The sequence below is a fragment of the Aeromonas sp. Marseille-Q5825 genome (assembly GCF_946892685.1).
In the GTDB taxonomy this organism is placed as follows: domain Bacteria; phylum Pseudomonadota; class Gammaproteobacteria; order Enterobacterales; family Aeromonadaceae; genus Aeromonas; species Aeromonas rivipollensis.
The window spans coordinates 1,197,685-1,252,964 of the sequence record NZ_CAMPOU010000001.1; the positions used below are offsets into that span (position 1 = coordinate 1,197,685).

The 55,280-nt window shown below is 63.1% G+C and carries 56 protein-coding genes, 5 tRNA genes and 1 pseudogene (2 of these 62 only partly in view); 20 read left to right on the plus strand and 42 right to left on the minus strand.

Annotated features, from left to right (window positions below):
* Both nfo and OC537_RS05500 read left to right on the plus strand, forming a co-directional pair.
* On the plus strand, positions 1-425 hold the 3' portion of the coding sequence (gene nfo, locus OC537_RS05495) for a deoxyribonuclease IV (RefSeq protein WP_262110106.1). It extends 433 nt beyond the left edge of the window; the window shows 425 of its 858 coding nt (coding positions 434-858); the start codon falls outside the window, past its left edge; it ends in the stop codon at positions 423-425.
* A gap of 66 nt (positions 426-491) precedes the next feature.
* Entirely contained in the window at positions 492-1,478 is a 987-nt protein-coding gene (locus OC537_RS05500; RefSeq protein ID WP_262110109.1) for a Gfo/Idh/MocA family protein, read from the plus strand.
* Between the two features lie 101 nt (positions 1,479-1,579).
* Here OC537_RS05500 and OC537_RS05505 read toward each other — a convergent pair whose 3' ends face one another.
* Complete coding sequence (locus OC537_RS05505; RefSeq protein WP_106886883.1) at positions 1,580-2,470, minus strand: LysR substrate-binding domain-containing protein; 891 nt, start codon at positions 2,468-2,470, stop codon at positions 1,580-1,582.
* A 103-nt stretch (positions 2,471-2,573) separates the two neighbouring features.
* Here OC537_RS05505 and OC537_RS05510 point away from each other — a divergent pair, with 103 nt between their 5' ends.
* From OC537_RS05510 to OC537_RS05525, 4 genes are all read left to right on the plus strand, one after another.
* The gene (locus OC537_RS05510; RefSeq protein ID WP_262110112.1) at positions 2,574-3,554 is read left to right on the plus strand and encodes a TDT family transporter; all 981 of its coding nucleotides are present in this window, start codon (positions 2,574-2,576) and stop codon (positions 3,552-3,554) included.
* A 225-nt stretch (positions 3,555-3,779) separates the two neighbouring features.
* Positions 3,780-4,769: a lauroyl-Kdo(2)-lipid IV(A) myristoyltransferase gene (gene lpxM / locus OC537_RS05515; RefSeq protein WP_262110116.1), complete on the plus strand. Its 990-nt coding sequence runs from the start codon at positions 3,780-3,782 to the stop codon at positions 4,767-4,769.
* Positions 4,770-4,921: 152 nt separating this feature from the next.
* Positions 4,922-5,917 (plus strand): lauroyl-Kdo(2)-lipid IV(A) myristoyltransferase, encoded by a 996-nt coding sequence (locus tag OC537_RS05520; protein ID WP_262110562.1) that lies wholly within the window; start codon positions 4,922-4,924, stop codon positions 5,915-5,917.
* 172 nt (positions 5,918-6,089) lie between these two features.
* Positions 6,090-6,950 (plus strand): PA4780 family RIO1-like protein kinase, encoded by an 861-nt coding sequence (locus tag OC537_RS05525; RefSeq protein WP_106886881.1) that lies wholly within the window; start codon positions 6,090-6,092, stop codon positions 6,948-6,950.
* Positions 6,951-7,019: 69 nt separating this feature from the next.
* Here the strand turns inward: OC537_RS05525 and OC537_RS05530 are convergent, their stop codons facing one another.
* The 3 genes from OC537_RS05530 to OC537_RS05540 form a co-directional block, all read right to left on the minus strand.
* The gene (locus OC537_RS05530; RefSeq protein ID WP_262110118.1) at positions 7,020-7,898 is read right to left on the minus strand and encodes a pirin family protein; all 879 of its coding nucleotides are present in this window, start codon (positions 7,896-7,898) and stop codon (positions 7,020-7,022) included.
* 73 nt (positions 7,899-7,971) lie between these two features.
* On the minus strand, positions 7,972-8,676 hold the full coding sequence (locus OC537_RS05535; protein ID WP_262110120.1) for a DUF3106 domain-containing protein: 705 nt from the start codon (positions 8,674-8,676) through the stop codon (positions 7,972-7,974).
* Positions 8,677-8,932: 256 nt separating this feature from the next.
* Positions 8,933-9,427, minus strand: a complete 495-nt coding sequence (locus OC537_RS05540) for a prolyl-tRNA synthetase associated domain-containing protein (RefSeq protein ID WP_262110125.1) — start codon at positions 9,425-9,427, stop codon at positions 8,933-8,935.
* Between the two features lie 166 nt (positions 9,428-9,593).
* Between OC537_RS05540 and OC537_RS05545 the strand changes: the two genes are divergently transcribed.
* The gene (locus OC537_RS05545; protein ID WP_262110127.1) at positions 9,594-12,023 is read left to right on the plus strand and encodes a DNA polymerase II; all 2,430 of its coding nucleotides are present in this window, start codon (positions 9,594-9,596) and stop codon (positions 12,021-12,023) included.
* Positions 12,024-12,128: 105 nt separating this feature from the next.
* On the opposite strand, the gene OC537_RS05550 is transcribed toward OC537_RS05545, so the two are convergent.
* From OC537_RS05550 to OC537_RS05580, 7 genes are all read right to left on the minus strand, one after another.
* Positions 12,129-12,205 (minus strand) — tRNA-Val (locus OC537_RS05550).
* Positions 12,206-12,240: 35 nt separating this feature from the next.
* A tRNA-Val gene (locus OC537_RS05555) sits at positions 12,241-12,317 on the minus strand.
* Between the two features lie 64 nt (positions 12,318-12,381).
* Positions 12,382-12,458 (minus strand) — tRNA-Val (locus OC537_RS05560).
* A gap of 18 nt (positions 12,459-12,476) precedes the next feature.
* Positions 12,477-12,553: transfer RNA gene (locus OC537_RS05565), tRNA-Val, on the minus strand.
* A 13-nt stretch (positions 12,554-12,566) separates the two neighbouring features.
* Positions 12,567-12,643 (minus strand) — tRNA-Val (locus tag OC537_RS05570).
* 240 nt (positions 12,644-12,883) lie between these two features.
* Positions 12,884-14,263, minus strand: a complete 1,380-nt coding sequence (locus OC537_RS05575) for an MATE family efflux transporter (protein ID WP_262110130.1) — start codon at positions 14,261-14,263, stop codon at positions 12,884-12,886.
* A gap of 151 nt (positions 14,264-14,414) precedes the next feature.
* Positions 14,415-14,621, minus strand: coding sequence for a YaeP family protein (locus tag OC537_RS05580; protein WP_005324956.1), 207 nt, complete (start codon positions 14,619-14,621; stop codon positions 14,415-14,417).
* Positions 14,622-14,757: 136 nt separating this feature from the next.
* On the opposite strand from OC537_RS05580, the gene OC537_RS05585 reads away from it, so the two are divergent.
* Entirely contained in the window at positions 14,758-15,375 is a 618-nt protein-coding gene (locus tag OC537_RS05585) for a riboflavin synthase subunit alpha (protein ID WP_262110132.1), read from the plus strand.
* A 542-nt stretch (positions 15,376-15,917) separates the two neighbouring features.
* Here the strand turns inward: OC537_RS05585 and OC537_RS05590 are convergent.
* The 4 genes from OC537_RS05590 to OC537_RS05605 form a co-directional block, all read right to left on the minus strand.
* Complete coding sequence (locus OC537_RS05590; protein ID WP_005301298.1) at positions 15,918-16,121, minus strand: CPXCG motif-containing cysteine-rich protein; 204 nt, start codon at positions 16,119-16,121, stop codon at positions 15,918-15,920.
* A gap of 154 nt (positions 16,122-16,275) precedes the next feature.
* The gene (gene hxpB / locus OC537_RS05595) at positions 16,276-16,935 is read right to left on the minus strand and encodes a hexitol phosphatase HxpB (protein WP_262110136.1); all 660 of its coding nucleotides are present in this window, start codon (positions 16,933-16,935) and stop codon (positions 16,276-16,278) included.
* Positions 16,936-17,063: 128 nt separating this feature from the next.
* Positions 17,064-18,242: a formate-dependent phosphoribosylglycinamide formyltransferase gene (gene purT, locus OC537_RS05600; RefSeq protein WP_262110138.1), complete on the minus strand. Its 1,179-nt coding sequence runs from the start codon at positions 18,240-18,242 to the stop codon at positions 17,064-17,066.
* A gap of 73 nt (positions 18,243-18,315) precedes the next feature.
* Positions 18,316-19,206: a DMT family transporter gene (locus OC537_RS05605; RefSeq protein WP_139745468.1), complete on the minus strand. Its 891-nt coding sequence runs from the start codon at positions 19,204-19,206 to the stop codon at positions 18,316-18,318.
* A 225-nt stretch (positions 19,207-19,431) separates the two neighbouring features.
* On the opposite strand from OC537_RS05605, the gene OC537_RS05610 reads away from it, so the two are divergent.
* Positions 19,432-20,019: an FMN-dependent NADH-azoreductase gene (locus OC537_RS05610; protein ID WP_162520161.1), complete on the plus strand. Its 588-nt coding sequence runs from the start codon at positions 19,432-19,434 to the stop codon at positions 20,017-20,019.
* A gap of 91 nt (positions 20,020-20,110) precedes the next feature.
* Here OC537_RS05610 and OC537_RS05615 read toward each other — a convergent pair whose 3' ends face one another.
* The 4 genes from OC537_RS05615 to OC537_RS05630 all read right to left on the minus strand — a co-directional run bounded on the left by OC537_RS05615 (position 20,111) and on the right by OC537_RS05630 (position 22,487).
* On the minus strand, positions 20,111-20,287 hold the full coding sequence (locus OC537_RS05615; RefSeq protein WP_262110142.1) for a hypothetical protein: 177 nt from the start codon (positions 20,285-20,287) through the stop codon (positions 20,111-20,113).
* Between the two features lie 161 nt (positions 20,288-20,448).
* A complete protein-coding gene (locus tag OC537_RS05620) occupies positions 20,449-20,637 on the minus strand; it encodes a DUF4250 domain-containing protein (protein ID WP_106886871.1) in 189 nt (62 codons plus the stop codon).
* Positions 20,634-21,104: a MarR family winged helix-turn-helix transcriptional regulator gene (locus OC537_RS05625; RefSeq protein WP_005331665.1), complete on the minus strand. Its 471-nt coding sequence runs from the start codon at positions 21,102-21,104 to the stop codon at positions 20,634-20,636. The genes OC537_RS05620 and OC537_RS05625 overlap by 4 nt, the downstream gene beginning before the upstream one ends.
* 150 nt (positions 21,105-21,254) lie before the next feature.
* Positions 21,255-22,487 carry a YecA family protein gene (locus tag OC537_RS05630; protein WP_262110145.1) on the minus strand — a complete coding sequence of 411 codons (1,233 nt, stop codon included), beginning with the start codon at positions 22,485-22,487 and terminating at the stop codon, positions 21,255-21,257.
* 271 nt (positions 22,488-22,758) lie between these two features.
* On the opposite strand from OC537_RS05630, the gene OC537_RS05635 reads away from it, so the two are divergent.
* Complete coding sequence (locus tag OC537_RS05635; protein WP_106886869.1) at positions 22,759-23,634, plus strand: S1 RNA-binding domain-containing protein; 876 nt, start codon at positions 22,759-22,761, stop codon at positions 23,632-23,634.
* 1 nt (position 23,635) lies between these two features.
* Entirely contained in the window at positions 23,636-23,947 is a 312-nt protein-coding gene (locus OC537_RS05640; RefSeq protein WP_106886868.1) for a DUF1289 domain-containing protein, read from the plus strand.
* Between the two features lie 45 nt (positions 23,948-23,992).
* On the opposite strand, the gene OC537_RS05645 is transcribed toward OC537_RS05640, so the two are convergent.
* The 6 genes from OC537_RS05645 to minC form a co-directional block, all read right to left on the minus strand.
* Entirely contained in the window at positions 23,993-24,316 is a 324-nt protein-coding gene (locus OC537_RS05645) for an HI1450 family dsDNA-mimic protein (protein ID WP_005331685.1), read from the minus strand.
* Positions 24,317-24,603: 287 nt separating this feature from the next.
* Complete coding sequence (mtgA, locus tag OC537_RS05650; protein ID WP_106886866.1) at positions 24,604-25,311, minus strand: monofunctional biosynthetic peptidoglycan transglycosylase; 708 nt, start codon at positions 25,309-25,311, stop codon at positions 24,604-24,606.
* Between the two features lie 53 nt (positions 25,312-25,364).
* Complete coding sequence (locus tag OC537_RS05655) at positions 25,365-25,691, minus strand: HI1450 family dsDNA-mimic protein (RefSeq protein ID WP_041205707.1); 327 nt, start codon at positions 25,689-25,691, stop codon at positions 25,365-25,367.
* 178 nt (positions 25,692-25,869) lie between these two features.
* Positions 25,870-26,136 carry a cell division topological specificity factor MinE gene (minE, locus tag OC537_RS05660; RefSeq protein WP_005311265.1) on the minus strand — a complete coding sequence of 89 codons (267 nt, stop codon included), beginning with the start codon at positions 26,134-26,136 and terminating at the stop codon, positions 25,870-25,872.
* A 2-nt stretch (positions 26,137-26,138) separates the two neighbouring features.
* Positions 26,139-26,951 carry a septum site-determining protein MinD gene (minD, locus tag OC537_RS05665; protein WP_262110156.1) on the minus strand — a complete coding sequence of 271 codons (813 nt, stop codon included), beginning with the start codon at positions 26,949-26,951 and terminating at the stop codon, positions 26,139-26,141.
* 18 nt (positions 26,952-26,969) lie between these two features.
* The gene (gene minC, locus OC537_RS05670; RefSeq protein ID WP_262110158.1) at positions 26,970-27,686 is read right to left on the minus strand and encodes a septum site-determining protein MinC; all 717 of its coding nucleotides are present in this window, start codon (positions 27,684-27,686) and stop codon (positions 26,970-26,972) included.
* Between the two features lie 106 nt (positions 27,687-27,792).
* Between minC and OC537_RS05675 the strand changes: the two genes are divergently transcribed.
* Positions 27,793-28,071 carry a YcgL domain-containing protein gene (locus OC537_RS05675; RefSeq protein ID WP_042654852.1) on the plus strand — a complete coding sequence of 93 codons (279 nt, stop codon included), beginning with the start codon at positions 27,793-27,795 and terminating at the stop codon, positions 28,069-28,071.
* Complete coding sequence (locus tag OC537_RS05680; RefSeq protein WP_262110163.1) at positions 28,071-29,030, plus strand: lytic transglycosylase domain-containing protein; 960 nt, start codon at positions 28,071-28,073, stop codon at positions 29,028-29,030. Before OC537_RS05675 ends, OC537_RS05680 begins: the two co-directional genes overlap by 1 nt.
* A gap of 220 nt (positions 29,031-29,250) precedes the next feature.
* On the opposite strand, the gene OC537_RS05685 is transcribed toward OC537_RS05680, so the two are convergent.
* The 3 genes from OC537_RS05685 to OC537_RS05695 all read right to left on the minus strand — a co-directional run bounded on the left by OC537_RS05685 (position 29,251) and on the right by OC537_RS05695 (position 32,741).
* Positions 29,251-30,621, minus strand: coding sequence for an L-serine ammonia-lyase (locus OC537_RS05685; protein WP_025326890.1), 1,371 nt, complete (start codon positions 30,619-30,621; stop codon positions 29,251-29,253).
* A 286-nt stretch (positions 30,622-30,907) separates the two neighbouring features.
* Positions 30,908-32,290 (minus strand): L-serine ammonia-lyase, encoded by a 1,383-nt coding sequence (locus tag OC537_RS05690; RefSeq protein ID WP_106886862.1) that lies wholly within the window; start codon positions 32,288-32,290, stop codon positions 30,908-30,910.
* A 166-nt stretch (positions 32,291-32,456) separates the two neighbouring features.
* The gene (locus tag OC537_RS05695; protein WP_162520159.1) at positions 32,457-32,741 is read right to left on the minus strand and encodes a pyrimidine/purine nucleoside phosphorylase; all 285 of its coding nucleotides are present in this window, start codon (positions 32,739-32,741) and stop codon (positions 32,457-32,459) included.
* Between the two features lie 269 nt (positions 32,742-33,010).
* Here OC537_RS05695 and OC537_RS05700 point away from each other — a divergent pair, with 269 nt between their 5' ends.
* Positions 33,011-34,255, plus strand: coding sequence for a dicarboxylate/amino acid:cation symporter (locus OC537_RS05700; RefSeq protein WP_111912704.1), 1,245 nt, complete (start codon positions 33,011-33,013; stop codon positions 34,253-34,255).
* Positions 34,256-34,349: 94 nt separating this feature from the next.
* Here OC537_RS05700 and OC537_RS05705 read toward each other — a convergent pair whose 3' ends face one another.
* Positions 34,350-34,748 carry a MerR family transcriptional regulator gene (locus tag OC537_RS05705; protein ID WP_005325128.1) on the minus strand — a complete coding sequence of 133 codons (399 nt, stop codon included), beginning with the start codon at positions 34,746-34,748 and terminating at the stop codon, positions 34,350-34,352.
* A gap of 132 nt (positions 34,749-34,880) precedes the next feature.
* Between OC537_RS05705 and OC537_RS05710 the strand changes: the two genes are divergently transcribed.
* The gene (locus OC537_RS05710) at positions 34,881-36,044 is read left to right on the plus strand and encodes a thiolase family protein (protein ID WP_262110170.1); all 1,164 of its coding nucleotides are present in this window, start codon (positions 34,881-34,883) and stop codon (positions 36,042-36,044) included.
* 98 nt (positions 36,045-36,142) lie between these two features.
* Here OC537_RS05710 and OC537_RS05715 read toward each other — a convergent pair whose 3' ends face one another.
* The 12 genes and pseudogenes from OC537_RS05715 to OC537_RS05775 form a co-directional block, all read right to left on the minus strand.
* Complete coding sequence (locus OC537_RS05715; RefSeq protein ID WP_106886859.1) at positions 36,143-37,366, minus strand: EAL and HDOD domain-containing protein; 1,224 nt, start codon at positions 37,364-37,366, stop codon at positions 36,143-36,145.
* A 114-nt stretch (positions 37,367-37,480) separates the two neighbouring features.
* A complete protein-coding gene (locus OC537_RS05720) occupies positions 37,481-38,737 on the minus strand; it encodes an OmpP1/FadL family transporter (RefSeq protein WP_262110175.1) in 1,257 nt (418 codons plus the stop codon).
* Positions 38,738-38,988: 251 nt separating this feature from the next.
* Positions 38,989-40,275 (minus strand): outer membrane protein transport protein, encoded by a 1,287-nt coding sequence (locus OC537_RS05725; RefSeq protein WP_262110177.1) that lies wholly within the window; start codon positions 40,273-40,275, stop codon positions 38,989-38,991.
* A gap of 408 nt (positions 40,276-40,683) precedes the next feature.
* Complete coding sequence (locus OC537_RS05730) at positions 40,684-41,427, minus strand: DUF3379 domain-containing protein (protein ID WP_005325140.1); 744 nt, start codon at positions 41,425-41,427, stop codon at positions 40,684-40,686.
* A complete protein-coding gene (locus OC537_RS05735) occupies positions 41,420-42,010 on the minus strand; it encodes a sigma-70 family RNA polymerase sigma factor (RefSeq protein WP_106886855.1) in 591 nt (196 codons plus the stop codon). Before OC537_RS05735 ends, OC537_RS05730 begins: the two co-directional genes overlap by 8 nt.
* A 39-nt stretch (positions 42,011-42,049) precedes the next feature.
* Positions 42,050-43,570 carry a hypothetical protein gene (locus OC537_RS05740; protein WP_262110563.1) on the minus strand — a complete coding sequence of 507 codons (1,521 nt, stop codon included), beginning with the start codon at positions 43,568-43,570 and terminating at the stop codon, positions 42,050-42,052.
* Positions 43,571-43,599: 29 nt separating this feature from the next.
* Positions 43,600-45,075 (minus strand): tetratricopeptide repeat protein, encoded by a 1,476-nt coding sequence (locus tag OC537_RS05745; RefSeq protein WP_262110183.1) that lies wholly within the window; start codon positions 45,073-45,075, stop codon positions 43,600-43,602.
* A gap of 21 nt (positions 45,076-45,096) precedes the next feature.
* Positions 45,097-46,074 (minus strand): VWA domain-containing protein, encoded by a 978-nt coding sequence (locus OC537_RS05750; protein ID WP_262110185.1) that lies wholly within the window; start codon positions 46,072-46,074, stop codon positions 45,097-45,099.
* A complete protein-coding gene (locus OC537_RS05755) occupies positions 46,071-46,634 on the minus strand; it encodes a DUF4381 domain-containing protein (protein ID WP_262110188.1) in 564 nt (187 codons plus the stop codon). Before OC537_RS05755 ends, OC537_RS05750 begins: the two co-directional genes overlap by 4 nt.
* The gene (locus tag OC537_RS05760) at positions 46,619-47,509 is read right to left on the minus strand and encodes a DUF58 domain-containing protein (RefSeq protein WP_262110189.1); all 891 of its coding nucleotides are present in this window, start codon (positions 47,507-47,509) and stop codon (positions 46,619-46,621) included. The genes OC537_RS05755 and OC537_RS05760 overlap by 16 nt, the downstream gene beginning before the upstream one ends.
* A 42-nt stretch (positions 47,510-47,551) precedes the next feature.
* A pseudogene (locus tag OC537_RS05765) lies at positions 47,552-47,659 on the minus strand (AAA family ATPase); the annotation flags it as partial.
* 114 nt (positions 47,660-47,773) lie between these two features.
* Positions 47,774-48,724, minus strand: coding sequence for an AAA family ATPase (locus OC537_RS05775; protein ID WP_262110192.1), 951 nt, complete (start codon positions 48,722-48,724; stop codon positions 47,774-47,776).
* 194 nt (positions 48,725-48,918) lie between these two features.
* Between OC537_RS05775 and fadI the strand changes: the two genes are divergently transcribed.
* From fadI to OC537_RS05800, 5 genes are all read left to right on the plus strand, one after another.
* The gene (fadI, locus tag OC537_RS05780; RefSeq protein ID WP_218409831.1) at positions 48,919-50,229 is read left to right on the plus strand and encodes an acetyl-CoA C-acyltransferase FadI; all 1,311 of its coding nucleotides are present in this window, start codon (positions 48,919-48,921) and stop codon (positions 50,227-50,229) included.
* Entirely contained in the window at positions 50,229-52,376 is a 2,148-nt protein-coding gene (fadJ, locus tag OC537_RS05785) for a fatty acid oxidation complex subunit alpha FadJ (protein WP_262110564.1), read from the plus strand. The genes fadI and fadJ overlap by 1 nt, the downstream gene beginning before the upstream one ends.
* A 290-nt stretch (positions 52,377-52,666) precedes the next feature.
* Complete coding sequence (locus OC537_RS05790) at positions 52,667-52,807, plus strand: TIGR02808 family protein (RefSeq protein ID WP_005325161.1); 141 nt, start codon at positions 52,667-52,669, stop codon at positions 52,805-52,807.
* A 189-nt stretch (positions 52,808-52,996) separates the two neighbouring features.
* On the plus strand, positions 52,997-53,554 hold the full coding sequence (locus OC537_RS05795; RefSeq protein ID WP_042648052.1) for a YaeQ family protein: 558 nt from the start codon (positions 52,997-52,999) through the stop codon (positions 53,552-53,554).
* A 12-nt stretch (positions 53,555-53,566) separates the two neighbouring features.
* On the plus strand, positions 53,567-54,451 hold the full coding sequence (locus tag OC537_RS05800; protein WP_262110200.1) for an AEC family transporter: 885 nt from the start codon (positions 53,567-53,569) through the stop codon (positions 54,449-54,451).
* 183 nt (positions 54,452-54,634) lie between these two features.
* Here OC537_RS05800 and OC537_RS05805 read toward each other — a convergent pair whose 3' ends face one another.
* On the minus strand, positions 54,635-55,280 hold the 3' portion of the coding sequence (locus tag OC537_RS05805; RefSeq protein ID WP_262110201.1) for a DUF6236 family protein. Its footprint extends 218 nt past the window's final position; only the last 646 of its 864 coding nucleotides appear in the window; its start codon lies off the right edge, out of view; its stop codon occupies positions 54,635-54,637.

The following is a 55,280-nucleotide window of genomic DNA, read 5'->3' on the forward strand; positions in this document are numbered from 1 at the left end:
AGAACACCGCCGGCCAGGGCACCAACCTCGGCTGGTCGTTCGAGCACCTGGCCACCCTGATCGAGGGGGTGGAGGACAAGAGCCGGGTTGGGGTCTGCTTCGACACCTGCCACGCCTTCGCCGCCGGTTACGATCTGCGCACCCCCGAGTCCTGCGCCGCCGTGTTCGCCGACTTTGACCGCATCGTGGGCTTTGAGTACCTCAAGGGGATGCATATCAACGGTGCCAAGTGTACCTTCGGTAGTCGGGTCGATCGCCACCACAGCCTGCGGGAGGGGAACCTGGGGGAAGCCGTGTTCCACCACATCATGAACGATCACCGTTTCGACGGCATTCCGCTGATCCTCGAGACCATAGACGAGGCGATCTGGGGCGACGAGATAAGTTGGCTGCGCAGCCTGCAGATCGAACAGGCCACAAGCTGACTCCTCCCCCTTTCGAAGGGGGAGGCAGGGAGGGGGTTGTTGGCTGGCAACAAGAAGGAGGAAGAGATGCAATCACAGGGAACAGCGCCACTGCTGCGCTGGGGGATAGCCGGGGCGGGTGCCATCGCCAGGCGTTTTTGCCGCGACGTCAATCAGTACGCCAGGGGCGGGCGCGTGGTGGCGATCGCCGCCCGGGATCAGGGGCGGGCCGACGAGTTCGCCCGTGAGCTGGGGTTGGGGCTGGCCTATGGCAGCTATCAGGCCCTGGCCGAGAGCCCAGAGGTGGAGGCCGTCTATGTGGCGGTGATCCACCCACAGCATGCCGCCTTGATCAGGCAGATGCTGCTGGCGGGCAAGCACGTGCTGGTGGAGAAACCGGCGGTGACCCGGGTGGCGGATTGGGACGCCCTGGTGGCGCTTGCCCATGAGCGCGGCTTGCTGCTGCTCGAAGCCATGAAGGTGATGTGCTTCCCCGCCATGCGCGCCCTGTTGCAGCGGTTGCCCCTGCTGCCCGCGCCCCGCAGCCTGCGGGCGGCGTTCGGCTCGGCCCCGCCTCCAGTCGGCAAGCTGTTCGATCCTGCCCTCGACGGCGGCGCCGCCTGGGATGTGGGGGTCTATCCGCTCTGGCTCTATGCCGCCTTCTGCGAGCGGCTGGGGCTCGCGACCCAGGCCCCCGAGGTGGCGCTGGACAGGGCGCCGGGGGAGGTGGATCTCGCGGCCCGCTTCAGCTTCGGCGGCCCCTTCTCGGCGGAGCTTGGCGCCTCCATCGTCGAGGATCTCGATCGGGATGCCTGGCTCTCGGGGGAGGCGTGGACCCTGGTCATCGAGGGCAAGTGGTGGAATCCCCAGCACATTCGCTGGCAGGGGGATACGCCGCCTGCCGCCTGGCCGGCGGACATCTACCTGCCGGTGCAGGGGGGCGGCATGCAGCACGAGGCGGATCACTTCGCCGATTGCCTGCGCCACCGGCTGCTGGACTCCCCCTGGGTGCCCCACGCCCTGACGCGGCGGGTGCTGGGCTGGGTCGAGGCGGGGCTGCACCGGGGAGGCTGATGGCGCCGCACGTCATCCTGCAATAGATCCCCGCAACACCTTCCTTAAACAACAGAGGGCGCCACGGCGCCCTCTGTTTTTGTTTTAGGGTGACCCTAGGCTCAGGGAGCGGGCAGGGTCTGGGCGCGGCAGAAGGCGAGGAAGCGGCGCAGGGCCGCGGAGTGGAACTTCTGCTTGTGCCAGACGAGGGAGAGCTGGCGGGGGAAGGTCTGGCTCGGGGTGAGCGCCACCAGACGGCCGCTGTGCAGGCGATCGGAGACCGCGAGGCGGGAGATAAAGGAGATGCCGAGCCCCTTCTCCACCGCCAGCATCACCGCCTCCAGGGTGTTGAGCTCGAGCCCCGCCTGCCAGCGCGGCAGCCTGGGCTGGATCTGCTGCTCGAACTGCTCGCGGCTCCCTGACTGGGGCTCGCGCAGTACCCAGGTTTCGCCTGCGAGCAGGCGAAGGGGCAGCTCCAGCTGCCCGGCCAGGGGGTGCTGGGGCGGGGCTATGATCAGCATCTCGTCTTCGAGCCAGGGCTCGCTCACCAGATCCGGGTGATGGTTTTCCCCCTCGATGAGGGCCAGATCCAGCTCGAAGTGGGCGAGGGAGTGGCACAACAGGTGGGTGTTGGCGATGGTCACCCTGGGGGCGGATCCCAGCTCCTGGGCGCCCCCCGCCAGCAGACTGGGCAGCAGGTAGTTGCCTATGGTCTGGCTGGCCCCCAGGCGCAGCTGGCCGCTCGGCTCGGCGTCCGGGCCAAACAGCTGCTCTATCTCCTGCATCCGGGTCAGCAGCTCCTCGGCGGCCGGTTGCAGCAGGCGCCCCTCGTTGTTGAGCTGAAGCCTGGGATGCACCCGATCGAACAGCGGGGTGGCGAGCTGGCGCTCCAGCTCCTGCAACGACTGGGAGACGGCCCCCTTGCTGAGGCAGAGCTCGCTGGCCGCGCCCCCCAGGTTGCCGTGGCGGGCTATGGTGGCGAACACCTTGAGTTGTTGCAGGGTCAGCTTCATGTCGTTTGATTTTCCTAAACGCTTAGTTCAATTCATTTAGATATCGTAAACGATAGACCCTCTTTATCCTATGCACATCGTCATCAACAAGAGGGTACCAGTCATGATCGCACGCACCCGTCGCTCCCTTGCCGCCGCCCCGACCCCCATGGCCGGGCTGGCACTCGGGATCGCCAGCCTCGGCTGGTGTTGGGAAAATGCCGGTCAGTTTGATGGCCGCCTGCAACTGCTGGGGGCCGCCATCGCCGCCGTGCTGCTCCTCATCCTCACCTTCAAGTTCCTGCTGCACCCGCGTCTGCTGTGGCAGGATCTCGCCCACCCCGTGGTGGGCAGCGTAGTGCCCACCTATGCCATGGGGACCATGGTGGTCTCCAAGGCGGTGGGGCTGCTGGCCCCGACCCTGGGCCAGGGGCTCTGGCTGTTTGCGGTGATCATTCACCTGGTGTTCCTCGCCACCTTCGTCTGGCACAGGGCCAAGGCGTTTGAAATTCACCACATGGTGCCGAGCTGGTTCGTGCCGCCGGTGGGGATCATAGTGGCCGACGTCGCCTATCCGGGTGGCCCCTTCGCCGCCCTGGCCAATGGCCTGCTCTGGTTCGGCATGGCCTGCTACGGCCTGATGCTGCCGCTGATGCTCTATCGCCTCATCTTCAGCCACGAGGTGCCGGATGCCGCCAAGCCCACCATCGCCATCCTGGCGGCGCCTGCCAGCCTGTCGCTCGCCGGCTACCTCACCGTGAGCCAGGATCCCTCGCTGCTGCTGGTGGCCGTGCTGCTGGGGATAGCCGTGCTGATGACAGGCATCATCTACCTGGCCTTCATCAAGCTGCTGCGTCTGCCGTTCTCGCCGGGCTATGCCGCCTTCACCTTCCCCCTGGTGATAGGCGCCACCGCCCTGTTCAAGGTGGGTCACCTGCTGTCGCAGTGGCCAGAGGCGGCCCACTATGCGGCGCAGATCAACCAGCTAGCCTATCTGGAACTCGGTGCGGCGACCCTGATCGTCGGTTATGTGGCGCTGCGCTACCTGATGTTCTTCCTGCCCCTTGGCCAGGTCAGCATGCTGGAGCAGCCCCTGCGCCGCTAAGGTCGCAGCCGGTCTCGACCAAGAGCAGACCCCGCCTGGCGGGGTCTGCTGCATCCGGGGCCGGTACAAAGCGTGAGCAGCGCCCACAGCCTGGGGATCAGGGGGGGCTGTCAATCCGTGAAAAGGCTCAAATTGTCGCTCATTCAGGCGATATTAAGGTGGTTTTCACTGGTATTACCTGTCAGGATTGCCGCAATTGCCCACTTCTACTGTTTGATAGTACCCATGTCCTCCCAAGATCCCGTGTTTGACTCCGCATTCCAGACCCGTTTGCTGCACCCGCGTTACTGGGTGAGCTGGCTTGCCCTCGGCGTGCTCGGCGTGCTCGCCTATGTGCCGCCCCGTTGGCGCGACAAGCTGGCCGACGCCCTGGCGCCCCTGGTGCTCAAGATCTCGAAAAAGCAGGTCTATATCGCCAGAACCAACCTCGCCATCTGCTTCAAGGAGCAGAGTGAGGCAGAGCGGGACGCCATACTGATGACCTCGATCCGGGTCGGCCTCAAGAGCCTGCTGGGGTTTGGCGAGTTCACCGTGCGCAGCCCCGAGTACCTGATGAGGCGCATCCAGGTGAGCGGATGGGAACACATCGAGGCCGAACAGGCCGCCGGTCGCCCGGTGATCCTGGTGGTGCCCCACAGCTGGCCCATCGATGCGGCGGGCTACTACTTCTCCCAGCGGGGCCTGCCCATGTGCACCATGATGAAGAGCGCCCGCAACCCTGTGTTCGACTGGCACATCAACCGCGAGCGGGCCAAGAATGGCTGCCGCGTTTACGAGCGCAGCGCCGGCATCAAGCCGGTGATCAAGGCGGTGAAATCCGGCCTGAGCTTCTTCTACCTGCCGGATCAGGATCATGGCCGCGAGGCCAGCCTGTTCGTGCCCTTCTTCAAGCACCCCAAGGCGACCCTGCCGGCCCTGCCACGGCTGGTCAAGCTGACCGGTGCCCGCGCCGTGCCTGTCTTGGCCTGCTATGACGAGGCGGCGCACTGCTACCGGCTGGAGATAGAGGCCCCCTTCGCCGACTACCCGAGCGATGATCTGGTGGCCGACACCTGCCGCATGAACGACAGCGTGGAGCGGCAGCTGACCCGTCACCCGGGTCAGTACATGTGGTTCCTCAAGATCTTCGATACCCGCGAGGATCAGGAGGGGGAAGACGGCCTCTACGAAGAGGGGATAAGGCGCATCCGCAAGGGACTCAGCCCTCATTCCTGAACCGCAACTTAATGCGTCTTTATAAGTGGCCCCATGTGGGCCACTTTTTATTTCTAACTAGTCTGATCAGTGACTTGGAAACCCCGCTTGGGGGATCCCGGGTAGAAAAAATTGTCAGGATCACTAAAATGACGGTCTGTTTTTATGATTCGATGGCGACCATGTCCGCACAAGATCCGGTGTTTGACACCTCCTTTCATCTGCGTCTGCTGCACCCCCGTCTGTGGGGCAGCTGGCTGGCGCTTGCCCTGCTTTCCCTGCTGGCCTGGATCCCGGCCAGCTACAGAGACAAGCTGGCCGATGCCCTGGCCCCCCTGTTGCTGCGCTTCTCCAGGAAGCAGGCCTACATCGCCGAGACCAACCTCAAGATCTGTTTCCCCGCGCTGGACGCGGCCGGGCGCGAGCGGCTGCTGCTCAAGTCCATCCGGGTCGGTCTCAAGACCTTCATGGGTTTTGGCGAGCTCACCTGGCGCAGTCCCGCCTTCCTGAAAGGGCGCATCAAGGTGCGTGGCTGGGAGCATATAGAGGCCGAGCTGGCCGCCGGGCGCCCCATGATCTTCGTGGTGCCCCACACCTGGGCGGTGGACATGATAGGCCGCTACCTGACCGATGAGGGGGTGCCCCTGTGCACCATGATGAAGAGCCCCAAGGATGCGGTGTTCGACTGGTATATCAACCGCGAGCGCAGCAAGGGCGGGCGTGTCTATGAGCGCAGCGTCGGCATCAAGCCCGCCATCAAGGCCCTGCGCAGTGGCGACAGCTTCTTCTATCTGCCGGATCAGGATCATGGCCGGGAGGCGAGCATCTTCGTGCCCTTCTTCGGCCACCCCAAGGCGACCCTGCCGGCCCTGCCCAAGCTGGTCAAGCTGACCGGCGCCCGGGCCGTGCCCATCCTGGCCTGCTATGACGAGGATCTGGGCTGCTACCGGCTCGAGGTGGAGCCGCCGTTCGACCCTTATCCCACCCAGGATCTGGAGGCAGACGTCAACGCCATGAACCGCATGGTGGAGCAACAGCTCGGTCGCTTCCCCGAGCAATACATGTGGTTTCTCAAGATTTTCGAGACCCAGGCGGATAACGAAGGGGAGGATGGCCTCTACGAGGAGGGGATCCGGCGCATCCGCCAGGGGTTGCCCCCCGAGCCTTGAACCACAGGGCTCCCCTGCGGGTCGTGTTGACAGCCAGGGAAAGGCGGTTGGGGCAGGGCATACCAGGCCACCCTCGGCAAGGGGCCGGTGGGGGACCAAAGCGGGGCCCTGTCTGGCCTCCCGCCACGCAAACAAGGTGCAAACAAGGTGCAAATAAGGTAAAAGGGCGGTCATGAAAATTCCAAATCGAATCCAACCTCTGGTTGATGACGGCCTGGTCGACGATGTCATCAGCCGGCTGATGAGCGGCAAAGAAGCCGACGTCTATGTGGTGCGCTGCGGCGACGAGATCCGCTGCGCTAAAGTCTATAAAGAGGCCTCCAAGCGCAGCTTCAAGCAGGCCGTGGTCTATCAGGAAGGGCGCAAGGTGCGCAACAGTCGCAGCGCCCGCGCCATGGAGAAGGGCTCCAAGTACGGTCGCAAGCAGCACGAAGAGGTGTGGCAGAACACAGAGGTTGATGCCCTGTTCAAGCTGGCCGCCGCCGGCGTGCGGGTGCCCACCCCCTATGTCTGCCTGGATGGCGTCCTGCTGATGGAGCTCATCACAGATGCCGAGGGCAACGTGGCGCCCCGCCTCAACGACGTGGCGCTCTCGGCCGAGCAGGCGCTCATCGATCACGGCAAGGTGATCCGCTACGTGGTGCGCATGCTCTGTGCCGGCCTGATCCACGGGGATCTCTCCGAGTTCAATGTGCTGGTGGATGCAGAGGGCCCCGTCATCATAGATCTGCCCCAGGTGGTGGATGCCGCCGCCAACAACCAGGCCAGGGCCATGCTGGAGCGGGACGTCAACAACATGCGCAACTACTACGGCATCTATGCGCCCGAGCTGCTCAAGACCCGTTATGCCAGGGAGATGTGGGCCCTGTTCGAAGACGGCAAGCTCACCCCGGAATCCGAGCTGACCGGCCTGTTCGAGGAGAGCACCGAGGCCATCGACATCGATGCCGTGCTGCACGAGATCGAGAGCGCGGAAGAGGAAGCGATGGAGCGTCGGGCCCGCATGAAGGCCGAGCAGGAAGAGGAGTTCTGACGAGAACCCGGATCCTGTCCATGCAAAGAGCGCCCTTGGCGCTCTTTTTCATTGGGGCGACGGGCCGGTTCAGCGTCCCGTCAGGGGCGGGGCCTTGAGGCGGGGGCCGGGGTAACCCTTGACCTCGCCGAAGCGGGGATGGCCGCTCTCCCAATCCGCGGCTGCGGTGCGAATGGCCTCCGGGCTGAAGCTCACGAAGTTCCACCAGATCTGCAGCGGCTCGGCCAGGGGCTCGCCGCCGATGAGCAGCAGGCGGGTGCCCGGGCCGAGTGTCACCGCCAGCTCCCGGGTGCCCGGTGGCAGATAGAGGAGCTGCTCGGGGGCGAGTGCTTCCCCTGCTATGGTCGCCTCTCCCTGCAAGGGGAAGAGTCCGTGCTCGAAGGCCGGATCCAGCGGCAGCACTATGTGCCCGCCATGGGGCGCGTGCAAGTCCAGCCCGAGGATGGGGGAGAAGCTGAGGGTGGGGGCTTGGCGCCCGGCATGCTCGCCGATGAGCAGGGTCAGGGTGGTCTCGCTCTCCTGCCAGCTGGGCAGCAGGGGGTAGTGATCGAAGCGGGGTTGGGTCTCCTGATCACGCTCAGGCAGCGCTATCCAGAGCTGGGCGGCGTGCAGGTCGGGGTAGCCCGCCAGGGACTCCTCGGTGTGGGCTATGCCGCGCCCGGCGGTCATCAGATTGACCTGGCCCGGGCGGATCACCTGCTCGCTGCCGAGGCTGTCACGGTGCAAAATCTCCCCCGCCAGCATCCAGGTGAAGGTCTGCAGGGCGATGTGGGGATGGGGCCCCACGTCCAGCCCGGGGGCGTCGGGGGCGAAGCGGGTCGGCCCTATGTGATCGAGAAAGCACCAGGGGCCTATGGTGCGCCGCTCCTTGACCGGGAGGGCGCGGGCCACAGGGATGCCGCCCACGTCGGTGAGGCGGGAAGAAATGCGTTGCCACTGTTGAGTCATGTCGTGCTCCTTGCTGGGCGGTGATCCTGCTGCATCAGGATAGTGTATCCCTCGCGCTCGCCGAGAGGGGGGGCTAGCGGCGGCGGCCTCCGCCCCCGAAGCTGCGCATGGGGGTGAAGCCAGGCCTTATCGCCGGCCTGACGGTAGGGGCGCGCACCGGGGTGGCCATGGCGCGGGGAAGGTGCGGTCTGGTATCCACCCTGGGCTGGGTCCCGGGGGTCAAGAGGCCGTTATTTGTCTTGGGCAGGGTGGAGGGGATCAAGAGGCCGCCGTCGACCTTGGGCTGTGCCCCTGGGGTCAGCAGGCCGCTCTCGGCCCTGGGGAGAGTGCCCCCCTTGTCATCCAGCGGTGAGCGCGGGCCCTTGGCCGGGTTGCTGACGCTGGGTCTGTTCTGCCGGTTGTCGCGCAGGGCCTGTTGCTGCTCCGGCGTCATGGCATTCCAGCGGCCCGCCAGCTCCCCTCGCAAGGCGGCCACATCGGGCTGGCCATTGTTCTCCTGCCAATCCTGATACTTCTCCTTGATCTCCTGTTGGCGCTCAGGATCGAGCCCGCTCCACCACTTCTTGATCAGCTCGTCAAAATCCCCCTGGTTGTCGCAGCACCAGGGGTAGTAGTCATCCCAATAGCCGTAATAGTCGTCATACCACCAGTAAGAGGCGCCATAGTGACCGCCGTAATAGTCACCAGCGCCAACTCCCACGCTGGCGCCTGACGAGGAGGTGTTGCTGCAGCCCGCAAGGCCCAGGGCCAGCAGGGGAATGAGGAGGGCGATGCGCATGATGCTCCCGGTGCCACGAAAGGACGCAATGGACGGATGATAACCTGACTATGCACCAATCCGGCCGCGGATGGCAGACCCAGCCCCCATCAGGCGCCGGGTAGCGAGGATCTTCCCGGCATCGAGGGCAGGAGAGGGAGTGGTGGGCCCTAGATTACACCCTGCTACGTGGCCCCGCAGGCTAGTAGCCAGCCATCCGGCATTCGAAACGGGTCGGTTCTGGTTGGTGCTGCATCTTGATGGTGGTGTCGGCCATTTAATCGGCTGCCAATATCGGCAATGCCATGACGCAGGCCTCTCGGCCCAGGTGGGTCAGCAGACGGCGCACATCGTCGAGGCGGATGAGCAGGGTGGCGGTATTGACCAGCGGGTGGCACTGCACCTGCTCGGCCTGCCAGATACGCTCGTCCACCACCAGCTCCACGGCATGCTCGCTGTCGCGCACCATGGCGAGCAGGGTGACCGAACCCGGGGTGAGGCCGAGCACTGCCTCGAGCCGTTCGGGGGAGCCAAAGCTCAGCCGCTTGACCCCGAGCCGTGCCGCCAGCGCCTTGAGATCGACCCGGCTCTCCTCCGGACTCACCACCAGAAACAGCCGCTCGCTTTTCGGATCGCGCAAAAAGAGGTTCTTGGTCTTGGCTGCGGGCAGGTCGGGCAGCAGCCTGCTCGCCTCCTCGCAGGTGAAAACGGGGGGATGATCGATACGCTGGTAGGGGATGGCGAGCCGATCCAGCAGGGAATAGATTGCCACAGTGACTCCTTTCGTCGGCGAAGCGCGGTAATAAAGGGGTTGATGAGGATGACGACGGGATCGAGCTTACCAGTTTGACTCAGGCCCCGCAGCCTAGGGTGACGATTGCGAGCAGGCACTGTATGAACGTACAATAGTCCCATCCCAAGGCCGACCCCTATTGCCCATGACCGCGACCCAGCCCACCGTTCCCGCCACTTTGCCCCTCGACGGCTTTATCCTGACCCGCCACGGTCGGGACGTGCGCGGCCGCGACGGGCACGCTGCCACCACCGAAATCGTGATGTGGCTCTGGAGCGCCCAGGGGCCGGTGCGGGTGGTGGTGCCGGGGCAGGAGCCGGTCTTCTTCCTGCCACAGAGCCACATGACCGAGGCCGCCGAGTTGTTCAAGGGCGCCGGGGTGAGGGGGCGGTTTCGCCGCCTGCCGATGCACACCTTCGACGGCCGCCCCGTGGTGGGCTGCTATTTTGCCACCCTGAGCGCCTTTCACCGCGCCATCGAGCTGCTGCTCATTCGCGGGCTGGAGCATTTCGAGGCGGATATCCGGCTGCCGGAGCGCTTCCTGATGGAGCGCTTCATCACCGCTGGCGTGCGCTTCGATGGCCGGGCGGTGAAGAAGGGGGGCAGGCAGGGCTACTGGGAGGTGAACGAGGCACGCTGCGCGCCGCAGGCGGTGACGCCGACCCTCTCCTGGGTGTCGCTGGACGTGGAGTGCGCCATGGACGGTGCGCTCTTCTCGGTCGGTCTTTACAGCGAGCAGGATGCGCGGGTCATCATGATAGGTACCCCGGAGGCGGATGCCGACAGCTGGGGCACCCAGGTCGAGTGGGTGGCGGATGAAAGTGCCCTGCTCGGCGCGCTGGAGAGCTGGTTCCAGCGGCACGACCCGGATCTGGTGATCGGCTGGAACGTGGTTAACTTCGACTTTCGCCTGCTGCTGCGCCGCGCCGAGCTGGGCAAGCGGCGCCTGCGGCTCGGACGGGGGCGGGAGCTCTGCTTCTGGCGCTCGTCACGCAACGATCCCCAGACCGGCAACGTCATCATCCCGGGGCGCATGGTGCTGGACGGAATCGACACCCTCAAAAGCGCCACCTGGCAGTTTGCCAGCTACAGCCTGGATGCGGTGGCGAGCGAACTGCTCGGTCGCGGCAAGGACATCGAGGATGTGGCGAACCGGGGGGAGAAGATCACCGAGCTGTTCCACTCCGACAAGGAGGCGCTGGCCCGCTACAACCTGGAAGACTGCAAGCTGGTGTGGGAGATCTTCGACTACTGCCACCTCATCCCCTTCGCCATAGAGCGGGCCTCCCTCACCGGTCTCGAGCTCGACAGGGTGGGGGGCTCGGTGGCGGCCTTTACCAATCTCTATCTGCCGCGGCTCCATCGCGGCGGCTACGTGGCCCCCAATCTGCCCGCCGACGGTGGGCTGGCGAGCCCCGGCGGCTATGTGATGGACTCCAAACCCGGTCTCTATCGCCACGTGCTGGTGCTCGATTTCAAGAGCCTCTATCCCAGCATCATCCGTACCTTCTGCATCGACCCCATGGGGCTGGTGGAGGGGTTGCAACACCCGGAACAGGCCATTCCCGGCTTTCGCGGCGCCCTGTTCTCCCGCGAGCGGCACTTCTTGCCGGATCTCATCGCCACCCTCTGGGCGGCGCGGGACAGGGCCAAGGCGGCCAGCAACAAGGCGCTCTCCCAGGCCATCAAGATCATCATGAACTCCTTCTACGGCGTGCTGGGCTCGGGGGGCTGCCGCTTCTACGATCCCAGGCTGGCGTCATCGATCACCCTGCGCGGTCACAGCATCATGCAGCAGACCCGGGAGTGGATAGAGGCGAAGGGTTTCGAGGTGATCTATGGCGACACCGACTCTACCTTCGTTCATCTGAACAGGGAGACCAGCCCGCAGCAGGCCGAGCAGACAGGCCGCGAGCTGGCTGCCATGATCAACGACAACTGGACGGCGCTGATCAGGCGCGAGTTCGATCTGCCCTGTTATCTCGAGATCGAATACGAGACCCACTACCGCCGCTTCCTGATGCCCACCATCCGCGGGCTGGAGAAGGGGAGCAAGAAGCGCTATGCCGGGCTGGTTGGCGGTGAGGGGCAGGCCGGATCTGAGCAGCTGGTGTTCAAGGGGCTCGAATCTGTGCGCACCGACTGGACCATGCTGGCCAAGCAGTTTCAGACCCGGCTCTATGAGCTGGTGTTTCACGACGAAGATCCCAGCGGCTATGTGCGCACCATGGTGGACGAGACCCGGGCCGGCTTGCACGACGATCTGCTCATCTATCGCAAGCGGCTGCGCCAGAAGCTTGAGGAGTATCAGAAGAACGTGCCCCCCCACGTGCGGGCGGCGCGGCTGGCGGACGAGGAGAACCTGCGCCGCGGCCAGCCCCAGCGCTACCAGCACAGGGGCACCATCGCCTATCTGATGACCCTGAACGGCCCAGAGCCGCTGGAGTACAGGCGCAGCGCCATCGACTACGAGCACTACATCGACAAGCAGCTGAGGCCCATTGCCGACGCCATACTGCCCTTTATCGGCGAGTCGTTCGACCGTATCTGCGGCCAGCAGCTGGATCTCTTCTAGCGAGCTAGTCCCCACAGCCGAGAGCTGACCCGGATCAGGAAGGTCGGAAGGGCAGGGCGAAGGCGCAATGCAAAAAGCCCGCTCGATGAGCGGGCTTTTCAAATTTGGTGCGTCCTAGTGGATTCGAACCACCGACCCCCACCATGTCAAGGTGATGCTCTAACCAGCTGAGCTAAGGACGCAGGGTGCGCAATGCGGCTTTTTCATTTGCCAGAAGTGGTGGGTTTAATTGGATTCGAACCAACGACCCCTACCATGTCAAGGTAGTGCTCTAACCAACTGAGCTATAAACCCACATCAGGCAACTCTGTCTATTCCCATGAGGTTGAACCGAAAGGGGAATCAACTCACGGTAATATGGTGCGTCCTAGTGGATTCGAACCACCGACCCCCACCATGTCAAGGTGATGCTCTAACCAGCTGAGCTAAGGACGCATAATCAGTGTTCTGTAATGGTGCGTCCTAGTGGATTCGAACCACCGACCCCCACCATGTCAAGGTGGTGCTCTAACCAGCTGAGCTAAGGACGCATCACAGAAAAAGTGGTGGGTTTAATTGGATTCGAACCAACGACCCCTACCATGTCAAGGTAGTGCTCTAACCAACTGAGCTATAAACCCACTCGATGAAATGAATTCGAACCAAAGACACAATCTTCACCATGCCAAGTTCATGCTCTGACCAACCGAGCGTTAAACCCACTTCAACTACGCCAGCACTGCTGACGTGGTCGGCATACTACCCATGCCCCCCAAGGCTGTCAACAAGGGACATGCACAAAGGAGACTGTTTGCCCAGTTCTTGCGCAGCCTGTTGATTTTGCAGGCGAGCCGCTCGATTGAGCGGCACTGTTGCCCCCATTATTGGGCCCGGGAAAGGGTAGTGCAGGCCTCGGGACTCGCGAAGCGACCATAGATGAATCTCAGCCTTGCACCCAGCATCAGGGCGGCGCCGGTCAGGCCGACGATGAAGCCTACCCAGAAGCCCTGGGGCCCCATGCGCGGCACCACCCAGTCGGTCAACCCCAGGATCATGCCGGTGGGCAGCCCCAGTCCCCAGTAGGCGACTATGGTGACGTAGAAGATGGCCTTGGTGTCCTTGTAGCCACGCAAAGCCGCGGCCGCCACCACCTGCACCGAGTCCGAGACCTGATAGATGGCGGCGAAGAACAACAAGGTAGCCGCGAGGGTGATCACCTGGATGTCATCGGTGTAGATCCCCGCAATATGTTCGCGCAGCAACACCGTCAGGGCGGCAGTACCGGCGGCCACCGCCATGCCCAGCATCAGGCCGGTACGGGCGGCGACGCGGGCGTGCTCCGGCTGGCCTTCCCCTATGCTGTGGCCGACTCTGATGGTCACGCCGACGCCGATGGAGAGCGGCAGCATAAACACCAGGCTGGAGAAGTTCAGGGCTATCTGGTGGCTCGCCACCGTCTCGGCGCCGAAGGGGGCCAGCATCAGGGCCACCACGGTGAACAGGGTCACCTCGCAGAAGATGGCCATGGCGATGGGGAAGCCTAAGCGAAACAGGCGCCAGATCCGGCTGCCGTTGGGGCGCGCGAGCTGGGCGAACAGATTGATTTTCTTGAAGTGGGGGGAGAGCTTCACGTAGGCAATCATCGCCAGCAGCATGGCCCAGAGCACTATGGCGGTGGCCACGCCGCAGCCGACACCGCCGAGCTTGGGCATGCCGAAGTGGCCGTGAATGAAGATGTAGTTGGCGGGGATGTTGACCGCCAGTCCCACGAAGCCAATCACCATGGTGGGCATGGTGTGGGAGAGCCCCTCGCTGAAGTTGCGCAGCACCTGGAACAGCACGAAGGCGGGCAGACCCCACAGGATGGCGTGCAGGTAACCGGTGGTCTTGTCCGCCATCACGGGATCCACGTCCATGAACTGCAGCGCCAGCGGGCTGAAGTAGAGCGCCACCATGGCGATGGGGGTCACCATCAGCGCCAGCCAGAAGCCCTGGTGCACGGCCGGGCGGATCTCGTCCCGCTTGCGGGCCCCGTTGAGCTGGGAAACGATGGGGGTGAGCGCCATGATGATGCCCTGCACCAGCAAGATGATGGGTAGCCAGAAGCTGGAGGCGACCGACACGGCAGCGAGATCCACGGCGCTGACCTGGCCCGCCATCACGGTATCGACGAAGTTCATGGCGATCTGGGCCACCTGGGCCACCAGTATGGGGCTGGCTAGACGAACGAGCTGCTTCGCCTCGGTCCAATAACGTTGCACTGACACCTCCGAGTGGATCAGATAAAAGAGAAAAGAACGGGTAAATGAGAGGGGCTTTTATCTCCTGCCGGGAGGAGACAAAACGCGGGGGTGTCATTCTAGCCTGAAAATCCGCCAACGGGGAAGGTTGGCGGCGCATTTCTACCCGGGATCAGGCGTCCTCGTGATCGCTGATCAGCAGGTTGGCGGCGGCGTAGGCGGCCTGCTCGCGCAGATCTGCGGGCACCCTATCGTCGCTCGCCACGGCGTTGAGCGCCCGTATGCTGGCGGCGATGGCCTGGGGCACATAGCCCTGCTCACCTGAGCCTATCTGGTTGTAGGCGATGCGAATGGCTTCACAGCATTGATATACCTGCATTTTTGTTTCCTCGTTAAGCCTGGATTGAATGGGGTCACTATAACGATCGGGGCCTGCCTTGTCAGCCGGCATGCTTGTCTTGCACTGTGGCCGGGGGTAACCTGCCGACAATTTTGTTACAGCGTGGAGACGAGACATGTTCACCGGCATAGTACAGGGGACCGCCGAACTGGTGGCCATCGAAGAGCTGCCCAACTTTCGCACCCATGTGATCCGCATGCCGAGCCCGGCCTGGGGCGAGGGGCTGGCACTCGGCGCCTCCGTGGCCCACAACGGCTGCTGCCTGACGGTCACCCGCATCGAGGGGGAACTGGTCAGCTTCGATCTGATGCAGGAGACCCTGCGCCTGACCAACCTCGGCTCGCTGGCTGTCGGGGACAAGGTCAATGTGGAGCGGGCCGCCCGCTTTGGGGACGAGATTGGCGGCCATGCCATGTCCGGCCACATCATGGGCACGGCCGAGGTCAGTGCCGTCATCGACACCCCCAACAATCGCCAGCTGTGGTACCGCCTCGCCCCCACGCTCATGAAATACGTGCTGACCAAGGGCTACATCGGCATTGACGGCATCAGCCTGACCGTGGGCGAGGTGCGCGGCAATGAGTTCTGCGTCAACCTGATCCCCGAGACCCTGGCCCGCACCAATCTGGGCTGGGTCAAGGCGGGCTGGCAGACCAACATAGAGATCGATCCCCAGACCCAGGCCATAGTCGACACCGTGGAGCGGGTGCTGGCGGCGCGCCAGCCAACCTGATCCGCCGGCGTGTACGCCCCGACCTCAAAAAGGGCCCGCATCATGCGGGCCCTGTTCGATCTCGTGAATGTAAGGTGAGACGAGGCGCCAGTCACGGCATAACGTCATGCCGTGATGGGTCTGTCCCCCGCGACCTTTCCGCGACTCGGCGATGACAGCGCCAAAAAAAGAAGCCCGTCAAGATGACGGGCTCAAAGGCATGAACAGAAGAACCATGTGGCGGGGATAAACGCCATCCCCAGTGTGGCAGCCAAATTCTTGGTCTGCCGTGGCTGACTGAGCCTGAGCGTCACAGGTTGGCCGAAGGATGAAACCGGGCCTACACTTCTTGTGTCTGGCACATCCATGAGCCGACAACCATCACATAAGAGACAAGGCCCCTTGGCGAACTTCAGGATGATTTGAGGTTCTCCGAGGGGCTTTTCTTTATGAGGGAATGTGCCGCGAAGCGGAGGGACTCAGGCATCTGGGGAGAAGCAAGCAGGGGATGGGCGGCATGGCGTCGCCCCAGTCCCCTCGCTTGCCTGGTCAGCGAAAGGCAATCAGAACATCTGCTCGTCGTCCGCATCCACGAAGAGTTGCAAACAGTCGCGGGCTTCATCCCGGTGCAGCCGCAGGTGGATCGGATTGCAACAGGCCATGCAGTCCTCGTAGAACTCCTGATCCCCCTGGCTGGCATCCAGCTCGACCCGGGTGTGGTGGCCGCAGTGGGGGCAGACGATGCGCTTGCTGGTGTACTCGATCATGGTGACCTCCTGGGGCCGACTGGCCGCCTCTTTCCCCTGATTCTAGTCGGCAAGAGGCGGCGCAACCGCGAGCAGGCGCACGTTTATGACAGGGATCAGGGGATGCGCCTAGCCCCTAAGGTCTGACCCGGTGCACCACTGGCCCCGTGCGGATTCACCCCACCCAGCGGGCCAGTCTGTCTGCATCCAGCTCGGCGAGCGAGGATAGCTGGTGATCGGCGATGGCGAGACGGGGGTCGCCCACCAGCGCCGGGTCCGGCACTATCAGCGCCTGCATGGACGCCGCCTTGGCCGCCAGCAGGCCGGTGAAGCTGTCCTCGATGGCCAGACAGTGCACAGGTTCGACGCCCAGCTTCTCGGCGGCGTGGATATAGACGTCCGGGTGGGGTTTGCCAAAGCGCTCCACCTCGGCGGAGTGGACCGCCATGAAGCGATCCTGGATGCCGAGCTTGCCGAGCACAGCCTCCACCATGGTGAAGGGGGAAGAGGTGGCCAGGCCAATCTTGAGACCACTGGCCTCGATGAGGGAGAGGGCCTCCAGCACGCCCTCCTTGGCCTGACCTTCCTGCAGGATGAGTGCTATCACCTGATCCAGGATGCGCTGCACCACCTCTTCCTGGGTCGGGCCGCTCCAGGGACGCAGGCGATACCAGTGGGCCACCAGCTGATCGATGCGCACCCCTATGGTGGAGTTGCAGTCTTCCTCGGTGTGGAAGTGGCCCAGCTCGGAGAAGACGGCCATCTGGGCCCGTTGCCAAAAGGGTTCCGAGTCGATCAGAACACCATCCATATCGAAGATCACGGCAGTTAACATCTTGTACTCCTGACATAGGTGAAGGGGGGATTATAAGCCCGACGCCTCAATGGAAAAGGGGCAGAAGCCCGCCCCTTGCGCCGGATCACGTAGATAAACGTTTGTTTTTACGCGGCAAAAAGTGCGCTCTAGAAGAGCACCTCGACCCGGGCGGCGACCGCCTTGGCCTTTTCCACCGCCTCTTCGCACCCTTGCCCACGGGCCAGTGCCACGCCGAGACGACGGCGACCGGCGATCTCGGGCTTGCCAAAGAGGCGCAGCTGGGCGCCCGGCACCAGGGCCAGCGCCTCGGCAACCCCCTGATAGCGGATATTCTGGCTGTGGCCATCGCGCAGCACCACGGCGGAGGCACTCGGCCCGAACTGGGTGATGGTGCCGACCGGCAGCCCCAGGATGGCGCGCACGTGCAGGGCGAACTCGGAGAGATCCTGGGAGATCAGGGTCACCATGCCGGTGTCGTGGGGGCGGGGAGAGACCTCGCTGAACCACACCTCGTCACCCTTGATGAAGAGCTCCACCCCGAACAGGCCATGGCCACCCAGGGCCTCGACCACCTTGGCGGCGACCTCCTTGGCGCGGGCCAGCGCCAGCTCGCTCATCGCCTGGGGTTGCCAGGATTCGCGGTAGTCGCCGTCTTCCTGACGATGGCCTATGGGATCACAGAAGTGGATGCCGTCCACGGCGCGCACGGTGAGCAAGGTTATCTCGTACTCGAAGGGGACGAAGCCTTCGACTATCACCTTGCCACGGCCGGCGCGGCCCCCCTCCTGGGCATAGGTCCAGCTCTCGTCCAGCTTGGCGAGATCCCGCAGCAGGCTCTGGCCCTTGCCGGACGAACTCATCACGGGTTTCACCACGCAGGGCAGGCCTATGGCCTCGACGGCGGCGATGAACTCCTCCTTGCTCTGGGCGAAGCGGTAGGAGGAGGTGGGCAGACCCAGCTCTTCGGCGGCGAGCCGGCGGATCCCCTCCCGATTCATGGTGAGCTGGGTGGCGCGGGCGTTGGGCACGACCCTGACCCCTTCCTGCTCAAGCTCTGCCAGGGTATAGGTGGCGATGGCCTCAATCTCGGGGATGATGAGGTCGGGCTTGACCTCGGCCACCAGGGCGCGCAGGGCGGCGCCATCGAGCATGTCCAGCACCTGGGCGGCGTGGGCGACCTGCATGGCGGGGGCATTGGCGTAGCGGTCGGCGGCGATCACTTCTATGCCAAGGCGTTGCAGCTCGATGGCGACTTCCTTGCCGAGTTCGCCTGAGCCGAGCAGCAGGGCACGGGTGGCGCCGGGGCGGGTGGCGGTTCCAAACATCTGATCTCTCCTGATGTCCATGGTCAGGGTTGCTGACCCGAGTGAGTAAAAAAAGAGGCACGCATGGCGTACCTCAGGAAACGGATTTGTGGGCGCGCTGCTCCAGATGGGTCAGCAGTGTGATGGCGCCTATGATGATGGCGGCGCCGAGCCACAATCGGCCGGGAGGCGCCCAGCCAAACACCAGCCAACCCGCCAGTACGTTCATGGGCAGCTTGGCAAAGTCAAAGGGCTGCACGAAGGAGGCCTCGGCCACGCTGTAGGCGCGGGCGATGGACATCTGGGCCAGGGCCGACAGCACCCCTGAGACCGCCACCAGCAGCCACTGGGTTTCGCTCGGCCACTGCCACTCCGGCAGGGCCAGCATGGCGTTGAAGGGGGTGCTGAAGATGAGCAGGTAGACCACTATGGTGTGGGACGATTCGCTCGCCGCCTGATAGCGCACCAGCAGGGAGTAGCCGGCCCAGAACAGGGCGGCCGCCACCGGCAGCAGGGAGGCCCAGCTGAAGTCATCGGTCCAGGGGGCCAGGATCAGCATGGCCCCGACAAAGCCCGCCAGGGTGGCCAGGATGCGCGCCCGACTCACCTGCTCCTTGAGCAGCAAGGCCGACCCTAAGGTGGCGAACAGGGGGGAGGTCATCAAGAGCGCTATGCCCTGCCAGATGGGCACGGGCACCGCCAGGGCCCAGAGCCAGAACTGGATGCCGATGACCGCCAGGGCGACCCGCAGCAGGTGCAGCCGCAGCTGGTTGGTCATCAGGGATTGGCGCAGGCCGTGGCGAACGAGCCAGGGCAGCAGGCAGATCAGGGCGACCAGGTACTGGTGAAAGGCGACCTGGGTCGAGGGGAGGCCGAGCTTGAAGCTGACATACTGGCTCAGGCTGTTGACGGCGGCAAAGCAGAGGCCTGCCACCATCATCCAGACTGCACCGGCAAAGGGGGAGTGCCTGCGGGAGGGTGCCATGGGATCCGGGTCACTGAAAAAAGTGCGGCGGATCATAACGGCAATCGTTTGTTCTGCCAAGGCCGGGGTGCTTGCTGAGTACCTCGCTGGCGACTAAGTGCACAAGCATCAAAATATTTGAATAACTTGAGCATCTATTTTCGCTATCCGCCTTGAACCTCAATCTTTATAGTGACCTCCATCGACAGCACAGCTGTTCAACCGACAACCAAATGGAGTTTCACCATGGCCAATATCCTCGTTCTCAAGTCCAGCATCCTGGGCCAGTATTCCCAATCCAACGCCCTGATCGACGGCTACCTGGCCGAACGCCAGGGTGACACTGTCACCGTGCGTGATCTGGCAACCCTGAACCTGCCGGTGCTCGACGGCGAGCTGGCCATGGGCCTGCGCGGCGGTGAAAACCTGAACGAGCGTCAGCTGGCCGTGCTGGCCCAGTCCGACGAGCTGGTGGCCGAGCTCAAGGCGAGCGATCTGGTGATCATCGCGGCCCCCATGTACAACTTCAACATCCCGACCCAGCTGAAGAACTGGATCGATCTGGTGGCCCGTGCCGGCGTGACCTTCCGCTACACCGAAACCGGCCCGGTCGGCCTGGTGGAGAACACCCGCGCCCTGGTGGTCAGCCCCCGCGGCGGCCTGCACCTGGGTAACCCTACCGATCTGGTGACCCCCTACATGCGCACCGTGCTGGGCTTCATCGGCATCAACGAGGTGGACTTCATCTACGCCGAAGGCATGGGCATGGGTCCCGAGGCGCAGGCCAAGGGCATAGAGCAGGCCAAGGAGCAGCTGGAAACCCTGGCATACTGATGCCGTGACGTTTGCCTGCTCACCCAGGTCCAGAAACAACAACGCAGCCATCAGGCTGCGTTGTTGTTTTCAGATGGCGGGGCGCCAGTCTTCAATCCCAGATGAAGCGACGGCAGCCGCTGCCGACCAGCAGGCAGACCGCCACCAGGGATCCCAGCAGCAGGCTGCTGAGCCACTGCTCCGTACTCTGGGGCAGATGAGGGGAGAAGAGGCCGATCGTGAAGAGGGAGCTGATGATGATCAGGCTGGTCTGTCGGGTCAGGATCATGGTGTCGTCCTTGGCTGATGGTGAGCAAATTAAGGCTAACCGCCGTCTGTGACAGCCTGATGTATCCATACCTCAGGCCCAGGGTCCAGCGGGGTTGCCTCTCACCTTAGCAGTTTTTGCCGCCACGGCCAGCGCCACGAGACAGCTTGTGATCCGGATCCCTATCTGAACTGCTTTTGATCAGGCTGGTAGTGGAAATCGCCGCCGGCCAGCCGCGCAGTCAGGGCCTCCTTGTCGAGATCCTGCGCCCGGCAGAGATCGTCCAGATCGGCGTAATGATCACGAAGCTGCATGTTGACCAGGCTCAGCAGCATGTTGATGTCCATGGTGGCAAAGCGGGTCAGTGTCATGATTGTTGCTCGCTGTCCAGCAGGTGGAGTTGTTCTATGGCGTCGCTCACGCTTTGCAGATGAAGCCGTATGCTCTGGCGCGCCTCGGCAGGCAGATAGTCTGTGAGGGTGTGCTGCCAGCTGCCCGCTTCGGTCTTGAGCTGCTGGAACAGGGTGAGCCCCGCCGGGGTGAAGGAGACCAGACTGATGCGCTTGTCCTGGGCGCTGCTCTCGGTGAACAGAATGCCCTTCTCCACCAGGCGGTGGATCTCGCGGGAGATCCGCACCTTGTCCATCCCGCTCGCCTCCACCAGCTCTTTCTGGCTGATGGGGTAGTGGGGGCCAAGCACCATCATCAGGCGCCATTGGGGCACCGTCAGCTGGTACCGCTGCTGGTAAAACTGTTCAAAGGTATCGCGCACCATTTCAGCGGCATGGACCAGCTGATAGGGGGGATAGTGCGCGAGCAGCTCTATGATCTTCGACATATGACATCCTGCTGTGACGGCTGCATCGGGTGCAGTTTCTCTTGATACTTTGACCTTGATGATACGTAACACAAGGGCATTTGTCTGAACGGGCACCAGAAAAATGTGCGTTTGCGCACGTGTTGCGTCACGGATCCGGCAACCAGGGTCTCAACTGGCCTTGCTGTTTACACTTTTACGCAGCCAGATCAAGGCATTATGAGCAAGCCAGGCCTCGCGGCTCTGGATCGCATAGAGCGCGGCCTCGTCGCGGCTCCCCCCCTGCCAGTGGCGGGGCTCCTGCTTTGGCAGCCTGCGCTGGCCCAGCAGGGTGGCGGGCACATGGGGGTTGGCGCCAAGGGCTGCGGCCAGATGGGGCTGCGCCGCCTGCTCGCCTTCGGTGGCAAACACCATCAGCGCCTTGTTGTAGCGCAGCCAGCAGGAGGCTTCATTGAAACGCACCAGCAGGCCCTGCAGGGCGGCCCAATCCCCTTGCCAGGCATAGAGGCTGGAGAGGGGATGGCGACAGCCCGGCTCGTCGGCCAGACAAAGGTCGAGCAGGGCCAGGTATGCCTGGCGCGCCTGCTCCTGCTGCCCCAGTCGCAGCAGGCAATCGGCCCGGCCCGCCTGGGCCGCGATCAGTGGGCGGGCCTCGGGGGCGCTCCAGCCGCGGCCTGCGTGTTGCTGCCAGAAGGTCTCGTCGAACAGGGGGCTGGCATCGGCGATGATGCGCTCAAACCAGGGGAGGCGGGCGAGGGGATCGCGGCACTGCGCCGCCAGCTCGAACCACTGCTGCCACTGGCGGGTCTGTTCGTTGTCGGGAAGCGGTTCTTCTTCATGCCGTGTCCCATCCTGATCCAGCGTCAGCAGGAGGTTGAGGGCCGTCTTCATCTGCTGGCGCTGACGCTTGCAAAAATCCAGGAAGGGCAGCTCGCTGGCCGCGGCCTGATGCAGCATCTGGGCCATGGGCCTGTCACGGAACAGGCAGAGCTCGGCCACCAGGCTGAAGCGGTGCCGGGTGGCGGGATCGTTCAGATCCGTCGGCGTGGGCCAGCGGGCCACCCCCTGACTGAAGCCGTAGCTCCACTGGCCGAGGGGGTGGCTCTGCTCGAATACCTGCTCTGGGGTCTCGTTAGAGAGCCGGCACTGGCTCGGCAGGACCAGCTGGGCGTCGTCGGCCTGGACCTCCAGCTCGGCGATCAGGTGATGCAGCGCCTCGGCACTCTTCTCGTCAAGCTCGGCCTCATGGGGCAGCAGCCCGGCCAGGGGATCTTGCCAGTCAGGGGCGGTCGGCCCCGTCAGACGGGCGCAGAGAAAGCCGTGCAGGGCCGGGTAACTCATGTCCTGCTGGCTGTGGCTCTGGATCCATTGATTGAGATGACGGGTTCGAGTGGCTGGGTTCATCGACGCTTCCTCTGGATTTGACGGCCGCGAAGTCTACCTAAAAGTGGGGTTATTTGCAGCCAAGGGGCGACCGAGTGCTGCTAATATCGCCAGTACGGGGCCGCCCCGAGGTGAAAATCCTGTGGGGGGACGGGCAAGGGACTAGGTCCTGTCACGGCTCTGGGGTAACATGCGCGCCTGCATGAAAAAACCTGAGCCCTTGTCCTCCCTCAGCCGACGACAGGGGCGATGCGCATTATTACGGGCCATGAACTGCAGGCCCATCCAGATATTGAAAGAAGAGATCACCATGTTACAGATTGGCAAGATGAACACCCTCACCGTAGTCGAGCTCGAAGATCGTGGCGCCTGGCTGGCCGCGGGGGAATATGGCGAGCTGCTGTTGCCCAAGCGTCAGCTGCCGGAAGGCGTTGCCGAAGATGGCGAGGTGTCCGTCTTTCTCTATCTGGACGCGGATTGCGAGCCGGTGATCACCACCGACAAGCCCTTTGCCATGGTGGGTGACATTGTCGGCCTCAAGGTGGTCAACGCCAACAAGATCGGCGCCTTCCTCGACTGGGGCATGAAAAAGGATCTGTTCGTGCCAAGCCGCGAGCAGAACAAGCCGATGCAGGTGGGCCATGTCTACCTGGTGCACCTGATGCTGGACAACGAGGGACGCATGGTGGGCACCAGCCGCCTCGAGCGCTTCCTGCGCGTCGATCCCCCCTTCAAGGCCGGTGACGAGGTGACTGCGCTGCCGGGGGAACACACTCCCCTCGGCATCAAGGCCGTGGTCAACGGCCAGTACTCCGGCATGCTGTTCAAGAACGAGGTGTTCGGCCGCTTGATGACGGGCCGACCGCTGACCGCCTGGGTCAAGCAGGTCCGTGAGGATGGCAAGCTGGATCTGACCCTGCAAAAACCGGGGCAGGATCGGATGGATGATGCCGGCGGCCGTATTCTCACCCGCTTGCAGAAGCAGGGCGGCAGTCTGGCGGTGGGGGACAAGAGCGAACCCGAGCTCATCTACAAGATGTTCAACATGAGCAAGGGCACCTTCAAGAAGGCCATAGGCGGGCTCTACAAGCAGGGCAAGATCGTCATCGAAGACAACTGCATCACGCTGGTTGCAGCAGAGACCAGCTCGGCCCAGGACGGCGAATAAGGTGCCGAGTCCCTGCATCGGCGACTGCCGGGCCAAGGATGGACTTTGCCTCGGTTGCGGCCGTACCCTGACCGAGATAGGCCAGTGGTCCGCCATGGACAGCGAGGCCCAGCTGGCCCGCATGGCCGAGCTGGATGGCAGGCGCAGCACTCATCAGTGCCCGGGATGCGGCGAGCCGGCGTTTTGCGCCGTCTCCGCCGGTGAACCCATAGAGCGCTGCTGGTGCAGCCAGCTGCCTCCCTTGCCCATGAGCGAGGCGAGCGCCTGCTGGTGCCGCCGCTGTCTGGCCAAGGCCATAGCGGCTCGCCCCTGAAGGGGTAAACCGCAGAGACGAAAAAGGCGCCAGGGGCGCCTTTTCTTATGCCTGTTGCTGGCGGTGCCAGCGAACATGGACCTCGTGTTCGCTCTGATCCCGGGGCAGCAGGAAGGTGGCGTAGATCACCTCGAACTCCTCCTGATGATCCAGCAAGCCGACCCACACCTCGGCCCAACGCTCCATGTCGACCGGCACGCCGAGCTCGGTCGACCAGTCGGCGTTGGGCAGGGTCGCCTCGACGGCGCCACGCTGCTCGAATTCGAGGGTGATGTCGACGATTTGTTCGGGGGCCAGCATGTCGGCGGCCTGCTCCAGAAACTGATCATAGGCCCACTCGACCAGCTGATCCGGGCTACGTTGTTCCATGAAATCACTCCAGATACGTCCAGGTTCGCCACTTTAACAATTATTGGGGATGGCGGCCAGCGCGTGAGGCTGGCAACCCCGTGCTGTCAAATGGCCGAAACAGGGGATAAGGTTAACAGAGCCGCCGCCATCGGGCGGCATGATGAGGCATCTGGGCAGCATGAAGCGACGACAGTACAGGCGGCAGATCAAGCGGCGACGGGAGACCTGGTGGTGGCACTATTTGCCGTTGCACCGGGAGGTCATCGGCGGCCATCTGGGGCCGGCCTCCGATCCCGTCGACGAACCTAGCCGGCCTCGTGCACCCGGTTCAGGGTGACCTGGCCGAGCTGACTCATCTGGCGGCGGATCCAGGCCGAGCGCTGCTGCACATAGGGCGAGGGGGGCTTGACCCGGTAGCGCCAGGGATTGGGCAGGGCGGCGGCCAGCAAGGAGGCCTCGTAGCGGGTCAGGCGCGCCGCCGGTTTGCCGAAGTAGTGCCTGGCGGCGGCCTCGGCGCCATAGATGCCGGGCCCGAACTCCACTATGTTCAGGTACACCTCGAGGATGCGGGACTTGTCCCAGCCCAGCTCCATCAGCAGGGTGAACCAGGCCTCTATCCCCTTGCGCAGCAAGCTGCGATCGCTCCACATGAAGAGATTCTTCGCCGTCTGCTGGCTCAGGGTGCTGGCCCCGCGCACCCGCCGGCTTTGCTGGTTGTGTTTGAGGGCCGAGCTGATGGCATCCATGTCGAAGCCGTTGTGATCGGCGAAGCGCTGATCCTCGGCGGCTATCACCGCCAGTTGCAACTCCCGCGAGATACGCTCGAGGGGCACCCAGTCGTGCTTGACCTCGGCCACCTTGGCGGGCGGAAACAGCGCCCGCTCGAGGCGCCAGGTCCACATGGGGGGATCGATGAAGCGCAGCAGCGCCACCGAGACGATGGAGCTGACCAGCGCCGCCAGCAGCAGCTTGCCGAGCCAGCCCAGCAGGCGCCGCCAGCGCGTCGGTCTCACGGGCTCAGGCTCTGAGTCCCACTCATAGTGACCGGGATCGTCGGGATCCGGAATTATTGGGGCAGCCATTCGATGTGGCAGAACTTCTCGTCGACACGGCGGGAGAGCAGCATGCGGGCAAACAGGTGCTCATACTCTTGCTCGGCATTGCCAAGGCCAACCCAGATTTCGGCGTACTCGGCATCGCTCACGGCAAACCCCACGTCCGCTTCCCAGTCATCGGCGGGGTCGGTTTCCGCCAGCAGACCCCGATCGTTGAAGGCCTGGTTGAACAGGGCTATCTCCTGCTCGGGCAGGTTGTCCGAGGCCAGCTCCATGAAGAGTTCGAGGGCGGTATCGAGCAGTTCCTCGACGCTGTGCATTTCGTCATTCAAAGACATAAGACCTGTATTCCAGATGAGGGGGAGAGGTCCCGTCGGCAGGGCCGAGGGGGCGGGCAGTATTCTAGCTGGCCCCGCACGCCTTGGCGAGATGCCTCTGCGCCGGGCAATAAAAAACCGGATCCTGCTACAGGATCCGGTCTTCATTGAGGGAAGGGGTCACGCATGGGGCGTCAGCTCATCCCTTCTTGTCATCGGCGAAGGTGATGTTGAGCTCCAGTACCGACAGCTCGTCACTCTTCTTATCGAGCTGGACGGTGATCTTGTCCGGATCGATCTGCACATATTTGCGGATCACATCGAGGAGGTCCTGCTTGAGCTGGGGCAGGTAATCCGGCCCCCCTCTGGATGAACGCTCGTGCGCGACAATGATCTGCAACCGCTCTTTGGCCAGTTGTGCGGTGTTTTGTTTCTTGTTGGAACGAAAATAATCCAATAATGACATGTTTAACTCCCGAACAGTCGGCTAAAGAAGCCCTTCTTTTCTTCTTCCAGAAAACGAAAATCCTTGGTGTCACCCAGCAGGCGGGCAACGGCGTCCTCATAGGCCTGACCGGCATCGGACTCCTTGTCCAGAATGACCGGCTCCCCCGAGTTGGAGGCGCGCAGCACCGCCTGGGACTCCGGGATCACCCCGAGCAGTTTGATGGCCAGGATCTCCTGCACATCCTGCACGCTCAGCATGTCGCCACGGCTGACGCGAGTCGGGCAGTAGCGGGTCAGCAACAGGTGCTCCTTGATGGGGTCTTCCCCGCGCTCGGCACGGCGGGACTTGGAGGCCAGGATGCCGAGGATGCGATCCGAGTCACGCACGGAAGAGACTTCCGGGTTGGTGGTGACGATGGCCTCATCGGCGAAGTAGAGCGCCATCAGCGCGCCCGACTCTATGCCGGCCGGGGAGTCGCAGACGATGTAGTCAAACTTCATCTCCGCCAGTTGATCCAGGATCTTCTCGACCCCTTCGCGGGTCAGCGCGTCCTTGTCCCGGGTCTGGGAGGCGGGCAGGATGAAGAGATTTTCGCAGCGTTTGTCCTTGATGAGCGCCTGGTTGAGATTGGCTTCACCATTGATCACATTGACGAAGTCATACACCACGCGCCGCTCGCAGCCCATGATGAGATCCAGATTTCTAAGGCCAATGTCAAAATCGATGACCACTGTCTTGTGGCCACGCTGAGCCAAACCGGTGCTCAGGGCCGCGCTGGTTGTGGTCTTGCCAACGCCACCTTTGCCCGATGTAACGACTATGATTCGCGCCATTCTCGCTTCCTTGTAACTCTATTTGATACGGTCTATACGGAGTTGTTCGTTGTCCAGCCGGATATGGACCGGCTCTTGTATCAGGCCTGCCGGCAGAGCATCGCTCAGCTGGAAGGTGCCAGCGATGGAGAGCAGCTCGGCCTGCAATTGTTGGCAATAAATACGGGCCCTGGTGTTGCCCTTGGCCCCGGCGATGGCTCTGCCACGCAGGGCACCATAGATATGGATGCTGTCGTCGGCGATGACTTCGGCGCCCGGACTGACCGAGCCCAGCACCACCAGCGAGGTGCCGGCGGCATAGAGCTGCTGGCCGGAACGCACTGGCCCGATGTGCACCTTGCTCGGCACCAGGGGGGCCGGCTCTGTGGCCGGGGTCTCGGCAGAGGGTGGGACTGGTACGGGTTGTGGCTCGGGCTCCACCTTGCGGCTCTTGCCCGACACCATGACCGCCAGCCCCGCCGCCTTGGCCGCCGTCTTCATCGCCTCATCGCGCGCCCCCGTGATGCCGACCAGCACGAAGTCTTCCGACTCGACCAACTCCCTGAGTTGCTCGAAGTCCGGGATCGCAGCCAGTCGCTCCACATTGATGACGAGGGGGGCGCAATTAAAAAACTGGGGGGCCAGCGCGACCTTGGCCGCCAACAATTGACGGATCCGCGCCGGATTGCCATCGCTGAGATGCAACACAGAAATAGTGAAGGTAGTCCCTTTCAATTCGTTATCGCGCTCAACCATGAATCTTCCCCGAACCGAGACGGTAATACGTTATTGTTATTCAATTCCTGATGTTATAGTTTGCCACCATCAGAGGCAATAAACCCGTCGGATTATATCAATTTCCATGTTGTGTGCAGTCTATAAAAGTCGCAAAAAAGCCGAGACCTATCTTTTTATTGAAAGAAGAGAGGATTTCTCCCGTGTGCCAGAGGCACTGATGAGTACCTTCGGTCGTCCCGAGCTGGTCTTGATGACCAAGCTGGACCCGGCCAAGCCCTTGGGGATCGCCTCGACCGAGCGCGTGATGGAGGCGCTGCAACGGCAGGGCTTCTATTTGCAGGTCCCCCCACCGCCGGAGAATTTGCTGGAGCAGCACAAGGCGCAATTAAAGGCCTCGGCCTGATGCAGGGTCGGTTGGCGCTGTTATTGCTTGGGGCGCTATTAAGCGCGCCGCTGCAGGCCAGACCCGACTTTGCGCAGTATGTGGCCGGGCTGCGACAGGAAGCGCTCGCGGCCGGGATCCCGGCCGCCACCCTGGACGCCGCCTTTGCCGATATCCGGATCATCGAGCCGGCCATCAAACACGATCAGAACCAGCCGGAATTTAAACTGACCCTGGATTCCTATATTCCCCGTGCCGTGCCCCAATGGAAAGTCAAGCAAGCCCGCGCCTTATATCGCCAGCATCTGCCGCTGCTCACGAAAATAGGCGATGAATATGGGGTGCAGCCCCGTTTTATTGTCGCCTTGTGGGGCATAGAAACCAATTTTGGCAAACTCACCGGTAATTTCCCGCTGATCTCCTGCTTGGCGACCCTGGCCTGGGAAGGGCGACGGGAAGCCTTCTTCAAGGATCAGCTGTTCGATGCCCTGCGCATCATAGAGCAGGGGCACGTGAGTCCCGCCGCCTTCAAGGGCTCCTGGGCGGGGGCCATGGGGCAGGTGCAGTTCATGCCCTCCTCCTTCCTCAAATACGCGGTCGATCAGGATGGGGATGGCAGGAAGGATCTGTGGGGCAATCTGGCGGATGTGTTTGGATCGGCAGCCAATTATCTGCACCAGAACGGCTGGCGCGAGGATGAAACCTGGGGACGGCGGGTGAGGGTACCCGACTCCCTCAAGCCCGCCCTGTTTGGCCTGGAGCAGCGCAAGCCGCTCCAGGCCTGGCAGGCACTGGGGGTGCGGCAACTGGATGGCTCACCCCTGCCGAAGGCCGACATGCAGGCCTCCCTCATCCGGCCCGATGACGTCCATGGCCGCAGTTATCTTGCCTATGACAATTATCGGGTGCTGCGGCACTGGAACCGCTCCCCCTATTTCGTGGTGGCGGTCGGCACCCTGGCGGATCGGATAGTGGAATAAAAGTGGAATAGAAGAGCGGAGTCAGTGCGGGATAAGAGCGGAATAAGATGGTGGGGAGGTCGCCGAATAAGATAGCAAATTCATCCCTCCCCACTTTGACCCCTGACGGATGAATTGCCCCCTTCCTCTTTATTCTTCATGTCAGTGCGTCTGCCCCTGAAAAAATGGCAGAAAAAAGGCGGGAATCTCTCCCGCCTTTTTTGCATCTGTTGTTTGCCGCTTATTCGCAGGCAACCTGCATCACCTTGATGGCCAGGCCACCGCGGGAGGTTTCACGGTACTTGGAGTCCATGTCCTTGCCGGTGATGTACATGGTCTCGATGACCTTGTCCAGGGAAACACGGGGCTTGGAGGTACGACGCAGGGCCATGCGGGAGGAGTTGACCGCCTTCATGGCGGCGATGGCGTTGCGCTCGATGCAGGGCACCTGTACCTGGCCGGCGACCGGATCGCAGGTCAGACCCAGGTTGTGCTCCATGCCGATCTCGGCCGCTTCACACACCTGCTCCGGGCTGCCGCCCATGAGTTCAGTCAGGCCGGCGGCGGCCATGGAGCAGGAGACACCCACTTCACCCTGGCAACCCACTTCGGCACCCGAGATGGAGGCGTTCATCTTGTAGAGCATGCCGACGGCGGCGGCGGCCAGGTAGAAGCGGGTGTATTCGTCGCGGCCGACCGGCTGGATGAACTTGTCGTAGTAGGCCAGCACGGCCGGGATGATGCCTGCGGCGCCGTTGGTCGGGGCGGTGACGACGCGGCCACCGGCGGCGTTCTCTTCACTCACCGCGAGAGCGAACATGTTGACCCAGTCAACGATGCTCATGGGGTCGTTGGAGAGATGCTCGTTGGTGGTCAGCTGACGGTAGAGGGGAGCGGCACGGCGCGGCACCCGCAGCGGGCCGGCCAGGACACCCTCGGTGCGGCAGCCGCGCTCTATCCCTTCACGCATGGTGGTCCAGATCTTGCCGAGCTTCTTGTAGATCTCTTCCGGGGTGTTGAAGCACTTCTCGTTCTCCAGCATCAGGGCGGAGATGGAGAGACCGGTCTGGCCGCAGTGGGCGAGCAGCTCGGCGGCGCTCTTGAAGGGGTAGTTGACGGTCATGTCGCCGCTGTCGGCCTTGCCGAAGCTCTCTTCATCGACGATGAAGCCACCGCCGATGGAGTAATAGGTCTTGCTGTAGATGGCCTCGTCTTCGATGAAGGCGGTCAGCTTCATGCCGTTCTCGTGCAGGGGCAGAGCCTCGTCATGGAACACCATGGCGCCTTTCGGGAAGCTGACGGTGTGGCAGTGCAGGCCTATGGGCAGACGACCGGTCTGCTCGACCCGGGAGATGAATTCAGGAATGCCGTCGATGTCGACATTTTCCGGCAGGTTGCCGGCCAGCCCCATGATGATGGCGGTGTCTGTGTGGTGGCCTTTGCCGGTCCAGGAGAGGGAGCCATAGACGTCAACCTGGATCCGGGTGATGTCACGGATCTTGCCGCTAGCACGCAGATCATCCACGAACTGTTTGGCTGCTTTCATCGGGCCGACAGTGTGGGAAGAGGAGGGGCCAACACCGATTTTGAAGATATCAAAAACGCTGATCATGTAACAATTACCTCAGGGTAGAAGGGGGCGCCATGCCCGCTCGCAGAAAGGGTGATCCATGGGACGGGTCTGTCGTCACAAAGGCCAGGGAACCAGATAACCGCAGTGTAACGGCTTCCTGCCTAAAAAAAGTTGAAATAGATCTATTTTTGTTGAATTCACGGCGCGAGTATAAAATTTATTTTGATGGTTATCCATTTTGTTAAGCGCAAGGCAAACGTTTTGCGAAAAAATACCCGGCCAGGCCGGGTATCTGAGGGTCATCTGAGGTCGTGTTTACCCAGGCTTAACATTCGGTGATGTTGACGGCGAGGCCGCCGCGGGCTGTCTCCTTGTACTTGGTCTTCATGTCGTTGCCGGTTTCCCACATGGTCCTGATCACCTTGTCCAGGGAGACCTTGTGCTCGCCTGTGCCACGCAGGGCCAGGCGGGCGGCATTGATCGCCTTGACCGCCCCCATGGCGTTGCGCTCTATGCAGGGCACCTGTACCAGGCCGCCGATGGGATCGCAGGTCAGCCCTAAGTTGTGTTCCATGCCGATCTCGGCGGCGTTCTCGACCACGGCCGGGCTGCCGCCCTGCAGCTCGGCCAGGGCGCCGGCGGCCATGGAGCAGGCGACCCCCACTTCTCCCTGACAACCCACCTCGGCCCCCGACAGGGAGGCGTTCTTCTTATATAAGATGCCGATGGCGGCGGCGGTGAGGAAGTACTGCATCAGCAGCTCATCATCCACCTTGCGCACGAAGCGATCGTAATAGTGCAGCACGGCGGGGATGATGCCGGCGGCGCCGTTGGTGGGGGCTGTCACCACCCGGCCACCGGCGGCATTCTCCTCGTTGACGGCCAGGGCAAACAGGTCCACCCACTCCATCACCATCAGGGGATCCTTGTTGAAGTTGGTCTCGCCACAGAGCTGGCGATAGAGGGCAGGGGCGCGGCGCTTCACCTTGAGCCCCCCCGGCAACACCCCCTCGCTCCTGCAACCGCGCTCGACACAGCCCTGCATCGCCTGCCAGATCTTGCGCAGGCCCGCCTTTATCTCGGCTTCGCTGCGAAACACCTTCTCATTGGCCAGCATCAGTCCCGAGATGGAGAGGCCGCTCTCCTGGCAGTGGGCCAGCAGCTGGGCCCCGCTCTCGAAGGGGTAGGGAACGGGGTGGGCGGCATCGAAGCGGGCGGCCTCTTCCCGGGCGTTGGCGAAGTGGCTCTCCTCTATGATGAAGCCGCCACCGATGGAGTAGTAGGTCTGCTCGAACAGCAGGCTGTCGCCCGCGAAGGCACGCAGTGTCATGCCGTTGGAGTGGGCGGGCAGGGTCTTGCGCCGATTGAAGAGGATGGCACCGACGCGGGGGAACTGGCTCGGTTGCTCCCCTCCCAGGCGCAGGGTCTGGCTGTGCTCTACCTGATCGAGGAAGGCGGGGATGGCCTCGATGTCCACGGATTCGGGTTCAAAGCCGGCCAGCCCCAGGATGATGGCCTTGCCGGTACCATGCCCCTTGCCGGTCTGGCCGAGGGAGCCGTAGCACTCGACCACGACGCGTTCGGTGCGGGAGAGGAGTGCACTCTGCTTGAGGGTGTGCACGAAGGCGCAGGCTGCCCGCATCGGCCCCACAGTGTGGGAGGAGGAGGGACCAATCCCGATGGAAAACAGGTCGAAGACACTGATCATGACGTACTCCGATTATGGATTTCGTCTAAACATTGTAAATTTTTTGTAGTCGATGAAAAGGGGGGAAGCAACAGCCTGTGATGGCGGTGTGGAAATGGGGCAAAACAGGGGGATCAGGGGCGCCAGGAGGAGCGGATCTGCATCTCATGGCCCCCCTGCGGGGTTATCAGTCGAGGAACTCGCACAGGTAGGCGGTGGCTGTCTTCACTTCCAGCTTGAAGGAGGAGTGACCGGCCACGTCGAAGGACTCGCCCTGATGGTAGCTGTGCCACTCGTCTTCATCGGCCAGTTGGATGCGAAGGACGCCCTTGACCACCGTCATCCGCTCCGGGGCGGCGGTGTTGAACTGGTAATCACCCGCTTCCATCACGCCGACCGTGGCTTTCTCGCCTTTTTGCTCGAAACCGATAGATTTAACATTTCCGTCAAAATATTCGTTAACTTTCAGCATCTTTTCTTCCCTGTATGCACGTTTGCAAAGCCAAAGTAGCACATTATTTTGGCGATTGTCATGGTGAAATAGGGGTAAAACGGTGAGTTTCTTGTGGGTCTCAACTTTGTGAAAAATCATAAAAATTCGTTTCGTTCAGGGATCTCGATGTTAAACGGGTAATAAATATGAGATAAAGCGCGCCGCCAGAGCAATGGAGAGGATTTGACGCTCTGGGTGGTCATTTACGCTGCAACAGTGTGAGTAATTGCTTAATAAAGGAACATTCTGTGTTGACAAAAGGATTAATTAAAAATATCGGCTTCCAGGTTGTGGTCGCCATGATCCTGGGGGCGCTGGTGGGTGCCCTCATGGGTGAGCAGGCGACCGTCTTCGCCCCCCTAGGTACGCTCTTCATCCAGCTGATCAAGATGCTGGTGATCCCGCTGGTGGCGGTCGCCATCCTGTCCGGGGCCGCCAATCTGGGGGCCAGCCCGGCCGCGGGCAAGATAGGGGTGACCACGCTCGCCTTCTTCCTCGGTACCTCCGCTCTGGCGGTGCTGCTGGCGCTGGTGATGGGTCAAATCTTCAAGCCCGGTGTCGGGGTCGATTTCGGCTCCACCGCCGCCATGTTTGCCGGTGACTACGCCGACAAGGGCGCCCTGCCAGACGCCGTGGCCACCCTGCTTGGGATGATCCCGACCAATGTGTTCAGCGCCCTGAACGAGGCGAACATACTGCAGATCCTGGTGTTCTGCATGTTCCTCGGCATAGCACTGGCCAAGCAGCCCCGCGAGCGCGCCAAGCCGCTGGTGGATGGCCTCAACACCCTGGTGGACGCCTTCGTCTGGATGATCAACAAGGTGATGCTGATTGCCCCCATCGGGGTCTTCGGCCTGATGGCCGATGCCATCGGCACCTATGGCTTCGACGTGCTGACCCTGGTGCTCAAGCTGTTCGTGGTCTATGTCGCCGCCATCCTCATCTTCGGCTTCGTGGTCTACCCGCTGCTGATCGCCTTCTTCTCCAACACGCCGGTACGCAAGTACTTCTCGGCGATGAAGAAGCCGCAGATCGTGGCCTTCTCCACCGCCTCGTCCATGGCGACCCTGCCGGTCAACATGGAGACCTGCGAGCACGATCTGAAGGTGACCAACGCCACCGCCTCCTTCGTGCTGCCGCTGGGTGCCACCATCAACATGAGCGGCAACGCCATCTATTACGGTCTGGTGGCCATCTTCTTCGCCCAGGTCTACAACATCGATCTCAGCATGGGTGCCTGGGCGGCCATCATAGTCACCTCGACCTTGGGTGCCATCGGCCAGGCCGGCGTGCCGGGCCCGAGCTTCCTGGTGGTGGCCGTGCTGCTGGCGGCCGGCATCCCCATCGAGGGGCTGCCGCTGCTGTTCGCGCTGGATCGCCTGTTCGACATGATACGTACCGCCCTCAACATCACCGGCGATGCGGCCTGCGCCATCATAGTCGATCGCTACAGCCCGGATTACGATCCGAACCGCTGGAGCAAGGAAGCCTGAGACCAGGCTCACTGCCATGAATGACAAGAGGGAGGCGCAAGCCTCCCTCTTTTTATTGTCCTCGGACCGGCATGGTCGTTCTTCCCTTGCCCATTCAGGGGGTCAGCTGGCCCAGCGCCTGCCGACAGCGCTGCTCGGCGGCCTCCAGCTCCAGCAAGACCATCTGGATGTCTTCCAGCTGCTGCTGCAGGGTCTCCCGCTTGTCGGCCACCAGCCCCAGCATGGTCTGCAACTGGGAGCGGCTGCTCTTGTCCGCGTCATAGAGATCGAACAGCTCCCGGATGTCCGCGAGGCTGAAGCCCAGCCGTTTGCCACGCAGGGTCAGCTTGAGGCGCACCCTGTCCTGGCGGCTGTAGATCCGGGTCTGCCCCTGGCGCGTCGGGTTCAGCAGTCCCTGATCCTCGTAGAAACGGATACTGCGGGTGGTCACATCGAATTCACGGGCCAGCTCGCTGATGCTGAAGGTCCGGGCGTCATCCTTGGATTTGGTCATAGGGCTGTCTTGGCTGTCATCTGGTTGTCAATGCAGGCTGGCACCTTACCCAAACGTCAACTTCCCCGCAAGTCTTGTTCCGGGGACGACGGCGGCATATGTTATCCCAATGTAACAAGGAGAGTGCGATTGATGGATATAGTGATTGTGGCGGCCAAACGTACCCCCATGGGGGCCTTTCAAGGGGCCTTGAGTGCCCTGAGTGCGCCCCAGCTTGGCGCCTGCGCCATCCGCGCCGCCCTGGCGGCGGCCGGGATAGACGCAACTCGGGTCGATGAGGTCTATCTGGGCAATGTGCTGAGCGCCGGGGTCGGGCAGGCACCGGCCCGTCAGGCGGCGCTCAAGGCCGGGCTGCCGGACAGCGTGCCCTGCACCACCATCAACAAGGTGTGCGGCTCCGGCATGAAGGCGGTGATGCTGGCGGCAGACGGGCTGCGGCTGGGGGAGGTGGATGTGGTGGTGGCGGGCGGCATGGAGAGCATGAGCCGGGCCCCCTATCTGCTGGACAAGGCGCGCAGCGGTTTTCGCATGGGCCATCAGAGCGTGCTGGATCACATGTTCCTCGACGGCTTGCAGGATGCCTACGAGGGGCACCTGATGGGCCACTACGCCCAGCTGAGCGCGGACAGGGCCGGGCTGACCCGGGCCGACATGGATGCCTTCGCCATCGCCTCCCTGGAGCGGGCCCTGGCGGCGCAGCGAAGCGGCGCCTTCGGGGCAGAGCTGGCGCCCGTGATGGCGGCAGACACCCTGCTGCTGGCCGATGACGAGCAACCGGGGAAGGCCAGGCCCGACAAGATACCGACCCTGAAACCGGCCTTCAGCAAGACGGGCACCATCACGGCGGCCAATGCCAGCTCCATCTCGGACGGGGCGGCGGCACTGGTGCTGATGAGGGCCGAGACCGCCGAGCGCCTGGGCTTGCCCGTGCTGGCCAGGGTGGTGGGATACCAGAGCCATGCCGCCCTGCCGGCGGAGTTTACCAGTGCCCCCGTGGGGGCCATCGACAAGCTGCTGGCCCGGGTGGGCTGGTCGGTGGAGGAGGTGGACCTGTTCGAGGTGAACGAGGCCTTCGCCATGGTGAGCATGCTGGCCATGGCGGGGTGCCAGATCCCCCATCACAAGCTGAACGTGAACGGGGGCGCCTGCGCCCTGGGTCATCCCCTGGGCGCCAGCGGTGCCCGCATCCTAGTCACCCTGATCCATGCCCTGCACACGCGGGGCCTGCGGCGAGGGGTGGCGAGCCTGTGCATCGGCGGCGGGGAGGCGACCGCCATGGCCATCGAACTGGGCTGAGGAGTCGCACCCAAGGCGATTGCCGATAAATGCACAACGTCCCTCACGCAGGGACGTTGTCATTTTCGGGGAGGGATAGGTGACAGCGGGGAGTGGGTTCAGTCCGTCCCTTCCATGGCCTGAAGCTGCTGATTGACCCAGGTGGTGGCGGCCAGATAGAGGTGGCTGACCTTCTCTTCATTGAGCCCCAGGCGGGCAGTGCTGGCGGCGATCCGTTGCCAGTTGGCCTTCTCGTAGTCTTCACAAAACGCGAGGTAGAACCCCAGATTGCCCTTGCGCTCCAGCAGGGCGGCGCGGATCTCGGCGGTCAGGGGTATGGTGCCGAGCAGCTGATCCAGCGGTTGCCCCATCAGCACGTCCAGCAGGGAGAAGAGCCCGGTGATGAAGGCTTGCTGCGCCTGCTGGGTGGGGGCATGGGTCTGTGCCAGCAGCTCGCAGAAGCGGGCCCGGATGAGGGACATCTGGTAGAGCTCGGCACTCTTGTCGTGACCGGCGCTGGTGGCGGCGATCAGGGCCACGAAGCGCTTGAGCTGGGCGTGCCCCAGGGAGCTGGCGGCCTGGCGAAACGAGGCGATGGGCTGGGGAAAGCGCTTGAGGTGGTTGACGTAGCGCAGCAGCTTGAGGGAGAGGGAGAGATCCTGGTTGAGCAGCTGCTCTATCTTGTCCAGATCCGGCTCGGCCTGATTGACCACCTTCAGCAGTTGCATCACCACCAGCTGGGTCGGGGGCATGGTGGTTTGCTGCACCATCTGGGGCCGGCTGAAGAAGAAGCCCTGGAACAACTCGACCCCGAGCCCCTTCATCCGTTCAAACTCGTCCTTGTCCTCCACCTTTTCGGCGAGGTAGGTGAGCGGCAGGTGGCTATGGGTCAGCATGAACTTTTCTATGCTGGCGAGCGGTGTGGCCCGCAGATCGAACTTGATGATGTGGATATAGGGCAGGAACCTGTCCCAGGCCGGGACCAGGGTGAAGTCATCCAGCGCCAGCCGATAGCCCAGCCCGTGGAGCTGGATCACCTTGTCCAGCAGGGCATCGTCGGGCTCGGCATCTTCCAGTATCTCGATCACCACCTTGTCCTGGGGCAGGCATTCGGCCAGACCGTCCAGCAGCAGGGAGTGAGGAAAGTTGATGAAACAGGGGTGGCCGCCAAGCAGCTGATCGATGTTCTGTTGCAGGAATTGCTCCGTCACCAGTCGGGAGGTGGCCAGTTGGGCGGAGATGGGGGGAAACACATTATCCAGGCTGTCGCGAAACAGCAGCTCATAGGCATGGGTCTTCAATTCCCGATCCAGGATGGGCTGCCTTGCTACATAGGAATACATGCATTTCTCCAGCATGGGTGAAGGCTTGATTCTATGGTGAAGCGGATCACTATGCCAGTGCCGACCGGGTCGAAAGGGTCAGCAACTGGCATAGTATTGCCAGGGGTGGCGGGATCAGAAGAGGTAGTTGAGCTGCAGGCCGGCCAGCCAGGCGTCCCCTTCCGAGGTGCCCTGGAAGGTGGAGGTGGTTTGCGATATCCCGGGTCTGAGCTGCATGGTTTCGTTCACCTCGACTTTCTTGCCGTCGATCAGGGTCAGCCCCAGATCCAGCGACAGGTTGCGGTCTATCTGGTAACCCACACCGGCGCTGTACCAGATCCGATCCGAGTCCGGGATGGAGATGGTGCGGCGATCGGCGGGAACCGGGCTGCGATCATAGGCCAGGCCGGAGCGAAGCTGCCACTTCGGAGCCAGCTGATAGGTCAGGCCGAGGGCGTAGCGCCAGCTGTCTTCCCAGTGCTCGTCCTTGATGTGCATGGTGCCATGGTGATCGAGCTCGGATTCGAGCTGCACGAACTTGCTCCAGTTGGTCCAGTTGATGCTCGAATGCAACGCCAGGGTCGGGGTCAACTGATGGAACAGGGCCAGCTCAGCGGTGGCGGGCAAGGGCAAGTCCAGGGTGCCGGTGTCGGTGAAGGTGCGGCCCAGCAGATCGGTGCCGACGGCATCCCCGGAGAGAGTCAGGTTGACGTCATGGCGATAGGAGAGGCCGATGCGGGTGGCAGGGGACAGCTCCAGCAGGGTGCCGAGATGCCAGCCAAGGGCCCAGCCATCCCCCTTGAGGTGCTTGGCAATCTTGTTGTTGGAGGGGAAGGTACCCCCCACTTCCCCTTCGCCATGGATGGCGGAGAGGCCGGCGCCGACAGACCAGTTCCGGTTGATGCGATAGGCCAGGGAGGCACCGAGATCCACCGTCTTGATGTCGGAGACGTTGCCGAAGTGACCGGCGTTGTAGTTGTCCGGCATCTGGACGCCGAGGCCATAGTAGGAGGTGGCCGCCAGCCCCAGCCACCACTGATCATTCAGGGGCAGGATGAGATAGGCGTTGGGCACCCAGGCACCGTCCGCGATGTCGTTGGCGCTCGCATCCAGGGTCACCGGCCCCTGGGTGGTGGGGACCCGGGTCACCCCCTCTATGTTGACGTCAGGCTGGATATGAATGACGCCGCCGGAGAAGGCGGTGCGTTCGAAACGGGTCATGGCGGCGGCGTTACGGGCGAGCACGCTGGCGTTGTCGGCGATGGCTGCCTCCCCGGCGAAGGCGCGACCCATGCCGGTGGCCGATTGCTCCGCCAGCTGGAATCCGGCCGCCAGGACCTGACCAGGCAGCAAGATCAGGGCGATAAGGGAGGGCTTGATGGTCGACTGCATTGCTTTTCCTCGGGATGAACTGAGGGTTCATTCTGTGATTCGGTTGGGGGCGGGATTTTATATGGTATGACCAGTAAGGCAACGGGGGCGGGGGCCGAGAGGGCAAAACGGGATTAAATGCTGGAGGTATCGACTCTAATAGCTTGATAAAAAACAAAAAGAGTACAGCTGTTTGCTACAGCTGTGCGCTGAGATGGGGATCCCGCATAAAAAAAGAGCGCCCGGAGGCGCTCTGTTTGATCGCGATGAAATCAGAATTTCATGTTGAACTGGGCGGATGCCAGCAAGGCGTTGCCGTGGGAGGTGCCCTTCCAGCGTACCGGATCGGTATGGCTGGTCAGACCTTCGTTCACGTCCACTTCCTTGCCGTCCAGGTAGGCCATGCCGAAATCGACGCTCATGTCCTGATCGATGTGGTAGGTGGCGCCGGCGCTGTACCAGACACGGTCGGAGTCAGGAATGCTCAGGCTGCGGTATTCCGGCTCGATCGGGCTGTTGTCGTAGGCGAAGCCGATGCGGGCTTCCCAGGACGGGTTGACGTACCAGGTACCACCGATGGCGTAGCGGGCGGAATCTTTGAACTTCTCGTCTTTTTGCAGGCAGATCCCACCAGCGCAGGAGTTGCTGGTGGCCTTGAGCTCCTGGAAGGCGCTCCAGTCGGTCCAGTTGACGGAGTAGTGCACCGCGAACTGCTGGTTCAGACGGTGGTAACCGGCGAACTCGGCCTGGGCAGGCAGATCCAGCTTCAGGTTGCCATCGACGGTCTTGTAACCTGAGGTCAGCCCCTTGAAGTCGCCGTCAAAGCTCAGGTCTACCTGGGAGCGGTAGGTCAGGGCCAGGCGGTTGTTGTCGTTGATCTCGTACAGGGCGCCGACGTTCCAGCCAAAGCCCCAGGTGTCACCCTTGAGGTGAGCGATGGCGGTGTCGCTGTTGTGCGGCACGCCGGTTTTGGCGGTCAGGCCAGGTGCCAGGGCACCGGCATAGCGGTTCAGCTCGGCCTGGGCATAGACGGCATTGACACCGGCACCCACGCTGAAGTTGGAGTTGATGCGGTAGGCGATGTTGGGGTTGATGTTGAAGGTCAACAGCTCGGTATCACCGGCACCGGCACCGGCCGGGAAGGTCTTGGAGTACTCGGTGGAGAGGCCGTAGTTGGAGAAGAGGCCAATCCCCCAGGCCCACTGATCGTTCAGGGGCTGGATGAAGTAGGTGGCCGGCACGAAGGCATCGGGGGCGATGTCGCTCTCGCTGGAAGAGGCCAGCTTGGCCGGACCGGCATAGATGTCACCCGCAACATCCACGTCGGGCTTGATATAGGTACCGGAAACAGACAGTGCCATCTTGTCGAAGGTGGTCATGGCGGCCGGGTTGCGGGACAGCACGGACGCGTTGTCGGCGATGGCGGCTTCACCGGCATAGGCGCGGCCCAGACCGGAGGCCGAGTGTTCGTTCAGCTGGAACGCGGCGGCGAAGGTCTGAGTGCTGGCCAGGGTGACGGCCGCGGCGATCAGGCTTTTCTTGAAAAAGGCAGTTGTCATAGTGTTCTCTCTTTGTAAGCAGATTTTCTGTCGATATCAGGGCTCTTTGGCCGCTATAGACGACAAGATCTGTTGTTATGTCAGCTTCTTCCCATTCACTTCTGGCGTGATTCTATGGATCTGGTAGGAGGTAAGAAATCAGACCAGTGACAGCAGAATACATAAAAGTTTCCATTGTGTTAATCATTTGTTTTAACTTGCCGTTTAAATAGTCTGTTTTATCCATTATTGGATAAATAACACACAATGAGTTCCTTTTGAATCGTTCAAAAAAAAGTGTAAAAATGTGACTTCAGGTGGGTATCAGGCGGGAAGTTGTCGGGATTCTGAGATGAACAGGCAGACAACGACTGTATCTGCCTGTGATATGGAAGTGACCGGGGCCCGGTCAGCCCCAGTCAAGATCTGTTAAATGGACCAGTGCAAACGTGACTCAAGCTGCTGGGCAACCGGGGCCAATGACTCCTGCATGTCTCCAATCAGCACCATATTTGCCCCCTTGAGCGGGAGTATCTCCCCCTTGAGGGTGCCGTCTGCAAAATCGGGCTGGATAGTGAGTGGCACATGCTTGGGCACCAGGAACAGGGTGACCGGGCCCATCTTGCCCTGGATCACCATGTGCAGGGCCGGCCCCTGATAAAAGGCACAGTGATTGACATAGGTGATCTTCATGCCGGGCATGTCCATCAGGGTGGCGCCATATTTTTCCATCTTGGCGTTGATGGTCTGCAGGCTCACCTTCTCATCCACCCCCTGGATGAAGGGCTCCTCCCCATAGACATGGGCCATAGCTACCTGGGCCAGCGACAGCGGCTCCGATGCCGGTGGCCAGCTGATCCAGCGGGTACTCATGCCGAGCAGGAAGGCGACCGATGCCGCGATGGCGAGGGAGCGCCAGCCGGTGCTTTTGGCCGGGGAGGGCAGTGGCACCACCACATCGTCACTCGCTTCCATCGCCTGGCGGAGCAAGATCCGCTCGGCGAGACCGGCGGGCACCTCGACCTCCATCGCCCGTTGCAGGCTGCGATCGAGCTGCTTCATCTCGTCCAGGTGCTTGCGATTGGCGACAGACGCCTCTGCCGCGGCGAGGAAGGCAGGATCCCTGTCCGAGGGATGGGTGATGGCCCGGCGGCGAAATTCAAGCTCATCCATTGGTGTGACCTCTCTGTTGTACCGCAGCCTCCATGGCCTCTTTGATCTGGTTGCGAGCCCGGAACAGCCGCGTCATGACGGTGTTCTTGTTCAGGCCGAGCTGGGCGGCGATCTCCTCGCCGCTGAACCCCCCCAGCACCTGCAACAGCAGGGGCTCCTGATACTCGGCGGGCAGGCGGGCTATGTGGCGCCTAAGCCACTCGTGCTCCATCTCCTGCTCGCTGTGCAGCGCATCCTGATCGCTTTGGGGATGCTCGTCGAGATCGATGAGATCGAACTGCTTGCGCTCGAAGCGCCGGGCATTTTCCCGCCGCAATATGGTGATGAGCCAGGCCTTGGCGGCCTTGTCATCGATCAGGGAATCGATCGCCTTCCAGGCCCGCAGGAAGGTCTCCTGCACCAGATCCTCGGCGACTTGCGGATCCCGGCACAGCCAGTAGGCGTAGCGGTAGATGTCCCCGTGCAGGGCATGCACCAGGGCCTCGTATTTCGTTTGTTTGTCTGCCATATCCCCATAGACCGGGGTAGCAGAGGGATCCTTTCCCGTTCCCGCCTTTTTTTTTCTAAAAAAACCTAACGTCATGAATGCGATTCCTTTTTCATGAGTGGTTTGCCGCAGGCGTCAAGGACGTGCCCACGCCAGTTTTCTGAGGACATAGGCTATCGCAAAAGTCTCCCTGGCGCACAGCGCCAGGGCCAGCCCCTGCCAGTCGACCCCTTGGCCGGCAGCCTCGGGGGCGGCAAAACAGGCCCTGTCCAGATCATCGAGTCGCGTGCCCATGGCGGGATCGCCATGGCAGGGCAGGCTGGCCAGGTGCTGGCAAGGCTGCCCCCAGCGAAGCCCAGCCCAGGCCAGCAAGGCCCACCTGGCCAGATCAGGCTCCCGGGCCGCCAGGGCCCGTTGCAGCCGATAGAAGGCGAGCCAGCGCGGCCCGCCTTGCCACAAGGTGCGCAGCAGCAGCGCCAACAGCACCCAGATGAGGCTCCCTGTGCCGGGCGCCCTGGCGGGATCGGAAGGGGCGGCGTCGCCCTCGATGTGCAGCGTCTGCGCCGGCAGTTGGGCCTGCTCGATGCGCCCGGTACTGGTGTTGAACCAGGGGAGGGTCACGGCGGGCAGGGTATAGCTGCCCGCGGTTTCAGCGGTCAGGGCCTGGCGCCACTGGCGTTCGACCCGCAGCGCCCCCTTGGCCACGAAACGCTCCTGCTGCTGTTCGCCGTCCGGTTTCATCGAAAGGCCCTGCGGCAATGCCGGGGCCGGGATCTGTGGCAGGCGGTTGCCATCCCCCCCCTCCATCACCAGGGTGAGGGTGCGGATCACCGGCTCCCCGACTCTGGCTCCCCTGGCCGGGCTGAACTGCTGGCGCAGGACCAGGCTGCTCGCCACCGGCTCCACCGGCGCCTTGTCCACCTTGACGAAGAGGGTGGCCGCCCTGGCCGAGAGCAGATCCCCTGCGTCGCTTTGCGTGGCGGTGTCCGGGTCCTGGGGCAATCGACCCTGGAATCGGGGGGACTCCAGGGGATGCAGCCCGGGCTCCCTGGCCTGCAGCAGCCATTTGCGGATCAGGCGCCCGGGCATGCCGGGGCTGGCGGGGGACTCCCAGCGATCGTCGCCGAGGCGGCGTATGGTGAAGCCTTGACCGAGGGGCTCGCTGAGGTTGGGGGCCTCCATGTTGGCGGGCAGCCAGAGGCTCAGCTCATAGATGAAGGGTTGCCCCGGGTAGAGGGGGCCCTGATGCAGCACCCTGGCCTGCAGCTCAACGGGGGAGACGCGCGTCTCGGGTTGCTGCGTCAGTGTGCCCGTCTGGGGGCGCGTCGGAATAGGCAACGCGGGTGTCTGCTCGGCGCCTAGGGGCAGGGGCGGCACCTGGCGGGGGCTGGTCTCCAGCAGGTGAAGCGGGATCTGCCAGCGGATCAGGCTGCTCACCTGGGTGTTGACGCGGCTGATGCTGACCCGGCCCACCGCAAACTGGCGCAGCAGGGGGAGCAGGCTGAGCTCGTCACCCTTGAGCTCCCCGTCGGCTTCGATGACGAGCAGCCAGTCGCGATCGCTTTCCCCCGCCAGCAGCTCGGCGCGAGGGGGGGCGGCCTGCACCTGGGTGACCAGCAGCATGGCGAGCAGCCACCCGCCGCTTGGCCCCTTCATCAACCGGATGAGTGAACGCAACCAGGGGATCACCAAGGCTCCTCCACCTTGAGAAGGGGACGGCGCTCGGCCTCCTTGCGCAGCCGCTGCTCCAGCAAGAGCACGGGGGGCGCCGGGGGGCGGGGGTTGTCCGAGGCGGCAGAGGGCTCGGGTGGCTCGCCGGTTTCGGGCGCCTGGGGAGCAGGGGTCGCCTGTGGGGGGCTGGCCCGCAGCAGTGCCAGGTTATGGAGGGCATCCTGATGCCCAGGCTCCTGCTTGAGGGCGGCCAGGTAGGCCTGCTCGGCCCCCTTGAGATCCCCGAGCCACACCAGCGCATTGCCCCTGTTGTAGTGGGCGGTGGCCGTGTCGGCGCGGCCATAGGCGGCGACGGCCCTGGCATAGTCACCGGCCCTGTACCAGGCATTGCCCTGCCAGACGGGATCCTGGAAGGCGCGGGCCGCCTCCTGATAGCGCCCCTGGGAGAAGGCTTGCCAACCCGGCGCCGCCTCGGCGGGCCACCAGGGAGCGGGCGCCGCCTGCAGGGGGTGCGGGGGGAAGATCACCACCATGAGCAGCAGCAACCAGTGCGCGCCTATGCGAGCCAGCAGCGCCAGGGGCAGCAGAGGGAGCAGCAACCAGGGGCCCAGATCGAGGGACTGGGCCCCGGTCTGGGTCTGGCTCATGGGCAGGGGGGCAAAGGAGGGGAGCCCGGCCTGCAGCCATTGCAGCCTTCCCCCTGTGCTGGCCGCGAGATCCGCCATGGCGGCGCCGTCCGGTGCCGGCAGAGTCTGCCCCAGGGCGCTGCCAAGTTGCCAGCTCTCGGCGGGGGCCGGGGGCAGCACAGCGCGCTCGCCGGCATTGGCCAGCAGGATGTCGAGTCGGGGGGACGACGCCTGCGGGCAGAAGAGGCTATCCAGGCAGGGCCAGAGGGCGGCGATGCGCGCCATCTGGTTGTCAGATAGGCCGTCTGTGATGAGCAGCAGGCGTGCCTGCTGGCCCGGGGGGATCTGCGTCAAGGCCAGCGCCACGGCCCGCTCCGGCGCGCTGCCCTGAAGTGGCATGATGGCCGGGCGCAAGTCCGGCAGCAGCAGCGAGATGGCCTGATGATCCCGGGTGGGGGGCATGGCGAGGTAGGCATCCCCGGCAAACAGGATGAGTCCTAGGGGATGGGGTTCCTGCCGGGCCGCCGCCTCGGCCAGCATGTCCTGAAGCAGCAGGCGCACCCGGGTCGCCCGATCCGGGGGCAGATCCCTGGCCTGCATGGAGCTTGAGAGATCCAGCAACCAGATGTCGAGGGCCGGGCTGCTGACGGTCTGGCTCTGCTGGCGCAGGGCGGGGCCCGCGAGTGCCAGGATCACCGGCAGTGTGGCCAGCCAAAGCCAGGGGATGGCCCGGCCCCGGGTCGGCAACAGATAGGCCTGCATGGCGGGGGCCAGCAAGGGGCGCTGCCGACGGCGGCGCCACCCCTGCCACAGCCAGGGCAACAGGGCCAGCAGCCAGAGCGGGCGCAGCAGCATCAGCTCCATGATGACACTCCTTTCAGCCACTTATTCATGGGGCGACTCCGGATCTTCTCTGCCCGTTCGCCGCACCGGCCAGCGCAGTCGGGCCGGCCACACTAGCAGCAGCCAGGCCAGCGCCAGGGGCCAGGGATAGAGCTCATGGTGGGGACGATAGAGGGTCTGCGGGCGGGCGGCAGGCTCCAGAGTGTCTATGGCCTGATTGATGGCCGAGAGATCGGCCTGGCTGCGGGCACGAAAATAGCGGCCTTGGCCCAGCTCGGCCAGTTGCTGCAACAAGGGCTCATCCAGCTCGGCGCTGGGGTCTGCCCCTCCCAGGGGGGAGGCAAAGGTGTCGGGATCGGCCCCCACCCCCAGGGTATAGAGGCGGATGCCTGCGGCGGCGGCCCGCCTGGCCTCGGTCAGGGGCTCTGCATTGCCCGCGGTGTTGCGTCCATCGGTGATCAGCAGCAGGGCGGTGGGACGGGCGGGGTCGGCGTGCTGGCGGGCCAGCAGTATGGCCTCGCCGAGCGCAGTGGTGCGCCCCACCAGATCGAAATCGAGCTCGCGGGTCAGTGCCAGCAGGGCCCGGGTCTCCTGGGTCAGGGGGGAGAGCAGGTAGGCGTGATCCGCAAAGACGATGAGGGCGATGCGATCGCCGGGGCGCTCACCGATGAGGTGCGTTATCTGCTGGCGCACCGCAGAGAGGCGATCGCGCTGCTCCCCCTCATCCAGCATGTCCTGAGTGCGCATGCTGTCGGAGAGATCCACCGCCAGGATGAGGTCCCGGGTGGCCTGGTAGTGAATGAGGGGAGCCTCCTGCCACTGGGGGCGGCACAGGGCCAGCACCAGGGCGCACCAGCACAGGGCCATGCGCCACAAAGGCTGCCCGGCCTGGGGCAGCAGCAGGGGGAAGCCGGCATGGGCCAGCCTGGCGCGGCCCGCGCGGGAGAGCGGGGGCAGGCCGAAGCGCACCAGCAACGGCAATGCCAGGGCGAGGGCAAACCAGGGCCAGGCGAGGATCATCTGGCCCCTCCGCTGCGGGTGCGGCGCCACAGCACAGGGCGCGCCATCCAGCGCGGTGCACAGACGCAGCGGCGCCCCCAGTTGAGGTAGGCAAGGCGCAGCCGCGCCCGCTGTGCCCCATCCGGCGTGTCTGAGCCATAGAGCCAGCCCGGCCACTGGCGGGCGAACTCGCCAAAATGGCAGCCCCCCCGGCGGTCGAGCCAGGCGAGCCACTCATCCCCTTGCAGGGAACGGGCCTCTGGCCAGCGGGCAATGGCCGCCTCTCTCAGGGCGGTGTGCAGGCCGGGCACTAGATCGGCGGCCTGCCAGTCTATCTGGCGTGCCCAGCGGCGCTGACGCCATAGCGTGTTTATCGTGGCCCCGATCAGCAAGGCGGCGAGCAGGGCGATCAGCAGCCAGCCCCAGGCCAGCAGACGGGGATCGCTCGCGCTCTCCAGGGGAGGGCCCGGATGGATGTCGCGAAGCTGTCCCTGGATCTCCTGAAGCCGCGTCAGCGAGGAGGTCTGCCCGGGCGGGTGTTGGAGGGGGGCGCTTTGGGCTGCGCTCAGAACAGACGGCATCCAGCCTCCTGCCACTGACGTTGCAGGGGCAAGCCGTTGTCGAGGCGGTAGAGGCGCTGCACCAGGGGCAACAGCTGCTGCTGGCAGGCGTCGGCCTGCTGCCTCGCCGCCTCCTGGTAGCGCCGGCGAAAGAGGGCCTGTCCGGCATCGAGCCAGCCGCTGCGCTTGCCCGATTGCACCGCCAGTTGCCCCTGCTCGGGCAGGGCCGCTTCCAGGGGATCCCGGATCTGCCAATAGTGGATGTCGTGGCGCTGGCCGAGGCGTTGCAACTGCTGGCTGAGCCCCTGTTCAAGGGGCTGATGGTGGCTGATCAGTGTCAGTCTGGCGCCATGGGGCAGGCTGAGGCGCGCCAGGGTCTGGGCCAGGGAGTTGGCCAGGGGGGCCCGATCCAGCCCCGCCACATAGTGGTGACAGAGCGCCTCCAGCAGGGGGATCAGGGAGTCACGCTGAGACTCGTGTCGGGTCTCGATCCCGTGGCAGACCAGGGTGTTTGCCTGCTTCTCCCCCTGCCAGAGCAGGGCGGCGGCGAGCTCGCAGCCGAGGCGGGCCTTGAGCTGGGGGCCTGAGCCGAAATACATGGCGGGGGAGAGGTCCAGCAGCAGCCAGTGGGCCTGCTCCTGCTCCTCGCCATACAGCCGGGTGTGGGGGCGCCCGAGGCGGGCGGTGACCCGCCAGTCGATGTGGCGCACCTCGTCCCCGGCCTGATAGAGGCGCAGCTCACGAAAATTCAGGCCCGGCTGTCGCCCGAGCCGTCCTTGACGTGCCTGGTGAATGCGCGCCCGCTGACCCTGTCTCGCCCACAGCCGGATGGCCAGCAACTGGGCCAGGGGCAGGGCGATATCGGGATGGGCGCGGGGATCAGCGGATCTGGTCATGGGCGCCGATCATCAGGGGCATGGCACAGGGCAGGAGCGCTGTCAGGGACATGGAATGGCATCCAGCAGACGGGCGATCAGGGTGTCGTTGTCGAGGTTGTCCGCCAGGGCCTGATAGCTGGGGATTAAGCGGTGGCGATGAACGGCTGGCTATCAGGGACATGGGATAAGGTCCAGAAGGCGGGCGATCAGGGTGTCGTTGTCGAGGTTGTCCGCCATGGCCTGGTAGCTGGGGATTAAACGGTGGCGATGAACGGCGGGCTGTCAGGGACATGGAATGGCATCCAGCAGACGGGCGATCAGGGTGTCGTTGTCGAGGTTGTCCGCCAGGGCCTGATAACTGGGAATGAGGCGATGACGCAGCACGGCCGGGGCCAGTTGCTGGATATCCTCCGGCAGCACAAAATCCCGCCCGGCGAGCCAGGCCCGGGCGCGGGCGGCGCGGGCCAGGCCTATGCTGGCCCTGGGGCTGGCGCCCACCGCAATGAGGGGCTCCAGCTCGGGGCAGAGGCCGCTACCGGGGCGGGTGGCACAGATAAGTTGCACCAGATAGTGCTCGAGCCGGGTCTGCATCTGCACAGCCTGCACCGCGCTGCGGGCCGAGAGCAGGGCGGCCTGGCTCAGGGTTAGGGGGGGCGGTGGCAGTTGCTCGCCTCCGGCGTTGAGCTGCAAGATGGCCAGCTCCATGGCGGGGCTGGGGTAATCCACCATGAGTTTCAGCAGGAAGCGATCGAGCTGGGCCTCCGGCAGGGGATAGGTCCCCTCTTGTTCTATGGGGTTCTGGGTCGCCGCCACCATAAAGAGCGGCGGCAGGCGCCAGCTCTTCTTGCCCACGGTGATCTGCTGCTCGGCCATGGCCTCCAGCAGGGCAGACTGCACCTTGGCCGGGGCCCGGTTTATCTCGTCCGCCAGCACCAGGTGGTTGAACAATGGGCCGGGCTGGAACACGAAGCTGGCATCCTGGGGGTGAAACACCTCGCTGCCGGTGAGATCGGCAGGGAGCAGGTCGGGGGTGAACTGGATGCGGGCGAAGCGCCCCTCGACGGCGCCGGCCAGCGCCTTGACGGCGCGGGTCTTGGCAAGACCGGGGGCCCCCTCGATCAACACATGTCCTTCACATAGCAGGGCGATCAGCAGCCCCTCGATGAGGGAGCCCTGTCCCAGGATCTGACTGCCAAGATAGTCCCCAAGCGCTCTGAATTCGGCCGCTGCCATGTAATGAACCCGTTGTTTTCATAGAAGTTGATCTTTTTATACTCCAGTTGGCCCCCAAGGGCGAGGGAGGGTGGCAAGATGGCGGCAATTTAGTTTCAATCAGCTGTATGAAAGTTGTGAGTGGATTGTTAAGATGTGGCGCAATGAGGTCAGACCTCTTCCTTTTAATCTTCTCGTTTAACCAAGGAGCCAGGATGAAACAGCCATTGAAACTGACGACTCGCCAGGGCGAACGGATTGCCGTCGTGGCGGGTCTGCGAACCCCCTTTGCCAAGCAGGCCACGGCCTTCCACGGCGTGCCAGCGGTGGATCTCGGCAAACTGGTGGTGAGCGAGCTGCTCGCCCGCACCGATCTCGATCCCAAGCTCATCGACCAGCTGGTGTTCGGCCAGGTGGTCCAGATGCCGGAAGCGCCCAACATAGCCCGCGAAATAGTGCTCGGCACCGGCATGAGTGTCAGCACCGATGCCTATAGCGTGTCGCGCGCCTGCGCCACCAGTTTCCAGGCGGTGGCCAATGTCACCGAATCCATCATGGCCGGCACTGTCGACATCGCCATCGCAGGCGGTGCCGACTCCTCCTCCGTGCTCCCCATAGGGGTGAGCAAGACCCTGGCCCGCGCCCTGGTGGATCTCAACAAGGCGCGCAATCTGCAGCAGCGTTTCAATATTCTGCGGCGTCTGCGCTTGAAAGACTTGATGCCGGTGCCGCCCGCGGTGGCCGAGTACTCCACCGGCCTCTCCATGGGACAGACCGCCGAGCAGATGGCCAAGAGCCACCAGATCAGCCGCGAGGCGCAGGACGCCCTGGCCCACCGCTCCCACACTCTGGCGGCCCAGGCCTGGGCCGAGGGCAAGCTCAGTGGCGAGGTGTTCACCGCCCACGTGCCCCCCTACAAGTCGCCGCTGGAGCGGGACAACAACATCCGTGAAAGCTCCGATCTGGCGAGCTACGCCAAGCTCAAGCCGGTGTTTGACCGGCTGCATGGCTCGGTCACCGCCGCCAACGCCACCCCGCTCACCGACGGCGCCGCCGCCGTGCTGCTGATGCGCGAAGGGCGGGCGAAAGAGTTGGGGCTGGAGCCGCTGGGTTACATCCGCAGCTTCGCGTTTTCCGCCATCGACGTCTGGCAGGACATGCTGATGGGGCCCTCCTATGCCACGCCGCTGGCGCTGGACCGCGCCGGCATCACGCTGGCCGATCTGACCCTCATCGACATGCACGAAGCCTTTGCCGCCCAGACCCTGGCCAACCTCAAGATGTTTGCCAGTGCCGAATTCGCCCGCGACAAATTGGGCCGGGATCAGGCCATTGGCGAGGTGGACATGGACAAATTCAACGTCCTCGGCGGCTCCCTGGCCTATGGCCACCCCTTTGCCGCCACAGGTGCGCGCATGATCACCCAGACCCTGCACGAGCTGCGGCGTCGGGGTGGGGGACTGGGGCTCAACACCGCCTGTGCGGCGGGTGGGCTGGGTGTGGCCATGGTGCTGGAGGTTGAATGATGAGCGCTAAGACTTTTTCACTGGATATTCGCAAAGACGGCATCGGCATCCTCACCATGGATGTGCCCGGTGAGAGCATGAACACCCTCAAGGCCGCCTTCGCAGACGAGATCCGCTCCGTGCTGGCCGAGATAAAGGGGAACCGCGATCTGATCGGTCTGGTGATCGCCTCCGGCAAGAAGGACTCCTTCATCGCCGGGGCCGACATCAGCATGCTGGCCGCCTGCACCAGTGCCCGCGACGCCGAGACGCTGTCGCGGGAGGGGCAGGTGGTCTTCGCCGAGATCGAGGCGCTGACCATACCCGTGATCGCCGCCATTCACGGCCCCTGCCTCGGCGGCGGGCTGGAGCTGGCGCTCGCCTGCCATGGCCGGGTGGTGACCGAACACGGCAAGACGGTGCTGGGGCTGCCGGAAGTGCAGCTCGGCCTGCTGCCGGGCTCCGGCGGGACCCAGCGTCTGCCGCGCCTCATCGGGGTGGCCAAGGCGCTGGATCTGATGCTGACCGGCAAGCAGGTCAGGGCCAGGCAGGCCAAGAAACTGGGGCTGGTGGACGATGTGGTGCCCCCTTCCATACTGCTGGAGGCCGCCATCAAGCTGGCCAAGAAGGGCAAGCCCCGCCATACCCTGAAGCGGGATCTGCAGGGCAAGGTGCTGGAGACCAATGCCCTGGGTCGCAAGGTGCTGTTCGATCAGGCCCGCAAAGGGGTCAAGGCCAAGACCCGTGGCAACTACCCGGCCCCTGAGCGGATCCTCGAGGTGGTGCGCATCGGCGTGGAGGAGGGGATGCAGGCCGGCCTAGCCGCCGAGTCCCGCCACTTCGGCGAGCTGGTGATGACGGCGGAATCCGCCGCCCTGCGCTCAATTTTCTTCGCCACCACAGAGATGAAGAAAGAGGTCAGCTACCAGGGGGCAGAGCCGCGCAAGGTGGCCCATGCCGCCGTGCTGGGCGGTGGCCTGATGGGGGGCGGCATCGCCTTCGTCACCGCCACCAAGGCCGGGGTACCGGTACGGATCAAGGACGTAGGGAGCGCCGGAATAGGCAACGCCATGCGTTACAGCTATGACCTGCTGGCCAGGAAGCTCAAGCGTCGCCAACTGCTGCGCAGCGAGCTGGAGAAGCAGATGAGCCTGCTCACCGGCACCCTGGACTACGCCGGCTTCCACCGGGTGGACATGGTGGTGGAGGCGGTGTTCGAGGATCTCGCCCTCAAGCACCAGATGGTGGCGGACGTGGAGCGTGAGTGCGGTGAGCATACCGTCTTTGCCTCCAACACCTCCTCCCTGCCCATCCACCAGATAGCGGCCAATGCCGCCCATCCGGAGCGGGTGGTGGGGCTGCACTACTTCAGCCCGGTGGACAAGATGCCGCTGGCCGAAATCATCCCTCATGCCGGCACCAGCGCCGAGACGGTGGCCACCACTCTGGCGTTTGCCCGTGCCCAGGGCAAGACGCCTATCGTGGTCAAAGACGAGGCCGGTTTCTACGTGAACCGCATCCTGGCCCCCTACATGAACGAGGCGGCGCGCCTGGTGCTGGAAGGGGAGCCGGTGGAGGTGCTGGACAGTGCCCTGCTGGACTTCGGCTTCCCGGTCGGCCCCATCACCTTGCTCGATGAGGTCGGCATAGACGTGGGGGCCAAGATCTCCCCCATCCTCGAGAAAGAGCTCGGCGGCGAGCAGTTCCAGGCTCCCAAGGCCTTTGACAAGCTGCTGCAAGACGATCGCAAGGGGCGCAAGAACGGCAAGGGCTTCTACCTCTACGGCAAGGCGGCGCCGCGCAACCGCCTCACCGGCAAGGAGGGCAAGAAGACGGTGGACGAGAGCGTCTATGCCGTGCTCGGGGTCAAGGTATCGCCCAAGCTGGCCCGCCAGGAGATCGCCGAGCGCTGCGTGCTGCTGATGCTCAACGAAGCGGCCATGGCGCTCGACAGCGGCGTGGTGGCCTCGGCCCGTGACGGCGACATAGGCGCCATCTTCGGCATCGGCTTCCCGCCCTTCCTCGGCGGCCCCTTCCGCTACATGGACAGCCTCGGCATCGATCATTTGGTGGGGCGCCTCGAGCACTACCAGAAGCGTCACGGTGATAGGTTCGCCCCCTGCGCACGCCTCAAGGCGATGGCGGCGGAGCAGCAGCGCTTCTACTGAGCCGCGCTTCTACTGATCAGCGGCGAGCAGCCAAGAAGAGACGCGAGGCGACCCCGGGGTCGCCTCGTTTTTTTGTCTGAGCGGGGGCAGGGAAGGGGAGAACGCTCGCCCCCATGGGTAAAAAAGCGGCGCATCAGGGGCCAAATCATTGATCTGGCGCAAACTGGTGCCCCATTTATTACTTTGGTGGCATAGGACTCAGGCGCCGGTTGAGGTCAAATAGCCTTATCAGGAACGGGGACTACCCCGTCACGAAAGGGACACCCATTTCACTGGATGAAGGACACACTATGAGTCTGCTTGAACAAACCATCTGGAACATATTGGGATACGGGGCCATGCCCTTTATCTTCCTGAGCGGCTTCGTGGCCGTGGCAGTGACCTGCTGCCTGCTGCTCAATGCCTTCGGGGTCAAGTCCGCCGAGAAGTGAGTCACTCTCGTTAATGCCGCCAAATGCCAGTCCTCGGACTGGCATTTGTTTTATGTGTTTTTTAACGCATTTATCCAGGCCAAGGCGGGGAAAACTGTGGTCAATATGGTCGAACCCGGCGGCCATTTTGATTACACTGGCGCCCGGCATGTCCGCCCTTTTCTCTTTTATCAGGTGTTCACGATTTCTATGGCGCTCAAGGCAACCATCTTCAAGGCCCAGATCAGCTTGTCTGACATGGATCGCAATCTCTATCAGGACTACTCCCTCACCCTGGCCCGTCACCCCTCAGAGACCGACGAGCGGATGATGATCCGGCTGGCAGCCTTTGCCTGGCACGCCGCCGAGCGGCTGGAGTTCACCAAGGGACTCTCGGCGGATGACGAGCCCGAGCTCTGGCGCAAGAACTATTCCGACGAGATCGAGCTCTGGATTGAACTCGGCCAGCCCGACGAGAAGCGCCTCAAGAAGGCGTGCAACCGCTCCCGCCAGGTGGTGCTCTATCTCTACGGTGGCCGTGGCACCAGCGTCTGGTGGAAACAGAACCAGGGCAAGCTCGGCCTGCACGACAACCTGACCGTGATCGAGCTCTCCGACAGCCAGACCCTGCCCCTGACCGCCATGGTGGAGCGCACCATGCAGCTCACCTGCACCATCTCGGACGGCCAGCTCTGGGTCAGCAACGGCACCCTGGAGGTCACCCTGGATCCCGTGGTGCTGATGGGACGCGCCGCCCGCGAACTCTAAGACGGACTCCCCATGCTCAGTGCACTGCTCGATATCGTCATCCCGGTGTTTGCGGTGGCGGGCCTCGGCGCCCTCTACGGGCGGCTGCGCGGGGGAGCCGAACTCGGTTACATCAACCGGGCCAACATAGAGCTCTTCTCCCCGGCGCTGGTCTTCTCGGCGCTGGTGAAATACCCGCTGGATCTGGCGGCCCACCTGCCGCTCATCGCGGCCGGGGCCCTGGTGATACTGCTGCCGGGCTTGCTGCTCTCCCTGCTCAGGCTCAAGGGCATAGAGAGAGCGGCGCTTATCTTGCCCGCCATGTTTCGCAACACCGGCAACCTCGGCATCCCGCTGATGGTGCTGGCCTTTGGCGAGCAGCAGCTCGGCGCCATCGTCATCCTCTTCGTGCTCTCCAACCTGCTTCACTTCTCGGTGGGCATGTTTATCCTCTCGGCCAACGCCTCGCGCTGGCTCTGGCTGCGCAGCCCCATGCTGTGGGCGGCCCTGGCGGGGCTGCTGGTGGCCAATCTGCATATCGCCCTGCCGGACTATCTGGTGACCAGCGCCTCCCTGCTCGGCCAGATAGCGGTGCCCCTGATGCTCTTTGCCCTCGGCATCCGGCTGATGGAAGGGGAGCTGGACCACCTGGGGCTGGCGCTCAAGTGCAACCTGCTTTATTTGCTGGCGGGGGGCATCTCCCTTGGGATTGCCGTCTGGCTGCTACCCCTGGATCCTGCCTGGATCCCGCTCCTGATGCTCTCGGTGGCGCTGCCCCCGGCGGTGCTCAATTACATGCTTTGTGAGCAGTACCAGTGCCAGCCCGACAAGGTGGCCAGCATAGTGCTCGGCGGCAATGCGCTCTCTGTGCTGGTGATCCCCCTGGCGGTCTGGCTGGCGTTGCATCTGGGGGGCTGACCCGGTTTTGTTTTCAAGAACACCTGATGGCGTCCTTTTTATTGCTTCGCGAATGTCCGATTACGCTGCGCTAATCTAACCTACTTCCCCTATGTGAATTGACCAATGAAAAATGAAAGGTAGAGGAAAGAAAACAGCGTGTAGCCCAACCATTTCATATTCCCTAATAAATGTAGAGTAAAGTTATTTATCTAAGATACGTTCATAGCTAGCATGGGATAAAAAAGCTAACTTAGTATTATTTGATGCGGGTTTGAAACTTGAGCCATAAGTCGCTTTAAATCTGAACATTGAGGCTAGGCCGCCAATGATTGAACCAACTGGGATTGTTAAATTGTTGGTAAAAAAATCAAATGCAGCACCGGTAGCGATACCTTTTACAATGCTACCTCCATCAAGGTTGAACTCTGTTGCAAAATCAAATTTTGATGTCCGCTCCCATCTCTCATTTGACACTGTTTCTAAATTGGCAATGCAATCCTTGAGCTCCCGAATCGCTTTACTAGTGCCAAGGTCTGGATCTGGGCATTTCAATGCCTCTATATATGCAAGTTCGATGGAGTCATGAAGTGCATTTAGCTCTGTTTTTCTACGCGCCTTAAATTCTAAAATTTCTTCTATTGGCGTAACTCCATTTGGAACTGGAAGTAAATTTATTAATTCAAAACGGAGGGAGTTTTTTGCACTAATGTACTCCTTTGGAATGGATAATTTATTGCCGATTTGGTGTAAAACCCAGTCTGTGGCTTTGTCTTCTTCCATAAGCTTCTGTGCAACCATTGATTGGGAAATAGCGAACGAATTCGCAACAGCAGAGCCATTAAATGAA

Coding starts and splice junctions, on each gene's coding strand:
- OC537_RS05740 (WP_262110563.1), bottom strand. CDS start 43,570: ATGAAGGGGCCAAGCGGCGGGTGGCTGCTCGCCATGCTGCTGGTCACC.
- OC537_RS05710 (WP_262110170.1), top strand. CDS start 34,881: ATGGATATAGTGATTGTGGCGGCCAAACGTACCCCCATGGGGGCCTTT.
- OC537_RS05760 (WP_262110189.1), bottom strand. CDS start 47,509: ATGACCAGATCCGCTGATCCCCGCGCCCATCCCGATATCGCCCTGCCC.
- OC537_RS05730 (WP_005325140.1), bottom strand. CDS start 41,427: ATGGATGAGCTTGAATTTCGCCGCCGGGCCATCACCCATCCCTCGGAC.
- OC537_RS05775 (WP_262110192.1), bottom strand. CDS start 48,724: ATGGCAGCGGCCGAATTCAGAGCGCTTGGGGACTATCTTGGCAGTCAG.
- OC537_RS05755 (WP_262110188.1), bottom strand. CDS start 46,634: ATGCCGTCTGTTCTGAGCGCAGCCCAAAGCGCCCCCCTCCAACACCCG.
- lpxM (WP_262110116.1), top strand. CDS start 3,780: ATGTCCTCCCAAGATCCCGTGTTTGACTCCGCATTCCAGACCCGTTTG.
- OC537_RS05630 (WP_262110145.1), bottom strand. CDS start 22,487: ATGAACCCAGCCACTCGAACCCGTCATCTCAATCAATGGATCCAGAGC.
- minE (WP_005311265.1), bottom strand. CDS start 26,136: ATGTCATTATTGGATTATTTTCGTTCCAACAAGAAACAAAACACCGCA.
- OC537_RS05580 (WP_005324956.1), bottom strand. CDS start 14,621: ATGCAGGTATATCAATGCTGTGAAGCCATTCGCATCGCCTACAACCAG.
- OC537_RS05655 (WP_041205707.1), bottom strand. CDS start 25,691: ATGTCTTTGAATGACGAAATGCACAGCGTCGAGGAACTGCTCGATACC.
- OC537_RS05615 (WP_262110142.1), bottom strand. CDS start 20,287: ATGATCCTGACCCGACAGACCAGCCTGATCATCATCAGCTCCCTCTTC.
- OC537_RS05695 (WP_162520159.1), bottom strand. CDS start 32,741: ATGCTGAAAGTTAACGAATATTTTGACGGAAATGTTAAATCTATCGGT.
- OC537_RS05795 (WP_042648052.1), top strand. CDS start 52,997: ATGGCGCTCAAGGCAACCATCTTCAAGGCCCAGATCAGCTTGTCTGAC.
- OC537_RS05590 (WP_005301298.1), bottom strand. CDS start 16,121: ATGATCGAGTACACCAGCAAGCGCATCGTCTGCCCCCACTGCGGCCAC.
- OC537_RS05705 (WP_005325128.1), bottom strand. CDS start 34,748: ATGACCAAATCCAAGGATGACGCCCGGACCTTCAGCATCAGCGAGCTG.
- minD (WP_262110156.1), bottom strand. CDS start 26,951: ATGGCGCGAATCATAGTCGTTACATCGGGCAAAGGTGGCGTTGGCAAG.
- OC537_RS05510 (WP_262110112.1), top strand. CDS start 2,574: ATGATCGCACGCACCCGTCGCTCCCTTGCCGCCGCCCCGACCCCCATG.
- OC537_RS05505 (WP_106886883.1), bottom strand. CDS start 2,470: ATGAAGCTGACCCTGCAACAACTCAAGGTGTTCGCCACCATAGCCCGC.
- OC537_RS05750 (WP_262110185.1), bottom strand. CDS start 46,074: ATGATCCTCGCCTGGCCCTGGTTTGCCCTCGCCCTGGCATTGCCGTTG.
- OC537_RS05715 (WP_106886859.1), bottom strand. CDS start 37,366: ATGTATTCCTATGTAGCAAGGCAGCCCATCCTGGATCGGGAATTGAAG.
- OC537_RS05525 (WP_106886881.1), top strand. CDS start 6,090: ATGAAAATTCCAAATCGAATCCAACCTCTGGTTGATGACGGCCTGGTC.
- purT (WP_262110138.1), bottom strand. CDS start 18,242: ATGTTTGGAACCGCCACCCGCCCCGGCGCCACCCGTGCCCTGCTGCTC.
- OC537_RS05645 (WP_005331685.1), bottom strand. CDS start 24,316: ATGGAACAACGTAGCCCGGATCAGCTGGTCGAGTGGGCCTATGATCAG.
- OC537_RS05545 (WP_262110127.1), top strand. CDS start 9,594: ATGACCGCGACCCAGCCCACCGTTCCCGCCACTTTGCCCCTCGACGGC.
- OC537_RS05685 (WP_025326890.1), bottom strand. CDS start 30,621: ATGATCAGCGTTTTTGATATCTTCAAAATCGGTGTTGGCCCCTCCTCT.
- OC537_RS05500 (WP_262110109.1), top strand. CDS start 492: ATGCAATCACAGGGAACAGCGCCACTGCTGCGCTGGGGGATAGCCGGG.
- OC537_RS05625 (WP_005331665.1), bottom strand. CDS start 21,104: ATGTCGAAGATCATAGAGCTGCTCGCGCACTATCCCCCCTATCAGCTG.
- OC537_RS05585 (WP_262110132.1), top strand. CDS start 14,758: ATGTTCACCGGCATAGTACAGGGGACCGCCGAACTGGTGGCCATCGAA.
- fadI (WP_218409831.1), top strand. CDS start 48,919: ATGAAACAGCCATTGAAACTGACGACTCGCCAGGGCGAACGGATTGCC.
- OC537_RS05610 (WP_162520161.1), top strand. CDS start 19,432: ATGGCCAATATCCTCGTTCTCAAGTCCAGCATCCTGGGCCAGTATTCC.
- minC (WP_262110158.1), bottom strand. CDS start 27,686: ATGGTTGAGCGCGATAACGAATTGAAAGGGACTACCTTCACTATTTCT.
- OC537_RS05690 (WP_106886862.1), bottom strand. CDS start 32,290: ATGATCAGTGTCTTCGACCTGTTTTCCATCGGGATTGGTCCCTCCTCC.
- OC537_RS05735 (WP_106886855.1), bottom strand. CDS start 42,010: ATGACGTTAGGTTTTTTTAGAAAAAAAAAGGCGGGAACGGGAAAGGAT.
- OC537_RS05680 (WP_262110163.1), top strand. CDS start 28,071: ATGCAGGGTCGGTTGGCGCTGTTATTGCTTGGGGCGCTATTAAGCGCG.
- OC537_RS05725 (WP_262110177.1), bottom strand. CDS start 40,275: ATGACAACTGCCTTTTTCAAGAAAAGCCTGATCGCCGCGGCCGTCACC.
- hxpB (WP_262110136.1), bottom strand. CDS start 16,935: ATGTTAACTGCCGTGATCTTCGATATGGATGGTGTTCTGATCGACTCG.
- OC537_RS05675 (WP_042654852.1), top strand. CDS start 27,793: ATGTTGTGTGCAGTCTATAAAAGTCGCAAAAAAGCCGAGACCTATCTT.
- OC537_RS05800 (WP_262110200.1), top strand. CDS start 53,567: ATGCTCAGTGCACTGCTCGATATCGTCATCCCGGTGTTTGCGGTGGCG.
- OC537_RS05620 (WP_106886871.1), bottom strand. CDS start 20,637: ATGACACTGACCCGCTTTGCCACCATGGACATCAACATGCTGCTGAGC.
- OC537_RS05520 (WP_262110562.1), top strand. CDS start 4,922: ATGGCGACCATGTCCGCACAAGATCCGGTGTTTGACACCTCCTTTCAT.
- fadJ (WP_262110564.1), top strand. CDS start 50,229: ATGAGCGCTAAGACTTTTTCACTGGATATTCGCAAAGACGGCATCGGC.
- OC537_RS05720 (WP_262110175.1), bottom strand. CDS start 38,737: ATGCAGTCGACCATCAAGCCCTCCCTTATCGCCCTGATCTTGCTGCCT.
- OC537_RS05745 (WP_262110183.1), bottom strand. CDS start 45,075: ATGGAGCTGATGCTGCTGCGCCCGCTCTGGCTGCTGGCCCTGTTGCCC.
- OC537_RS05535 (WP_262110120.1), bottom strand. CDS start 8,676: ATGCGCATCGCCCTCCTCATTCCCCTGCTGGCCCTGGGCCTTGCGGGC.
- OC537_RS05790 (WP_005325161.1), top strand. CDS start 52,667: ATGAGTCTGCTTGAACAAACCATCTGGAACATATTGGGATACGGGGCC.
- OC537_RS05605 (WP_139745468.1), bottom strand. CDS start 19,206: ATGGCACCCTCCCGCAGGCACTCCCCCTTTGCCGGTGCAGTCTGGATG.
- OC537_RS05530 (WP_262110118.1), bottom strand. CDS start 7,898: ATGACTCAACAGTGGCAACGCATTTCTTCCCGCCTCACCGACGTGGGC.